This window comes from Butyrivibrio sp. WCE2006, assembly GCF_000701985.1.
Lineage (GTDB): Bacteria > Bacillota > Clostridia > Lachnospirales > Lachnospiraceae > Butyrivibrio.
Genome location: NZ_JNKH01000031.1, coordinates 1 through 40,375, shown reverse-complemented (window position 1 = coordinate 40,375; position 40,375 = coordinate 1). Strand labels below are relative to the sequence as shown.

33 protein-coding genes and 2 tRNA genes are annotated in these 40,375 nt (G+C 40.1%); 4 read left to right on the top strand and 31 right to left on the bottom strand.

Translation table 11 applies throughout. The features are described 5' to 3' along the window. Positions 1 to 179 (bottom strand): helix-turn-helix domain-containing protein (locus T501_RS22935; RefSeq protein ID WP_081843185.1); only part of this gene is annotated, 179 nt, incomplete at its 3' end. Between the two features lie 240 nt (positions 180 to 419). Here T501_RS22935 and T501_RS14845 point away from each other — a divergent pair. Both T501_RS14845 and T501_RS14840 read left to right on the top strand, forming a co-directional pair. After that, positions 420 to 493: transfer RNA gene (locus tag T501_RS14845), tRNA-Arg, on the top strand. A gap of 347 nt (positions 494 to 840) precedes the next feature. Continuing rightward, positions 841 to 2,832: a methyl-accepting chemotaxis protein gene (locus T501_RS14840; protein WP_044915667.1), complete on the top strand. Its 1,992-nt coding sequence runs from the start codon at positions 841 to 843 to the stop codon at positions 2,830 to 2,832. A gap of 236 nt (positions 2,833 to 3,068) precedes the next feature. Here the strand turns inward: T501_RS14840 and T501_RS14835 are convergent, their stop codons facing one another. The 12 genes from T501_RS14835 to T501_RS14780 all read right to left on the bottom strand — a co-directional run bounded on the left by T501_RS14835 (position 3,069) and on the right by T501_RS14780 (position 20,268). Continuing rightward, the gene (locus tag T501_RS14835) at positions 3,069 to 4,553 is read right to left on the bottom strand and encodes an MATE family efflux transporter (protein ID WP_044915666.1); all 1,485 of its coding nucleotides are present in this window, start codon (positions 4,551 to 4,553) and stop codon (positions 3,069 to 3,071) included. 2 nt (positions 4,554 to 4,555) lie between these two features. Further along, a complete protein-coding gene (locus T501_RS14830) occupies positions 4,556 to 7,567 on the bottom strand; it encodes an AMP-binding protein (protein ID WP_044915664.1) in 3,012 nt (1,003 codons plus the stop codon). Positions 7,568 to 7,815: 248 nt separating this feature from the next. Next, positions 7,816 to 8,958 (bottom strand): HD domain-containing phosphohydrolase, encoded by a 1,143-nt coding sequence (locus T501_RS14825; RefSeq protein ID WP_044915663.1) that lies wholly within the window; start codon positions 8,956 to 8,958, stop codon positions 7,816 to 7,818. A 4-nt stretch (positions 8,959 to 8,962) separates the two neighbouring features. Then, the gene (locus tag T501_RS14820; RefSeq protein ID WP_044915661.1) at positions 8,963 to 11,527 is read right to left on the bottom strand and encodes a DUF342 domain-containing protein; all 2,565 of its coding nucleotides are present in this window, start codon (positions 11,525 to 11,527) and stop codon (positions 8,963 to 8,965) included. A 318-nt stretch (positions 11,528 to 11,845) separates the two neighbouring features. Then, positions 11,846 to 12,946, bottom strand: a complete 1,101-nt coding sequence (gene mtnA, locus T501_RS14815) for an S-methyl-5-thioribose-1-phosphate isomerase (RefSeq protein WP_044915660.1) — start codon at positions 12,944 to 12,946, stop codon at positions 11,846 to 11,848. A 39-nt stretch (positions 12,947 to 12,985) separates the two neighbouring features. Next, the gene (locus T501_RS14810; RefSeq protein WP_197027967.1) at positions 12,986 to 13,423 is read right to left on the bottom strand and encodes an Hpt domain-containing protein; all 438 of its coding nucleotides are present in this window, start codon (positions 13,421 to 13,423) and stop codon (positions 12,986 to 12,988) included. 229 nt (positions 13,424 to 13,652) lie between these two features. Further along, the gene (locus T501_RS14805; protein ID WP_044915657.1) at positions 13,653 to 14,699 is read right to left on the bottom strand and encodes an electron transfer flavoprotein subunit alpha/FixB family protein; all 1,047 of its coding nucleotides are present in this window, start codon (positions 14,697 to 14,699) and stop codon (positions 13,653 to 13,655) included. A 174-nt stretch (positions 14,700 to 14,873) separates the two neighbouring features. Further along, a complete protein-coding gene (locus tag T501_RS14800; RefSeq protein WP_044915656.1) occupies positions 14,874 to 15,665 on the bottom strand; it encodes an electron transfer flavoprotein subunit beta/FixA family protein in 792 nt (263 codons plus the stop codon). Between the two features lie 120 nt (positions 15,666 to 15,785). Next, the gene (locus tag T501_RS14795; protein ID WP_026510529.1) at positions 15,786 to 16,946 is read right to left on the bottom strand and encodes an acyl-CoA dehydrogenase; all 1,161 of its coding nucleotides are present in this window, start codon (positions 16,944 to 16,946) and stop codon (positions 15,786 to 15,788) included. A gap of 205 nt (positions 16,947 to 17,151) precedes the next feature. Continuing rightward, positions 17,152 to 18,027 (bottom strand): 3-hydroxyacyl-CoA dehydrogenase family protein, encoded by an 876-nt coding sequence (locus tag T501_RS14790; RefSeq protein ID WP_044915655.1) that lies wholly within the window; start codon positions 18,025 to 18,027, stop codon positions 17,152 to 17,154. A 116-nt stretch (positions 18,028 to 18,143) separates the two neighbouring features. Further along, entirely contained in the window at positions 18,144 to 18,938 is a 795-nt protein-coding gene (locus T501_RS14785; RefSeq protein ID WP_044915653.1) for an enoyl-CoA hydratase-related protein, read from the bottom strand. 151 nt (positions 18,939 to 19,089) lie between these two features. Beyond that, positions 19,090 to 20,268 carry an acetyl-CoA C-acetyltransferase gene (locus T501_RS14780; protein ID WP_044915651.1) on the bottom strand — a complete coding sequence of 393 codons (1,179 nt, stop codon included), beginning with the start codon at positions 20,266 to 20,268 and terminating at the stop codon, positions 19,090 to 19,092. Between the two features lie 658 nt (positions 20,269 to 20,926). On the opposite strand from T501_RS14780, the gene hpf reads away from it, so the two are divergent. Beyond that, positions 20,927 to 21,454 carry a ribosome hibernation-promoting factor, HPF/YfiA family gene (hpf, locus tag T501_RS14775; RefSeq protein ID WP_026510533.1) on the top strand — a complete coding sequence of 176 codons (528 nt, stop codon included), beginning with the start codon at positions 20,927 to 20,929 and terminating at the stop codon, positions 21,452 to 21,454. A gap of 121 nt (positions 21,455 to 21,575) precedes the next feature. Here hpf and T501_RS14770 read toward each other — a convergent pair whose 3' ends face one another. Further along, the gene (locus T501_RS14770) at positions 21,576 to 22,916 is read right to left on the bottom strand and encodes a C40 family peptidase (protein ID WP_044915649.1); all 1,341 of its coding nucleotides are present in this window, start codon (positions 22,914 to 22,916) and stop codon (positions 21,576 to 21,578) included. Between the two features lie 319 nt (positions 22,917 to 23,235). Beyond that, the gene (trxB, locus tag T501_RS14765; RefSeq protein ID WP_044915648.1) at positions 23,236 to 24,171 is read right to left on the bottom strand and encodes a thioredoxin-disulfide reductase; all 936 of its coding nucleotides are present in this window, start codon (positions 24,169 to 24,171) and stop codon (positions 23,236 to 23,238) included. A gap of 284 nt (positions 24,172 to 24,455) precedes the next feature. On the opposite strand from trxB, the gene ymfI reads away from it, so the two are divergent. After that, a complete protein-coding gene (gene ymfI / locus T501_RS14760) occupies positions 24,456 to 25,202 on the top strand; it encodes an elongation factor P 5-aminopentanone reductase (protein ID WP_044915647.1) in 747 nt (248 codons plus the stop codon). A gap of 122 nt (positions 25,203 to 25,324) precedes the next feature. On the opposite strand, the gene lgt is transcribed toward ymfI, so the two are convergent. The 16 genes from lgt to T501_RS14685 form a co-directional block, all read right to left on the bottom strand. Beyond that, positions 25,325 to 26,077, bottom strand: coding sequence for a prolipoprotein diacylglyceryl transferase (gene lgt / locus T501_RS14755; protein WP_026510537.1), 753 nt, complete (start codon positions 26,075 to 26,077; stop codon positions 25,325 to 25,327). 17 nt (positions 26,078 to 26,094) lie between these two features. Continuing rightward, positions 26,095 to 26,457, bottom strand: a complete 363-nt coding sequence (locus T501_RS14750) for a response regulator (protein WP_026510538.1) — start codon at positions 26,455 to 26,457, stop codon at positions 26,095 to 26,097. 12 nt (positions 26,458 to 26,469) lie between these two features. Next, positions 26,470 to 27,357: a chemotaxis protein CheX gene (locus tag T501_RS14745; protein ID WP_044915646.1), complete on the bottom strand. Its 888-nt coding sequence runs from the start codon at positions 27,355 to 27,357 to the stop codon at positions 26,470 to 26,472. 80 nt (positions 27,358 to 27,437) lie between these two features. Continuing rightward, on the bottom strand, positions 27,438 to 28,727 hold the full coding sequence (locus tag T501_RS14740) for an SseB family protein (protein ID WP_044915645.1): 1,290 nt from the start codon (positions 28,725 to 28,727) through the stop codon (positions 27,438 to 27,440). Positions 28,728 to 28,805: 78 nt separating this feature from the next. After that, positions 28,806 to 30,095, bottom strand: a complete 1,290-nt coding sequence (locus tag T501_RS14735; RefSeq protein WP_044915644.1) for a M18 family aminopeptidase — start codon at positions 30,093 to 30,095, stop codon at positions 28,806 to 28,808. A gap of 14 nt (positions 30,096 to 30,109) precedes the next feature. Continuing rightward, entirely contained in the window at positions 30,110 to 30,940 is an 831-nt protein-coding gene (locus T501_RS14730; protein WP_050008335.1) for a putative ABC transporter permease, read from the bottom strand. Positions 30,941 to 30,958: 18 nt separating this feature from the next. After that, a complete protein-coding gene (locus T501_RS14725; protein ID WP_044915643.1) occupies positions 30,959 to 31,597 on the bottom strand; it encodes an endonuclease III domain-containing protein in 639 nt (212 codons plus the stop codon). Positions 31,598 to 31,666: 69 nt separating this feature from the next. Then, complete coding sequence (locus tag T501_RS14720) at positions 31,667 to 32,119, bottom strand: hypothetical protein (RefSeq protein WP_026510543.1); 453 nt, start codon at positions 32,117 to 32,119, stop codon at positions 31,667 to 31,669. Beyond that, positions 32,116 to 34,029, bottom strand: a complete 1,914-nt coding sequence (locus T501_RS14715; protein WP_044915642.1) for a hypothetical protein — start codon at positions 34,027 to 34,029, stop codon at positions 32,116 to 32,118. Before T501_RS14715 ends, T501_RS14720 begins: the two co-directional genes overlap by 4 nt. 95 nt (positions 34,030 to 34,124) lie before the next feature. After that, on the bottom strand, positions 34,125 to 35,177 hold the full coding sequence (locus tag T501_RS14710; protein WP_044915640.1) for a hypothetical protein: 1,053 nt from the start codon (positions 35,175 to 35,177) through the stop codon (positions 34,125 to 34,127). A 15-nt stretch (positions 35,178 to 35,192) separates the two neighbouring features. Continuing rightward, a complete protein-coding gene (locus T501_RS21425; RefSeq protein WP_155994874.1) occupies positions 35,193 to 35,363 on the bottom strand; it encodes a hypothetical protein in 171 nt (56 codons plus the stop codon). 25 nt (positions 35,364 to 35,388) lie between these two features. Further along, the gene (locus T501_RS14705; RefSeq protein WP_044915639.1) at positions 35,389 to 36,822 is read right to left on the bottom strand and encodes an MBOAT family O-acyltransferase; all 1,434 of its coding nucleotides are present in this window, start codon (positions 36,820 to 36,822) and stop codon (positions 35,389 to 35,391) included. A 401-nt stretch (positions 36,823 to 37,223) separates the two neighbouring features. Then, positions 37,224 to 37,520, bottom strand: a complete 297-nt coding sequence (locus T501_RS14700) for a hypothetical protein (protein WP_044915638.1) — start codon at positions 37,518 to 37,520, stop codon at positions 37,224 to 37,226. Positions 37,521 to 37,524: 4 nt separating this feature from the next. Then, positions 37,525 to 38,160: a hypothetical protein gene (locus T501_RS14695; protein ID WP_026510552.1), complete on the bottom strand. Its 636-nt coding sequence runs from the start codon at positions 38,158 to 38,160 to the stop codon at positions 37,525 to 37,527. 182 nt (positions 38,161 to 38,342) lie between these two features. Continuing rightward, the gene (locus T501_RS14690; RefSeq protein ID WP_044915637.1) at positions 38,343 to 39,437 is read right to left on the bottom strand and encodes a hypothetical protein; all 1,095 of its coding nucleotides are present in this window, start codon (positions 39,435 to 39,437) and stop codon (positions 38,343 to 38,345) included. A 424-nt stretch (positions 39,438 to 39,861) separates the two neighbouring features. Further along, positions 39,862 to 39,934: transfer RNA gene (locus T501_RS14685), tRNA-Thr, on the bottom strand. Positions 39,935 to 40,375: the final 441 nt, after the last annotated feature.

Here is a 40,375-nt window from a genome sequence, read left to right as displayed (position 1 = left end):
CGATAAGGAGCGCCCTTCTTTTCATATATGATATGTGCTCTGACTTCTTTTGAAATAGTGGTACAGTCTTTTCCTATCGCAGCTCCAATGGCTTTAAAGCTGAGAGAGTCATCCAAACCATGCTGGATTTCATAACGCTTGTCTAAATCAAGATGCTTGTTCTTATTAGTGGATTCCATAAGTTCCTCCTTAATGCCGGAGAGCATATGTGGATGAACCTATGGATGATATCAATAAGAATTAGTAAATTCCATACCCGAGTTTGGAATTAGTAAGTTCCATGTCGTGTGTTAAAGGGGTGGAATTTAGTTTTACAAGTTACTGGAAAATAGTGATTTTAGAAAAAAAGAAAAAAATCTATTGACATTTATATATTGAATGCTATAATTGTTTTTGCTGCACGAAATGTTCGTGAGTTTGTGTGTGTAGCTCAGCTGGATAGAGCGTCTGGCTACGGACCAGAAGGTCGAGGGTTCGAATCCTTTCACACACGTTAAAGAAAAAAGAAGACATGACATAAAGTCATGTCTTCTTTTTTGTTCTACGCCTATCGGCTTCGAACGGGTTCGATCTCCGCTTCGCTCCGGTCGGCGCAAAGCCGAAGTCCCCCGGACTTCGTGCGCCCTTTCACACGTTAATTAATTCCCCTCCAAGAATCCCTCAAATAAGTTAATCAGAGGCTGCTATATTTCTGAATTCATAAAGAAATTAAAAAGAAAATGTAAATAAATTAAATATCTATTAAATTAGAATTAATTTAACCATTTTCCGATAATCCTAATAGTATAATCATTGTTATGAACTGTATTAATTGTTTGCCATAGATCTGGAGGAATTATCATGGATAATAACAAAATTGGATTTTGGGACAGTGTAAAAACAAAACTCATAATTGTAATGATGCTAGTTACAGTTGTTCCTCTTGTAGTTGCGATTATCGTAAGCTACATAACATCTACTAATAAAGCATTGGCTGATGCTCAGGAATCGCTTGAGTGGCAGGCTAAATATGTGAATGAGAATTTTGAAAAAACATTAGATGTCAATTTTAATATGGTCAGAAGCATAGCCAGTAACCCTACTATAGTTCAATATGTTATAGGAGACGCCGGTATTCCTCTTGATGCAGTTCAGGCTACTCTTTATGAGTATGATATGGTTCTAAATGATGGACAGAATACAGCAATAACCAACGATACAGGTATGCAGATAGCCAGAGGAACAGGTGACTGTTTAGATGTATCAGACCGTGAGTACTTTAAAGAAGCCATGGCAGGAAAAGATTTTGTTTCCAATATAACAGTTAGCAGAACTACAGGCAAAAGAATGATCACATTCTCGACCCCTATTAAGAATGGCAGCACAATTATTGGTATTGTTCATAGAAACTATGACCTTGATAACCTCCATGAGCTTCTTGTAAATAACGCAAAAACAGCATTTGTAGTTGATAGAAACGGACAGGTTGCTGCACATGCTGAGTATGAGATTGGTGATGGAAAACATGAAGAGGTTGATGTGTCATCTTCAGAGTTCTATACATCAGGGCTTGATCAGGGCTTTTATAAATCAACCACTAAATATGGTACTAATTACATGGCATATACAAAAGAAGCCCGTTCAGGATTTGTTGTTGTAACATCAGGTGATGCTGCAGTTATCATGAGCTCTGCAAGAAGGTCTGCGATTATTGTTATAATTGTTGGACTGATTCTTTTAGTAGTAGCTGTGATTATATCCTTTGCTATGGCAAAAAGCTTTACATTACCGATTAAAGCTGTTGAAGAATCATTGGATGCTCTTTCAGATGGTCGTTTTGTAAAGGTTCAAAAGTTTGATAAAAGAAAAGATGAATTTGGTGCTATTTCAAACTCTACCAACTCTGTTATAGAAAAACTTGATGCAATTGTTAACAATATAAAAATGTCTGCATCTGACGTTGGAAAATCATCAACAGAGCTTTCTGATATGGCTAATCAGATTTCTCAGACAGCAGAGGATGTATCTAATGCAGTTCAGGAGATCGCATCCGGTGCTACACAGCAGGCTGATGAGATTCAGTCAGCATCCGAGAATGTCGGAAGAATCGGAGATGCAGTAGCAGGTGTCCAGACTTCTACAGATGACCTTTCCGATATTGCTCAGAAGATGAAGGAGGCATCAGAGGTTTCCAGCAAGTCACTTCATTCTTTGCAGGAATCTTCTACTGAAATGACAGCCAAGATTGATGATATTTCCCAGACAATCAGAGCTACCAAAGATGCTGTTAATACTATCAGCGAGAAGGTTGAAGGAATAACCTCCATTGCAACACAGACGAATCTTTTGTCTCTTAATGCTTCCATAGAAGCTGCCAGAGCCGGCGAAGCAGGTAAGGGCTTTGCGGTTGTTGCTGAAGAAATCGGTAAGCTTGCCGAAGATTCAAAGCAGATGGCAGATGAAATCAGAAAAGAGATGGAACTTTTGCTTGATCAGTCTGATGCAGCGGTTACTGCAGCTGAGGATGTAAGACAGGGCAACAATGAACAGCAGATCGCTCTTGGTGAGACACTTGATGCCGTCAATGGAATGCTTGATGATATCGGAAGTACAGTTGGAGGTGTTCGCCTGATTTCTGAAGGCGCTGACACCTGTGATTCCTCCAAGAACGCCGTTGTTGATACCATGAGTGCTCTTTCAGCTATCTCAGAAGAAAATGCTGCTTCATCAGAGGAGACAGGAGCTTCCATGCAGGAGCTGTCTGCCACTGTTACAACACTTGCCGCTTCAGCTAATAACCTTAAGGATATTGCTGATCAGCTTAATGAAGCGATGCAGTTCTTTAAGTCATGATGAGTATCAGAACAATTTATAAAAATGATGATGAAATTAAAACATCATAATGTAATTGTGCTTGCATAAAGTGGGCATTAGAAAAAGTGTGTAAAAAGCGAAAAACCGAAGCCGGGGGACTTCAGTTTTTCGCTTTTTTAACCCTTATTAAAAGAACTACATAATAGGGATTCCTTTAATATATAGCGTTCTTGAGACAAGAACTACAAATTCATATAACATTCACACGGCAAACTCTACAAATAATTATATTTGTCTTTATATTTTCTCAAGACAAAGACTGTTAATATAAGGCTGATAGCTTCTGCCACAGCCCATGCCAGCCACAAGCCTTCTCCTCCCATAAGTGCCGAAAGTCCAAAAAGACAGGCAGTAAGAATCACAAAGGTTCTGAGCCCCGAAAGCATAGCTGAAATCATCCCATTTGAAAATGCAGTAAATATGCCTGATCCCAAAATATTTATACCTATGAACAGGCATCCGGGGAGTGTCAAAATATAGCCTGTATAAGCGATTTCATAAAATCCGGTTCCCGGTGTAAAAAATATACTGACTATCTGTCTTCCAAAAATAAAAAGAAGCAATGTGCACCCTGTTCCCAGTATCACAGACCATATCATCCCGAATTTAAATGCGTTTTTCCTGTTCTCGATATTACCACTTCCGTAATTGAATGAAAAAACAGGTTCTACTGCAGATGTCACCCCCATGAATACCATCATGATAAATACCTGAATATAAGTTACGACCGCAAGTGCACTCACTCCTGTCTCACCGTAATATCTGTATGCCAGATGATTACAAAATAATACTGTGACCGCCTGCGCCAGATTAGCAACCATATCAGATGAACCATTGTAACAAACTTCGATGATTTCCTGAAAATCAGGCTTTGCCAGCTCGAATGTATATGAGCTTTTCTTTGTTATACAATAAAACCAAATAGCATAAATGACCGTACTGGAATAACCTATCACCGTAGCTATCGCTGCCCCGCTTATGCCCATATTCAGATGTTTCATAAAAACATAGTCAAGAACGCAGTTGAGGGTTCCTCCCACAACTATAACCACTGCAGCAACAACGGATTTTCCCTCTCCTATTATCAGAATTCCAAATTCAGACTGCAGCAGCACTGTTACCACAAAACAGCTCATAGTAATGTAGTAAGGCTTTAGATAAATAATATTTCCATCCGTAGCTCCACATAGCCGCATTATGGAATCCGCAAACAAAAGCAACAATACTGTAATAGCCAGTCCAAGCAAAACGGAAAAAACAATAATTCGCGAAAACGTCTCGCCTGCCTGCTTCCTTTTCCCCTCTCCGACCTTTAAAACTATCATGGCATTGCCGCCGGTTCCTATCATAACTCCAACAGCTATTATCATGGTAATTATTGGAAAATAGAGATTAATTGATGCAATCGCAAGATCACCTATAAATTTTTCTATAAAAAGACCATCTACAATTTGATAAACAGCTATAAATACAAAGACGAAAATACTCGGAGCTATAAATCTAAAAAATGACCAGAATGTAAATTTTTGAGCCAATTCCTTTTCCTGAGTAAGTGTCCTCTCCTGCTCAGATTCCGCATCCCAGGTCAATCCATTTTCCAACCTCGGTTCCATTTCATGCGCAGGTACCCTATCAGGTTTTGCATCCAAGGTCAGTCCATTCTCCAGCCCCAGCTTTTTTTCCCGATATATACTACTCAATTTTAAGCTCCTTTGCTGACTTTAATGCTCTCTTCTATATAAAACTTAATTACTTCAAAGAAGGATTTTTTATCGAAAAGCATTTTCTTAATCTCGCCTATTGTTACGTCAGCCTGGGAGTGATGCGTTACCAGAACCTGGCTCATTTTCACATAAATATCCTTGAATTTCTCTATACTCTCAGCTTCATAGCGGCTGGCAGCGTAATCAATCATAAGTTGAAGCCCTTCCTCTCCATCGAGGATTTCCATATCAAGAATAGTCTGGGATGCAGCTTTATTCTGGCGAACATCAACAGTCTCAATATCAAAATCGCTGCTGCCTCCCATATCACGGATATTCTGCTGATATAAAAGATAAGCCACTTCATTATCAGCGACCCTGTTATTAATATCTACATAAGGGTAGCAGCTGTATTTTATTCCATCACGGACCTGCTGATGCACCTTTGTAAATATGTCACGAATTGAATCATCATCTTTAAGCCTTAGAGCAACAGGCAAATCTCTGAACAAAAGTCCTACAGTGGTCATATTCTGAATATCTTCTCGTCCATTATATATCCAGCTGATCTTAATGTCAGAAGCACGATTGTATACAGCGATGGAAAGCATGGCTACCGTAATGAAAAACTCATTACGACTGATTTTATATGTCCTCTCCATTGCATTCATCTCTGCTTCCATAAGTCCAAGTGGCACAAGCAATTCGCCCATTTTATTTTCCCGGCTCTCATGATCTATCTTTGGATAACTTACCCATTCTATATGATCATACTTATCTTCAAAGTACTTCTTACATTCCTGATAAAAATCTGTATGTACAACATCCTCCCTACGCTTAAGAAACAGATAGTAATAATCAGGCTCTACCGGCATTCCCATAAATACATTTTTTATGCCATTAAGAAAGACCTTAAGACTCGTTCCGTCAAACAATGAATGATGAACATCAAAGTAAACATATAAAGCCTTTTCTGTTTCAAACACACGGCATCTGTACATTCTTCCGGCCACAATTTTAAACGGGAACACCAATGTATCTCTTATATAATCAAATTCGAATTCCGACACTTTTTCCGGATAGATTTTCTGAAAAATCTCAGGTGTATACTTTTGATACAAATTGCCTTCACTATCAAAATGAAGAGTTGTGAGAAGAGCGGGATGTGCCTTAATCGCATTTTCCATTATTTCGCAAAGTTGTTCTGCAGCAAAAACATCCTTATCAAGCTTCATAAGCGAAAACAGATTATACATAGTTGAATTCGGTGTATAAAGCTGATAATCAATCATGTACAGCTGCTCAGCGGTAAGTGGATGCATACACCCCATAGCCATGCGGTTAAGTTCATCCGGATCACCATCACATTCAGCCAATGACTCAGAGTAAATCTGAGCTATGTTTTTTGGGGTTCTTCCTCTAAATACAATCCCTGCATTCAAGCTTTTCAGGCTCTTTTGACAAACAGTTATAAGCTCTATTGATGAAAGAGAATCTCCACCAAGTTCATAGAAGTCATCATTAACGCCTACTTTTGACAGCTTTAATACCTTTTCCATTCCTTCGCAGATTGTTTTTTCAACATCATTTGAAGGTGCCACATAATCACTTACAAAATCACTTATATCAGGCTGAGGCAACCCTGGTCTGTCAAACTTTCCGTTAGCCTTCATGGGAATTTTATCGATTTTCATAAAATATGAGGGGATCATATAATATGGTAATCTTTTCAGCAGATTTTTGCGGACAACAGCTGAGTCAACTTCCATATCATCGGTAAAATAAGCGCACAAAAAGCTCTTGCCATCCTTATCAAATCCGCGCACTGCGCACCAGTCTATCCCAAGCTCTTCTTTAATTGCCGCCTCAATTTCAGCAGGCTCAATACGGTTACCGTTTATTTTGATCATATCCCCAAGACGGCCAAGAATCAGCAGATTCCGATTTTCATCAATTCTTGCAAGATCTCCTGAATAATATAATCCATTTTTGAAATGTTTTTTTGTCTCTTCCGGAAGATTGATATATCCTCTTACATATGGGTTCTCATAACAGATTTCTCCCATCTCTCCCTGAGGTACATCAGTTCCATTTTCATCCTTCAGATATATTTTAGTATCAACCTGAGGCCATCCGATCGGGCAGGTTTCATAAGCTTTATCTATCTTGAAAAAGCCGACAGCAAATCCGCTTTCACTGGAGGCATATATATTGATAATATCAACGTTATCAAGGTAAATATCATTTGCAGGCTCACTTCCCACAAAGAGCATTCTAAGGAAAGGTCCGGTATTTTTACCAATCTTCCGGACATATGATGGTGTAAGAAATGTGATGGTTATTCTCTTTTTCAGGAAAAACATGGCAAGTGCGCCGGGATTTTTTATTGTTTCATAGGAAACAATATAATTCTTGCCGCAAAATACATTAAGAGCACACAAAATTACAATGACCGTCGCAACAAAGTTCATTGGTGCCAGTGTCGCAAGGCTGTCATTTTCATTAAAAGGAGTTCTGCCATCAACGCTTACTGAATCTATCGCCCTCTGCAAATTACCGAATTCATGAAGCACTCCCTTAGGCTTACCAGTAGTGCCTGAAGTATAAATTGCATAGGCAGCATCGTGTTCATCAGTTTTCTCATGGCCTTCAAGAGGCTCAAGCCTCATTATTTCTTCCCAGTTTGCAACAGAAATTTCATTCTTACATCCGCAGTCGTTGCGAATATATTCTATTCTCTCCGGTGCATAAGTATCCTCTACCAAAGCCCATGCGGCACCTGCCTTCCATATGCCTATCATTGCGATAACAGGTTTTACGCCGCGAGGAAGTCTGATAAGTACAAAATCTTCCTTCCCTATTCCCTGGCTTTTTAGCCAGGCATATATTTTGCCGCTCATTTCGTTGAGTTGACGATAGGTGATTCCCTTTACTGAAACTTCGTCAAATAGAATCTGCTTATCAGCAGCCTTTGCAGTATACTCCTGCAAAGTGTCAAGTATAGTTTTCAATGAACTTCTCCCCCGAAAAAATCATTTTTGCAGTATGATTTTTGCTTCCCGAATACTTATATAAATTCAGTAAACAATTTAACCATAGTTTAACTGCACAACAATATTATCAAATCTCGCCTCAATTAACAAGTTAGTGAAGAAGTCTGCTCTGCTTAAAAACACCCCCTCAGGATGTTTAAAAACCAACCTGAGGGGGCAATTATCTCTTTATTTTATGGTGTAAAGGTCAAACGTAAATTTGCACCTTACTGGCTAAGTATCCCTCCGCCTCCCGCGGCAAGGTTAGCCTCCTCTTCTGCCTTGGTACGCGCAACCATTGCCTCCATCTCAGGTCTTGCTATATCAAAGCATGCAAGCATTTTGGTGGAAAAGATTCCACTTTCACCATTTTTTATCATTTCATAGGCCTTACTTGGTGCAAAGGCCGATTTATACACACGATCACTGACAAGAGCATCATAAACATCCGCAAGAGATGTAAGCTGCGCTGCAATTGAGATTTCCTCTCCTTTAAGTCCGTCGGGATAACCTTTTCCATCATATTTTTCATGATGGTGTCTGCAAATATCATAGCTGACTTCCAGGTATTCCTTATCCTGCAGATCCGCAAGCATTTTTACTATCTCGCAGCCTCTTGTGGTATGGGACTTCATAATGTCGAATTCATCAGGTGTAAGTCTTCCGGGTTTTAGCAAAATAGCATCAGGAACAGTTATCTTTCCTATATCATGCATGGCGCTTGCATTAGTAATAACCTCTATTTTATGAGGTGTCAGCCCGAATTCCGGGTAATTCCTCATAGCCACATTGGCAAGTATCTGAACAAAGCCTTTGATCCTTTTTAAGTGATAACCGGATTCCAGATTACGGAACTCTACTATGGTACAGATTGTATCAATAATTCTACTGTTTGTTTCCCTTAACCTCTCTTCCTGCTTTTTAAGGACGAGGTATTGTTTTTTAAGAACCTTTGTCTGATCATTTACCTTCTGTTCCAGTTCCTGCTTATTCATGTTAAGCATTATTGCGCGCTTAACTCTGTGTTTTACTATAACCGTATCAAAAGGTTTGTGAATTACATCACTGGCGCCGTTGTCATAGCACTTTTTCTCAGTATCAGCTGAATTGTCGGCAGTTATCATAAGAACCGGTATTCTGTCAGGTATCTTATGCTTGAAGAGTTCTTCCAAAAGTCTGAAACCATCCATCTCAGGCATGACAATATCAAGAAGGATTGCGGCTATCTGGCTCTTTTGACGGGCAATTATCTCCAATGCTTTTCTGCCGTTCTCAGCCTCCAGGATTCCGTAATCTTCCTTGAAAATCTCACTAAGAATGCCTCTATTTATTTCAGTATCATCTACAATCAGAATACTCTTATCAGCCACAGTTTTAGCTCCTTGCTACCGGTTTTTCCCCATCAAGCATCACAAGATTGCCATCTTTTCCTACAAACGTAATACCTCTTGAAGTCTCCATTGTGTCATGCACTCTTAAAACTCTGTTTCCCAGCTTTACTGTTGTTCCATTAAATACGAGTCTGGATACAATTACTTTTGCATCCTTTACAGAATCAATTTCACTCTCGATGGACTTCTTTCGAATGTTTAGATTTTCAAGTTCAGCCTCTTTTAAAGCCGACTCTGCATTTACTTTAATCTTTAACTGCAGCGCCTGTTTATTTGTGTTGTCATTAAAAGTTCCAAGCTTTGCTCTTTGCTGCTCGTATACCTTGATCTCAGAATATAAGCGGCTGACATTACGTAAAATATTCTGGTATTCGTAATCAAGTTCTTCTGTTACACCGGTCCTTATAACCGTCTCTTTCACGGTTTTGCTGCCAAGCACCGCCGTCTCTACACCTCTTAAGGAAGTAACAACACCGCCGCTTATAAGGCCTTTTTCTCCCAGCATAAGGACCTTGCCTTCTGCAGAAACATTGCAGTTAAGGCAGTCATTGGAAATAAGATCACCTTTACATTTTACATTGGTTGTATCCAGGTGAGCTGCTGCCACCAGACCTCCTGCAGAAATGGAAGCTCTGTCATTCACATTACCTACAATGCTCTTTCTTACTACAACTCTTCCTCCAGCATGTATATCGGCACAAGTTACGCTTCCGTCAACTAAAACATCGCCTTTAGCTGTGATATAAGCGTTATCTACATCACCTTTTACCCATATGGTGCCCTCGTAGCTGATTTTCTCTTTTACATTCACGAGAGAATCATATATCTTGGCTTTATCAATTCTGATATCACCATTTTGAATTCTTCCAAATCCTGTCAGCGAAGCCACATAGGTCTGCTTGTCACCAAGCAGCATAAATCCCTGTCCCTTTAGAATAGGTTTACCTTTTCCGGCTTTTGCTTTTAACACTTTTCCTGTGACATCAAAACCATCCTCACCGGGAGTTGCATGATGGTATATGGCAATTTTATCTCCTATCTTAACTTCATCAAATACCTTGACCATTGAAAAATCAGCGCTTTCGCCATTACTCATATCCGGAAGGATCTCCTCACTTAGTTTAATGAGAAAATCATAATATCCATCAGTACCGCTGACCGGTTGCTTACCCTGGGCAACGAGGGTTTTGACACCGTATTTTTTGTTTTCAATCATCGCTTCAATGGCTTTTCTGCTAACACCGCGTCTTACTTTTGCGGTAAATAAAAGCTTTATTATTTTTTCAAGAGTATAGGATGCTCCCTTCGCCCCAAGGGGTAGTGTAAAATAGCACTTCATCCTGTCCTCTGAAATATCTATAAGCCTTCCCTCTTCAGTCTGAAGGAATTGCCAGGCCTTCACATCCTCGTCTGCCGGACGATCCATCTCTTCCTGAAGCTGGCCTGAGAACAGCTTACTTAAGTTGCTTGGAAGCGTTTTACCTTCCGCAAGCCACTCACGCATGATTCTCATTTCCTGTGCCGGATGAACCATACTCTTATAAAGATTTACGTCAAGATTTTCTTCTATGCCAAGCCTTATTTCGCGCATCTGATCTGCACGATAAAGAGGCTTTGCATAGGGAGTAACATCTATCTGATGTTCAAGTCCCAGTCGAAGTTCTCTCATCTGTTTCCAGCTATATGCTTCATCAGCGTATACTGAAACGTCAAGGTTTTGCTCAAGTCCCTTACGGACTTCATGCATGCACTCTCCACGCATTCCAAAGAGGAAATAGCGTTCTACGTCCTCTATGCCTTCCTTTTTAGCTTTTCTTATCTGCTCAAGCTGTTCGGCATCAAAATTCCTCTTAACGTATTCTGATATATCTATTTTTTCTTTATATGCGATATGTATCTGTTCAAGGGTTGCAGCATCTTTCATTCTTATGGTTCTTTCATCAAGCTCCAATCCGTCCTCAAGGCTTTCCCTGACAACACGCATCTTCATATAAGGCAGCTCAATATTGGCATATTGTGATATGTCTGTACCGTGCTCCAGTCCTATCCTGATCTCTGCCATCTGAAGCCAGTTATATCTTGGGTCCTGATAAAAAATTACCGGGACATCAGCTGCCAGACCAAGCCTTATCTGCTTCATCTGATCAGCAAAATACTCAGGTCTTGCATACTCCGAAACATCCATATTTGTCGCCAGGCCTTCTCTTATCTCAGCCAGCTGCATAATATCAAATCCCGCTTCGCGATAGGCGGACATATCGATACCACTCTGGAGTTCAAGTCTTATTTCCTCCATTTCATTCCATGGAATATCCGGGTTAGCATACAGGCTAACATCCACGCCAGTGGACAGCCCCTTTCTTATTTCAGCGAGCTGGTAGATGTTGTAATGCTTATCCTTATATTCATCAGAATTCCCGCCCTGCTTTTTTATCAAAAGAAGCTCATTTGCTATTAAATCCGGCTGATATAAACTTTTATCCTCATCGACAGTTACGACAGCCATTCCTGATGCCTCACATAGTATGATAGCAGTAACAAAATGCACTTTTTGTCTCCTGCATCATATGATTAAATGAACAAAATTTATTTTTAACTTTATTATTATAAAATACGTATAATCTCTCATAATCATTCTAACACCTAAAAAAAAAGCGCTCAACGAAATTGTGTGAATTTATGGATATTTTATAATATTTTTCTGATTATTTTTATTTTGAAATATTAAAAAAACCGATGTGCACAGATCAGGTAAATTCTAATCCGTGCACGTCGGTTGTAAAATCTTTATGCACTCCCACACTCAGCGCATCAAGTGCAACAAGCTATGAAAATGTAACCATCGATTCATAGGAATTATTACTAATTATTTATTCTGGAACAATTTGCTTATGCTAACATCATAAGGAGCTCTCAAAATTCCATATTCAGTGACAATGCCTGTGATAAGTTCATTATCAGTCACGTCAAAAGCAGGATTGTAGACCTTTACGCCCTCAGGAGCCATTCTCTCCTTATACCACATCTCTGTAACTTCTTCCGGCTTTCTCTGCTCAATATTGATATCTGCTCCCGTCTTGGTACTTATATCTATAGTTGATGTGGGTGCGCAAACATAGAAAGGGATGTTATATCTTTTAGCCACCGTTGCAACAACGCTTGTTCCAATCTTATTTGCAGCATCTCCATTTGCAGCAACGCGGTCACAACCAACAAAAATAGCATCAATGGCGCCGCTTTTCATCAGGGATGCGGACATATTATCGCACAAAAGTGTTGTATCAATTCCTGCTGAATGAAGCTCAAACGCTGTAAGTCTGGCACCCTGAAGGAGTGGTCTTGTCTCATCGCAATAAACCTTTATGTTGTAGCCTTTTTCATGGGCAAGATACATGGGAGCTGTGGCTGTACCATACTTGCAGGCGCATAACTGTCCCGCATTACAATGTGTAAGAAGCCCAAAGCCATCCTTAATAAGCGTAAGTCCGTTTTCACCGATTCTCCTGCAGACATCGATATCTTCCGCCTTTATACGTTCTGATTCATCACGCATAGCCTCGATAAGAGTATTTATGTCAAAGTCTGCACCGGATGCATTCTCTTTAATACCCATTTCATCTGCAGTTTTAACAACGTGACTCTCCATGCGTTTTAATGCCCATGAAAGATTAACAGCCGTAGGTCTTGAGGAATTGAGATAGTCGCTCTTTTCTCTAAGTTCCTTCATAAATTCCTCATAGGACGCAGCCTTCGAATGCTTCATAAGAATATACAGACCAAATCCGGCAGCCACTCCGATAGCAGGTGCGCCGCGAACCTGCAGCAGATAAATCGCATTCCAAATTTCTTCTCCGGTGCGCAGTCTTATAAGTTCAATGGTTCCCGGAAGCTTTGTCTGATCTATAATTTCAATCGCATCATCCTCATCAATTAATGATACTGTCTCGTAATCCAGTATGCTTTTCATGTAAAAAATTCCTCCTGATTATTGTTCTCTTTTAGCGAATCAGACTTCGTTTAAAATTTCGACTATTGCGTCCCAATCCAGGTCCTTCATTTTCCTGTAGAGCCTCTCAAATCTGTCATTATGCTCTTCTCCACAGTCATACTCCCTAATATCAAGAAGCACCATCTCAAAAGAATCGTAATCCATGTCCGGAGCAGATTCCTTAAGAGCTTCATAGGCTTCCTTTATGGTCGCTTCATCGCATTTTTCCCTGTTTCTGTCGCTTTCACCTTCAGACAGTTTATTCAGTTTTTCCTTATACTGCCTGTACAGGGTAAGAAGTTCACCGGTGTTTTCATTTATTTCTTCAACATTACCGGTCTTACCCACATCCTCCATTTTAGCAGAAAGCTCCGATAATTTCGATGCACCAATTATTCTTGCGGAGCTCTTAAGTGCATGTACCTTTATTATGAAAATCAAATTATTAAAAGTCACTATTTAAATTATAAAAAAGGGCTAATGAAACCGTCATTTAATTCATTTTTTATGGTTATCTGCAATCGATTTGAAAGATTCTTACCAGGCTGGCTTACGTAGTCCGTACTAAGCTCGTGAGTTGACTCATTAAGTTCTCTGCGCAAATATGTTCTAAGCGCATAAAAATTGACCATATACCTTAATGGCATATGGTCAATCTTATCGTTTACCTTATTGTCAGGTTATATTATTTTTCAGCAAGTGCTGCTTCAAGCTTCTTTGTAAGAGCAGGAACGATCTTGTTAAGGTCGCCTACTACACCGTAATCTGCTACGTCAAAGATAGGAGCGTTCTCATCCTTATTGATAGCAATGATGAGATCTGATTCTTCCATACCTGCAACGTGCTGGATAGCACCGCTGATACCGATTGCAAAATAAACCTTAGGACGAACAGTCTTACCTGTCTGACCTACCTGGAGATCCTTCGGCTTCCAGCCTGAATCTACAACTGCACGAGAGCATGATACTGTTCCATGAAGAACCTTTGCAAGATCCTCAAGGATTGCGAAGTTCTCAGGGCTTCCAACACCACGTCCGCCAGATACAAGGATCTTAGCTTCCTGGATATCTTCAACTTCTGAAACAGCCTTAACGATCTCAAGAATCTTTGTATAGCAAGCATTCTCTTCGAATCCGGGATTGTACTCAACAACCTCAGCCTTAGCGCCCTTAACAGGAGCAATCTTCTGCATAACGCCAGGACGAACTGTTGCCATCTGAGGACGGAAATCAGGGCAAGCGATAGTAGCGATTGTGTTACCACCGAATGCAGGACGAGTCATAAGAAGCTGCTGGTGCTTCTGCTCCTGTCCGGGAACGGGATTAAGCGGGAAATCACCGATATCAAGCTGTGTACAGTCAGCTGTAAGACCTGTGTGAACACGTGATGATACACGAGGGCCAAGGTCACGGCCGATTGCTGTAGCACCAACCAAAAGGATTTCAGGCTTGTACTCATTTATTACAGATGCAAGTGCATGTGTATAAGGCTCTGTACGATAATCCTTAAGTTCAGGATCATCAACTACGATTACTCTGTCAGCACCATACTCAGCAAGAGTATCAACAAGGTTGCCTACCTTATCACCAAGAAGTACTGCTGTTACTTTTTTCTCATCAAGATCCTTTGCAAGATCTTTTGCTTTGCCCAGAAGCTCCAATGCGATGCTTGAAAGCTCATTGTCTACCTGCTGAGCAAATATAAATACACCCTTATATTCTTCTAAAGACATGTTTTGTTCTCCTTTAACTATTATAATTCATATCTTGGAACGCGCAGAATCGAAAATGCTACGCATTTCCTCGTTGTGGCTGATCGCCACATATAAATTTTTATCTATTCAAAATTCTATATGCAAACATATGAATTGTGTCTATCTAAAAATTTCTGCGCGGCTCACAGGTTATCAAATGATGTGCTTCTCTTCAAGTTTACCGAACAGATAATCAACTGCTTCATCAGCTGAATCTGCAACGATCTTCTCGCCAGCACCCTTCTTAACCTTATCTGAAGCTTTTGCGATCTGGGTAGGTGATCCCTTAAGACCAAGGTTTGAATCCTCAACATCCTTAAGATCTGCTCTGCCCCATACTGTAACTTCCTTTTCGAATGCATCGAAAATTCCGCCGGGAGTCATATATCTAGGCTCGCCAAGCTCTGCAAGAGCTGTGATAAGACAAGGCATCTTAGCCTCTACCATGTGATAACGATCCTCGAACTGACGCTTAACAACAACTTTGCCAGCCTTCTCATCAACCTTAATCTCTTCAGCGTAAGAGATTACAGGAAGTCCAAGGTGCTCAGAAATCTGAGGACCAACCTGAGCTGTATCACCATCGATAGCCTGACGGCCTGTGATAACGAGATCATATTCAAGGTTTCTAAGTGCACCTGCGATTGTTGAAGATGTTGCCCATGTGTCAGCACCACCAAGTACGCGGTCTGTAACAAGAACTGCCTTGTCAGCACCCATAGCCATAGCCTCACGAAGAACTGCCTCAGCCTTGGGAAGACCCATAGTTACAACTGTAACTTCTGCACCATATTCATCCTTAAGACGAAGAGCTGCCTCAAGACCTGCTTTGTCATCAGGGTTCATGATTGCAAGCATTGCTCCTCTGTCAAGTGTTCCATCGGGTTTAAATTTTACCCCGCCCTTTGTATCGGGCACCTGCTTTATGCAAACTACAACTTTCATTTGTATTCTCCTTCAATTATTTTTCATAAGGAAGTTACACCTCACTGCATTCGGTGTAACCCGTTCGAACCAGACTCAAAAATACTTCGTCAGATTCTCACAGCCACTAAGTGATTATGATCAGCTAAGTAATGCGCCTGAAATAACCATTCTCTGAACTTCAGATGTACCCTCGTAGATCTCTGTGATCTTAGCGTCACGCATCATTCTCTCTACTTCGTACTCTCTGATATATCCATAACCACCGTGAAGCTGTACAGCCTTTGTGGTAACATCCATAGCAACCTCAGCAGCGAAAAGCTTAGCCTTAGCAGCTTCTACAGAGTAACGATCCTTGTTCTTCTTTGCATCTGCAGCAGCGTAAACAAGCATCTTAGCTGCCTCACACTGAGTAGCCATGTTAGCAAGCTGGAACTGTGTATTCTGGAACTGACCGATTGAACGACCGAACTGCTTTCTCTCCTTAACATACTCAACTGTTCTGTCAAGAGCACCCTCAGCAATACCAAGAGCCTGAGCAGCGATACCGATACGTCCACCATCAAGTGTGTGCATAGCGATCGGGAAGCCCTTTCCTCTAGCGCCAAGAAGGTTCTCAGCAGGAATGTGGCAATCCTGGAAAATGAGCTCGTATGTTGATGAACCACGAATACCCATCTTGTTTTCCTTAGTACCGAATGTAAATCCGGGTGTATCCTTTTCTACGATAAATGCAGAGAACTTCTTCTGTTTTCTGCCTCTCTTATCTTCAACAATATCTGTGTAAGCGATAATGATGTAGATATCAGCTTCCTTACCGTTTGTGATAAAGCACTTTGAACCGTTAAGAATCCACTCTTTACCATCCTCTGTAAGAACTGCCTTTGTCTGAACGCCCTGAGCGTCTGTACCAGCCATGGGCTCTGTAAGACCGAAAGCACCAAGCTTCTCACCCTTTGCAAGGGGAACAAGATACTTCTGCTTCTGCTCTTCTGTACCATAAGTCATGATAGGATCACAGCAAAGTGATGTGTGTGCTGATACGATAACTGCTGTTGTACCGCAAACCTTTGCAAGCTCCTCTACGCACATAGCATATGTAAGAGGATCGCATCCCTGTCCGCCGTATTCCTTCGGAATCGGAATACCCATGAAACCGTATTTCTGCATCTTCTTAACAGTCTCTGTAGGGAAAACCTCTGTCTCATCCACATCAATAGCGTGTGGCTTTACTTCTTTTTCTGCGAACTCTTTGAAAAGAGCTCTAGCCATTTCATGTTGCTGATCTAACTGAAAATCCATGAAAAAATCCTCCTAAATTGTATGTAATCTCTCTCAATCTCATTGGTACACTGATTTCAGGTTATATTTCCGATATACCTGCTCCATTTTCTCATCGTGCACACTATGTACGCACTGAAAAAATGTCACTATTCTAATGAAAATCTATCTCTGAAATCAATGCACCATGAGATTTCAAGAGTTTACGTTATTTTTTTATATTTAATTATTTACGGTCTGTAGGAACCTTGCCGCCATCTGAATAGTCATAGAAGCCGATACCTGTCTTAACACCAAGCTTCTTACCACGAACCATCTTACGAAGAAGAGGGCAAGCACGATACTTGGAATCACCTGTCTCTTTGTAAAGAACATCCATGATAGCAAGTACGATATCAAGACCAATGTAATCACCAAGTTCAAGGGGTCCCATAGGATGATTGCAGCCAAGCTTCATAGCTGTATCAACACCCTGGATATCTGCAACGCCTTCAGAGTATACGAAGATACCTTCGTTGATCATAGGAACAAGGATACGGTTTACTACGAAACCAGCTGCCTCATTAACCTGAACGGGAGTCTTACCAAGATCCTCAGAGATTTTCTTGATCTTCTCAACGTCTTCTTCAGGTGTGTTTGCACCCTGGATAACCTCAACCAGCTTCATAACAGGAGCGGGATTGAAGAAGTGCATACCTATAACGGGCTTCGGAAGTCCTGCACCGATCTCTGTGATTGAAAGAGATGATGTGTTTGATGCAAAAATGCAATCAGGATTCTTAACGATGTTCTCTTCAAGTTCTTTGAAGAGGTTCTTCTTGATATCCATAACTTCAAGAGCTGCCTCTACAACGAGATCAGCATCTGTGCAGATGTCATTAAGACCTGTCTGGATCTTGCCGATGATTGCATCAGCCTTAGCCTGATCGATCTTGCCCTTGGAAACCTGCTTGTCAATGCTCTTCTTAATCTTAGCAAAGCCGCCCTCAGCGAACTCTGTCTTAATGTCACAAAGATATACCTTATCTACTGTGTCTGCCTGTGCAAATGTCTGAGCGATGCCTGCACCCATTGTGCCTGCGCCAATAACTGCTACCTTCATTTAAATTCCTCCTATTCTTAATCCTCATCCTCCGGAAATATGGGCTTATACACCCATTCCGTGAGGATCAGGGACTAATGCAATTTTTTAGTTAGATGCTGTCTAAAGCGTAAATCTTATTTATTCTGGAAGTCTACAACCTTAACCTTCTTCGGGTCATCCTTTTTACGAAGGAAGTTAGCCATACCTTCACGCTGGTCTTCTGTCTCGAAGCAATCACCAAAAATCTTCTCTTCAAGTTCGATTGCCTTGTCAATATCAAGCTGAAGACCTTCATTTATAGCCTTCTTGCATGCACGTACAGCGATAGGTGCATTTGCAGCGATAGTATTAGCCATCTTCTCAGCTGCAGGAAGAAGTTCTTCCTGTGTGTAAACTGCGTTTACAAGACCAATTCTGTAAGCCTCATCAGCCTTGATATTACGTGCTGTATATATAAGCTGCTTAGCCATGCCTGCACCAATAAGACGAGCAAGTCTCTGTGTGCCGCCGAATCCGGGAGTAATTCCAAGACCAACCTCAGGCTGACCAAACATAGCATTATCTGAACAGATACGGATATCACAGCTCATAGAGATCTCGCAGCCGCCGCCAAGAGCGAATCCGTTTACTGCAGCAATTGTAGGAATAGGGAATGTCTCAAGCTTTCTGAATACATCATTTCCCTTCTTACCAAAAGCCTCGCCTTCTGCTTTTGTAAGTGTGCTCATCTCTCCGATGTCAGCACCTGCAACAAATGACTTTTCTCCTGCACCTGTAAGAACAAGAGCTCTTACTGTGTTCACATCAATGCTGTCAAGAGCAGCGTTAAGGTCATCAAGTACCTGGCTGTTGAGTGCATTGAGTGCTTCAGGACGGTTGATTGTAAGAACAGCAATTTTGTCCTTAACTTCAACATTTACAAATCCCATTTTCTTTGCCTCCTTATTTATTTCAATAATTAAGGTATATCAGTCCAAACTTAATCAGACCTAAATACCTTCTATTTCATACCGGGTTATTTTTATCAAGTAGAACAGATAAATAAGGAAACGGAATAATCCGTTTCCCTTTTATTTTGTTTTAGTCTCTCTCAACGATTGTAGCGCATCCCATACCGCCACCAATGCAAAGAGTTGCAAGACCACGCTTCTTGTCAGATCTCTGCATCTCATGAAGAAGAGTAACAAGAATACGGCATCCTGATGCTCCAACAGGGTGACCAAGTGCGATAGCACCACCGTTTACATTAAGTTTTGAAAGATCAAAGTTAAGATCCTTTCCAACTGCTACTGACTGAGCTGCGAATGCTTCGTTAGCCTCGTAGATATCGATATCATCGATAGTAAGACCTGTACGATCAAGAACCTTCTTTGTAGCTGCAACAGGGCCAACACCCATGATTGAAGGATCAACACCGCCAAGAGCACCTGCTACCCATGTAGCCATAGGCTTAATGCCAAGTTCCTTAGCCTTTTCTTCGCTCATAACAACGATAGCTGCTGCACCATCATTGATACCTGAAGCGTTACCTGCTGTTGTAACACCATCCTTGTTAATAGGACGAAGCTTAGCAAGACCTTCAATAGTAGAACCCGGACGAGGGCCTTCATCTGTGTCGAATACAACTGTATCCTTCTTAACCTTAACTTCTACAGGAACAATCTCATCCTTAAACTTGCCAGCCTTCTGAGCTGCCTCTGTCTTCTGCTGAGAATTAAGCGCGAACTCATCAAGCTCTTCACGAGTAAGATTCCACTGTGCTGCAACATTGTCAGCTGTCTGAATCATGTGGTAGTCATTGAATGCATCCCAAAGTGCATCGTTTACCATACAATCCTTTAATACGCCATTATTCATACGATAACCGAAACGAGCCTTATCAAGTGCGAAAGGAGCCATTGACATGTTCTCCATACCACCTGCTACAACGATATCAGCATTACCTGATAAAATCTTCTCAGCTGCCATGTTTACACAGTTAAGACCTGATCCACATACAACGTTGATGGTAACAGCCGGTACTTCTACAGGAAGGCCTGCTTTGATAGAAGCCTGACGGGCAACATTCTGTCCAAGGCCTGCCTGGATAACACAGCCCATAAGAACCTCGTCAACCTGCTCCGGTTTAACTCCTGCTCTGTTAAGAGCTTCCTTAATAACAATTGAACCAAGATCTGCTGCCGGTGTGTTTGAAAGAGCACCGCCCATCTTACCGATCGCAGTTCTGCAAGCACCTGCTAATACTACCTTCTGTGCCATAGATGATACCTCCGTTTCGGGACTTTTGTCCGATTTTATTATATTTTTTGTTGTTTGTTATTTTTTTGTCACAACGAGTATATTATAGCATGCGTATAAATTTCTATGCAAGAAAAAGCATAGCAATATACCCTTTTTTTATAAATTTTTTTTAAAGATGTAAGTTTTGCACATAAAAGCAAAAGTCAATACGCAAATTTTATTTTTATTTTATAAAATCTTAAAAAGTTATCCACAATTCCAAAAATCGAAATGCCCATTTTATGAGTTATACACGAAATTATCCACATTATCCACATTTATCCACAATAACAACCATTATTCCACATTCAAAATACAAACATATTTTTTGTATGACTTTCACAAAATTAAGAAAAAATAAAAGATTTCTAAACTGGCTTTTATTAAATTGCTTAATGTTATAGATAAATGATATAATTTAACTGAATATTTGGAGCAAAACTCAATTAATGACTTTCATTTCAGAGTGCTCTCCGAATAAGCCAGGATCTCCTGAACTCAATATAAAAGAGTGCTGAGGAATCCTGTGTTCTGCAGGCCATGCGCCTTGCTCTGCAAGGACCGGTCCAGTATGATTTCCGGTTTTCATAAAGGAATTCAGGAATCGAAAAATATTAACTGCAAAGGGGATGATTGCATGAAATTCACAATTATTGGCAAGAACATCGATGTAACACCCGGACTTAGATCGGCTGTGGAGGAAAAGATCGGAAAACTCGAAAAGTACTTCACCCCTGAAACTAATGTCAACGTAACATTAACCGCTGACAAGGACCGTCACAAGATTGAGGTGACAATACCTGTTAAAGGCAGAATAATCAGATCTGAACAGGTCAGCAGCGACATGTACGTTTCTATTGATCTTGTGGAAGAGATCATTGAACGTCAACTCAAAAAATACAAGAGTAAACTGGTCAACAAGCACCAGACTGAAATCAGCAACTTCAAAAAAGAATATATCGACAATGAAGATTATGATGATGAAGAGATCAAAATCGAAAGGGTTAAGAAATTCGATCTTAAGCCCATGTATGTCGAGGATGCTGCTATTCAGATGGAACTTCTTGGACATAACTTCTTTGTATTCATCAATGCAGAGACCGATCAGCCTAATGTTGTTTACAAGAGAAAAGGCAACACATACGGTCTTATCGAGCCCGAGTAAATCAATCATTTAGATTTATAACTCTTTTAAAATTTAATCGCTTTATTTTAAGTATTAAAAAGCCAGATGATCAACTCATCTGGCTTTAATTTTATTATTTTATTAACTTATTTGTAATGAATTAGAATATTCTTCTAACTGAAAGCACCTGTCTGTAACCAGCATCAGAAATCTTGATACCTGTCTTAGCTGAGGATGCATGTACAATCTGTCCACCACCGATGTAGATTCCTACGTGACCGGAATAACATACGATGTCACCGGGCTGAGCATTTGCAAGTCCATCTACTGCTGCACCAACGCTTCTGTCAGCACCACTTGAATGAGGGAGGCTAACACCAAAGTTAGCATATACGCTCATTACAAAGCCTGAACAGTCTGTTCCGTTTGTAAGGCTTGATCCGCCATATACATAAGGATTACCAACGAACTGCTGTGCATATGATGCAACTGCAGATCCGATAGAACTTGCCTGTGTAGTATAGCTTGCTGCTGAATTGTAGCTCTTGGAAGAACTACTGTCTGAAGACTTCTTGGTTCCCTTCTTTGCCTGAGCAAGAGCTGCAAGACGAGCCTCTTCTTCCTTCTTAAGACGGGCTTCCTCTTCTGCCTTAGACTCAGCTTCTACGAACTCTGTAGAAAGTTCTACATAATCTCTGGATACATAACCGTCACCTTCTTCAATGCTGACCTTAACCCAGCCTTCAAGCTCTTCGGTTACGACAAGTTCATCCTCAATCGGTACAAGTCCAAGCACTTCATCATCTGTGCTTGGGCCACTTCTAACCTTAAGTGTTGTGGTAGTAACTGTAGCGATACGCTTGCCTACCTCCTTGGCAAGTTCAACTGCATCCTCACCTGTTACACAGTACTCACCTTTTACATATCCTTCAACAGATCCTGACTTGATCTTATACCATCCATCAGTCTCCTCGATGAAAGTTCCTACGGAATCATCATAAAGCTTACCGATGATCTCGCCCTCTTCCTCGCTCGGGTTATCACGAACATTGACATAATCGTTAACCTGGGCAATTACGAGAGATCTGAATCTCTCTTCCTCCTGCTGCTCTGCAGTAAGTTCTTCCTCGGAGTCTTCTGCAGGCTCTTCTGCAGTTCCATCCTCAGGCTCACCTGTTCCGGGCTCCTCTGCAGGAATCATAGCTCCTGTAGCCTTCTGAATATCATTAAGAATGTTCTCCTGCAATGTTGAAGCAAGAGGTGTCGTCTCTGTAATAGTTACTGCAGAATCCTCTATCTCATTCTCAGCAACCTCAGTACCATTATCATCTGCAAGATTTGAAAGTGATACTGAATCCCCTGTCAGTGCATAACTGATGCCTGCTGAAGGTAAAACACTTGTCACCTTAGATGCAGATGCATTAACACTAATACCTGTTCCTCCAACTGTTACTGCAGCTGCAACCCCCATAGCCAACAGCTGTATCGTAGTTTTTTGCAAAACGGACCTCCAAATCATTTGTTACGAATTTGTTACATCTTTTAACAATATACTCTGAACCATACAATTTGTCAACTATTCTTAAACATTTTCGCATAAAATTGGAAGGCTTAAACAAGCCATTTTTGCAATTGAATGATATATTAAGTCATTTTAAAAATTGCAAAAGAGCCAGTAACCATGCGGCTTCCGGCTCTTTTCTACATCTAGTATTTATTTTATTTCAAAAACACATTATTTGGTTAATTTTATATTTCGTTTATAAAAACATATATGTATCAATTCCTTGAAACGATACCAGGTCAGTCAATATCCTTTATCAGTTTTTACCAACAAGAAAATCCTGAACTGAAGTAACAGCATTTGCTCCATCTGCTACAGCTGTCACAATCTGTCTGAGGCGCTTCTTTCTTGAATCACCTGCAACAAATACTCCGGGAGTTGAAGTCTTTCCGCTCTCATCAGCAATGATATATCCTGTCTCATCCATCTCAGCAAGATCTGTGAAGCTCTCTGTAAGGGGATGAATACCAATGGCAACAAAAAGTGCATCGGTTTCAACATCTTTTGTTTCACCGCTCTTAACATTCTTAACTGTTATGGCATTAACTTTGCTATCGCCCTTAACTTCTTCTACTACGCTGTCCCAGATAACTTCAACATTTGGAAGTGATAATAATTCTTCCTGAAGGATTTTTGCAGCTCTAAGCTCATTTCTTCTATGAACGAGGTAAACCTTTTTGCAGCCTCTTGCAAGGAAAATAGCATCCTCGACAGCAACATCACCGCCACCGTTTACAACAGCAACCTTGTCCTTAAAGAATGCGCCGTCACAGGTTGCGCAATAAGAAACACCGCGTCCTGTAAACTCCTCTTCGCCCTTGATACCAAGCTTGTTGTGAGAAGCTCCTGTAGCAAGAAGTACAGTCTTAGTTTTGTATTCGCCCTGATCTGTGACCACTTTGAATACAGGTGTCTCTTTTTCGTTTCCCTTTTTTTCTATTAATATAGAAGAAACGCATCCTTCTGCAAATTCAGCACCAAGCTTATCAGCATGCTCGCGGAACTTCATACCCATATCAAATCCGTTAATACCGGGTAATCCAAGATAGTTATCTACTTCATATGTAATCAGAATCTGACCACCGCTAACGGGATCCTTCTCGACTACAAGTGTATCCAAACCTGCTCTTTTTGCATAAACTGCTGCTGAAAGCCCTGCAGGGCCTGAACCTATGATCACAAGATCTCTCATATTTTTACCTCCTGGTTTGGTCCTAAGGATGTCGCTTTTGGTAAGATGACATGAGGAGTATCCCATTCATGGGTGAATTCCTGATGTCATTGATTCCTTAGGACGGTTCTCAATTTTCCATAATTTGTTATACACTACTTTAGTTAATGTTAATTTGTTTATAATTAAATTGTATGCAATCTTTATTACACTCAAATAATACTCCCTATTTTCTGATTTGTAAATACCTTTTATAATAAGATTATAAATAGATGATTATTTGTTAATAATAGACGGAGTAAACTATGAATTCATATGCAGGTACAGTTCTGATAACAGGCGCATCAAGAGGAATCGGCAAAGCAATAAGCGAAGCTTTTGCAAGTAAAGGCTATGACCTTTATTTATGCTGCAGGAGCAGTTACGATTCTTTATCAGCCTTTTCAGAATATCTCAAAACAAAATACGGAGTGTCTTCTCATGCATTCGCATGTGATGTTTCCGATGAAAACAGCGTACTTTCTCTTTTTGACAGCATACGAAGCCTCTCTAAAAAGATGCCTGATATCGTAATAAACAACGCAGGTATCGCCTGGTATGGTCTGATCACGGACATGTCATCGGATGAGTGGCATCGTCTCATGGGCACCAACCTTGATTCTGTCTTTTATGTTTGTAAAAATGCCGTTCCTGACATGATAAGAAACGGTCACGGAAAAATCATAAATATTTCTTCTGTCTGGGGAAACGTTGGTGCTTCATGTGAAGTAGCCTATTCCGCTTCCAAGGGCGGTGTTAATTCCTTTACAAAAGCTTTGGCAAAGGAGCTTGCTCCCAGTAATATTCAGGTAAATGCCATATCCTGCGGCGTAATTGATACCGAAATGAACAGATCACATCTCTCAGATGAAGAATTAGATGATCTTGCATCTGAAATTCCTGCAGACAGAATAGGTTCTCCCGAGGAAGTAGCCAGCTTTGCTGTAAGCCTCGCAGAATCTCCTTCATATCTTACTGGGCAGATAATCACAATTGATGGTGGCTGGATTTAATTTATCCACAAGTATTCTGCACAATTTTATTTTCACTAAATTCACCAGCAGCCACATAAGTTTAACTTCAATGGCTCGTTATAGCATTTGTGGGCATCAATAAATGATGCCCACATTTTTTATCAAAATCTCATTTCAAGCTTCGGAGCCAAAGCAAACAAACCTGCTCCTATAACAACCATAAACATAGAAATAATCTGTGATGTAGAGAATATTCCGATATTTCCTCTGTAATCAGCACGGAGGAACTCAATAGCAAATCTTCCAATTCCATACAATACAAGATACATTGCCGCAGTTCTTCCCTTCACCTCTGTCTTATGTGAAAACCAGATCAAAATCGCTCCTATCAGGAAGTCTCCTACAGATGACATAGGCTGTGTCGGAATAAGCGGTACTCCGTTTGGTGCAAAATCCGAATGTAAAAAAACAATATGAAACGGACTTGTTGTTTCAGCACCGTAACAGCATCCTGCAAATAGACAGCCCAGACGACCAAATCCCTGAGCTATTGCAACAGCAGGCATTACAACATCAAAGTACTTAAGAAAATCCTCATGTTTTCTTTTAACATATATATAGCTTGTAAGTATACCTCCGATTATTCCTCCGTATACCACATACCCATTAGCAAAATCCCATAAAATAGATGGATCTTTCAATATATTCGGAAATTCTACTATATAAAACAGTATCCTGCATCCAAGCAGTCCTCCGATAATCGCACAATAGAAAATACCGTAGATAGTATCCTCAGATAAGCCCTTCTTCTTCCCTCTCTTTAGTACAATCATGAGCGCTGCGAGAAACCCGATAGCGATCATCAGGCCGTACATATGTAATGTAACCGGACCTATCTTTATATCATTATACATAATTCCTCGTTTCTAATTTACTTCTGCATTACTTTTTCTATGGCGGATATTACAGTATCCTCATCAAGAGGTTTTGTAACAAATTCTTCCGCCCCATTTTCTATAGCTTCTTTTACTTTCTCATTTTGTCCGGCAGCTGTGATCATAATAACCTTGGCCTTCGGATAAGTCTTGTGTATCAGCTTTAATCCCTGAATGCCGTCCATAACAGGCATAGTTATGTCCATAGTGACTATGTCAGGATTGTACTTACCGTAATCGTCAAATGCCTCCTGACCGTTAGTTGCTTCATCCACAATAGTATGACCATGTCTCTCCAGCATGTCCTTGAGTACTCTTCTGGATGTTCTTGAATCATCAACAATAAGAATGTTTGCCATAGCTCCATCTCCTTATTTCACAGTGGTATTACTGTTAACAGAAACAACAAGCCATGCCTCGGCATCGCAGCTGTAAATAGGCATCACTCGAATATCTTCACCTGAAATCTCACCAAACTTCGTAATAAAATACGGCGGATCAAGCTCAATTTTCTTACCTTTCCTGCTTCTGTCGGTAGCATATAGACCATTTATACAGTTTATAAGTTCACACATCGCATCAAGCGCATCTTCTTCAGTCTCAATGAATTCTTCCTTCGTATAACTCTTGGCAAGTTTCTGAAGGTCACCATTTTTCCCTACAAGAGCTATCGTTGCCTTGACCTCACCATCAAAGCACTGATAAGCTATGCACTCTTCCTTGATATTATGAACCGTGTACACATTGTCTATTACCAGATGCGTATCAACCAGCCTGTAAACATTTTTTATACCATATTTGAAAAGAGCATTATATTCAGGATCATCAGTTCCCGTAAAAATCGGAACGATCAAATCTATGTCACCACTTTTCAGTGCCGCCATCTGATTATCATTAAGTCCCTTTTCAAGCTGATATTTCTTAAGAATAGAGTCGACTTCTTCCAAAGTCATCATTTTCTTTTCTACTAACGCTGACGTGAAGGTCTGGAATTCATTCCCCTGGAGAGAAAGCAAGTATCCCACTTGAATTTCAGAAAGGTATCCGCGCTCGATTGCCAGATCCCCAAACCTTTTATCCATAGTCGCCTGTAGCGCATTTATCTCTTCTGCCTGTGCAACAGTCATCAGCATCTCTGTAACCGCTATAACACCAAGCTTTGCACGTTTTGATTCCTGGACCTGATAAACCATAGACAACTGCGCTTTTGTAAGCCTTCCACTGTCCAGAAGGTATTTACCCATGATTCGGTCAAACATAATTTCCTCCATGCAATTAGAAAGAAAAAATACTATAACGTTAATATATTAATAATATCACAAAATGATTTGGTACACTATTATTCTTCATCATTAGATTTTGCTGCTATTCCTTTTCCACTCATTGCTGACTGAACTGCAGCCTCAGTTTCGGAAAGCTTTTTCTTTGGCGCCTTTTCAGCGGTATTATTTACCTTTGATGCAGCCTGTGCTGCCATCTGAAGTGCAAGCATACGATCTCTTGGTATCATAACTTTCTGACCGCTTGGATTGATGATGATACCGTTTTTATCACCAACAAACTTCAAAATATCGCCAAATCCAAATACTGCTCCCTTGAATTCAGTATTTCTAAAGGACTTACTGAATTCAATTCCATCTGTAAATACGGGCAGGAAATGTTTCTCATCAGAGCTCTTGATCTCAGGGAATCTGATCTTTGTATCAGCTGTAAATTTATATCTGCCATCCTCAAGAACCTCAATCGGTCCCTCATGCTGCATAGGCACAATATAATGAGCAGCCTGTGCTTCCTTTGCCATACGCATCTCTTTCGCAGTAAGTACGGCATCTCTCTTTTCATATTTAACCGGCCATCTCACTTCCCCAAGGAAATCAAGCATTGAGAATACAAGCGCAGGGTTCTTGGGAGATTTATCTCCTCCGTTCCCCCAGTCACCGGGTGCCAGCACAATCTCATTTCTCTTGAAATGTGCTCTGTAATAGCCATTATCAATAATGAAATTCTCAGCGCCGAGATAATAAAGATAATCAAAAAATGTTCTTCTCTCGCTTGCTGACTCAGCTTCGTTATCCGCTTTGCAGGGACGGACGATGAGCTTTCTGAACTGCTTTGAAAATGCATTAACGGCAGCTGTAGCATATTCTTCACTTGAATAGATATTAATATAACCATGATCGATAAAAGGATAACCTGTCATGGAATCAAAGAGCACGTAGAGAGTCTTGGCATCTCTTACTCTTCCGAGAATCTCGTTATAAACCTTTCTGTGGTTGGTTTCATATCCCGGTATGGGTGAAACCTTCTGATAACCCTCCTGAACTGTAAGAAGGAATAAAAGCTCCTGCATTGAGAAGAACTTTATGGTCTCCTGATTAAGATCTTCTTCATAAACAAGCTTTCCTATCTCTTCTTTTCTCTCATCTGTCAGAGGATCCTCAAAATCTATATCCTCCTGTCCTTCTATGCGAATCGGATTAAGCTTACCGGGAGAAGGCCACCCCAGATCCTTATGCTTCTCCATAAGCTCCTCAAGAGCTTTTTCCTTCTGCTTAGCCTCCTGCTCCAAAAGCAGTGCTTCTTCCTCTTCCTTATTCTTCTTATTACCCAAAAAATTAAAAAGTCCCATTAAAAAAATCTCCGTTCTCAAATTACTAAAACTTCCTGCGGTTTTGTCTTATTTTACCCACAAGAAAAAAATACAATCTCAGGCCTTGATATCAGCCTCAAAAAATGTTCTGGAAAAATCAATCAGGTAGTCCACATCCAGAGTTCCTGCAGTTTCATAAGGAGAATGCATTGCAAGCTGAGCCATTCCTATATCCACTGTGCGGACTGCTACCTGTGTTCCCGAGATATTACCAAGTGTTGAACCACCTGCCACATCAGAGCGATTAGTGAAGGTCTGATACGGAACCTTGGCCTTTTCGCAGATCATCTTGCATATAGCGCCTGAAACAGCATCAGTCGTATATTTCTGATTTGCGTTATATTTTATCACGATTCCCTGATTCATTTGCGGTCTGTTTACAGGATCAGCTTTTTCAGTATAATTCGGATGAATTGCATGCGCATTATCAGCTGATATCATAAAGCTTCTTGCTATGGAAACAAGATAATCCTCCTGATTTCTGCCAAAAGCATCGTTTATCCTTGTAAGTGTATCTCTGAGGAATGTTGAAGCAGCGCCCTGTCTTGTGGTGCTTCCTACCTCCTCATTGTCAAAGACAACGTGCATGATAACATTCTCTTCATTTTCCGCCTTAACAAATCCTTCAAATGAACCATAGCAGCATTCAAGGTCGTCAAGTCTTCCTGATGAAACATATTCTTCATCAGCGCCCCATACTGAAGGCTCTACTCTGTTATACAAAAACAGGTCGTGTGACACGATATCCTCTACAGAAACTCCGGCCTCTTCTGCAATGAGCTTAATAAATTTATCCTTACTCTTCTCATCGCCAAAAATCGGAAGCATATCCTTTTGTGCATTATATTTGTGTCCGTCATTGGCCTCGCGATCCATATGAATTGCAAGAGACGGAAGCATTACCAGATCTCTGTCAACATTTACAAGCTTTGATGTAACGCCTATGGAGCCGTTTTCATCAGACTTAACCATTACTCTTCCTGCTACGGAAAGCGGTCTGTCAAACCACGGTGCGCAAAGCATTCCGCCATATTTTTCCACATTCAGTGTCACATATGAAGCTGACTCGATCTCAGGATTTTCCTTTATTTTGAAGCTCGGAGAGTCGCTGTGACTGGCAATCATGTAAAATCCTTTGTAATCCTTTTTAGGAAGTTTAAATGAGATTATGGATGATCCTGCCCTTGTGACAAAATATTTTCCACCCTGTGAAAGCTCCCATTTATCATCTTCCCTGAGCTCCTTAAAACCTTCCTTTATAAGTCTCTCAGAAAGCTCTTCCACTGCGTGGTAGGCAGTGGGGCTCTTTTTGATAAATTCTGTTAATCCTTTTATTGATTCTTTCATTACTTCACCTTCTTTTATTTTTCATTTCCTGAAATTCTATCCTGTAGTCCTTTATAAAACTCAGACATTCTATCAGAATTAAGTTTTTTACCACCTCTGAAAACCGGTCTCTTGAATCGGAAATTTTTAATGTTCTTAAGTTGATACTTCTGTCTGAAATCAAGAGATTCAGCAGCTGATGTCAAATTCCCTTTTGCCTTAGCAGGCATTGCAGTCAAGACCTCTCTCGCCCTTACAGGAGTAGCAGCTGCTGACTGGTACACGTCCTCCATCCTTTCATCAAATTCGGCAATTGCAGCTTCCACCATATCCAAAAGATGAACAAGGCTCGCCACGGTAAGCACCAGGTCCGCTGCAAGATAAGCCATTAACAAAAGAGCAATGATCTCTGCCAGCAATGGATGTATCATATCCATGACTTTCTCTGAAAAAGGAAGAACGAATCGTGTGACCATTATACCTGCGACACCAAACCCCACAGTTGCCGGAAGACATACACGACCGTTGATGTTGAGCGGTATATCGTTATATTCCCACCATACTGCATGGAATCTTTTTTCCAGAAAATATGATGTGCTGTACTCAAGAATTATACTTCCAATCGCACAGATAAGAAATATCTTCCAGATAGGAATCATTTTATAGGGTATTCCGCTAAACCATGGAAGATATCCAAATACCAGATGGCAAGCCACGGCACCCGTACCATATATCGGACAGATGGGGCCAAACAGGAAGCCTCTGTTTCTCCAGTGACCTTCCTTGACTGTACAATATATGCACTCGTATACCCATCCCAAAAAACTGTATACAACAAACTCTATAAAAAGCTTAGATACAAGCATATAATATTGCTCCTATAACTAACAATTATTTTTACCAAACCTGCAAATATCGTTGAGACAGCATATACTGCACTGAGGTCTTCTTGCGACACAGACTGCTCTTCCATGCCATACAAACCTGTGGCAAAGACTGTTTCCCTCTTCAGGAGGTATTATCTTCCACAGTGCCTTTTCAACCTTTGCAGGATCCTTCTCATCATCAACAAGGCCTATCAGATTGCAAAGTCTTATACAATGTGTATCCGTTACGATGGCAGGCTTTCCAAAAACATCTCCCATTATCAGATTCGCACTCTTCCTTCCTACTCCCGGAAGCTTTAACAATTCCTCAATGTTGTCAGGAACTTTATCATTATATTTTTCATGTAGAATCTTCATGCAGGCGCTGATATCTCTGGCCTTGGACTTACCAAGACCACAGGGTCTTACTATCTCCTCTATTTCAGATACTTCGGCATTGGCCAGAGCCTCCACTGTGGGAAATCTGTCATATAAAAGAGGTGTAGTCTTATCAACCCTTGCGTCAGTACACTGAGCAGCAAGTCTCACACTGACAAGGAGCTGCCAGGCTTCGCTATAATCAAGTGTGCAATCAGCATCAGGGTATTCTTTTTTTAATCTGTCAATTACGTTAAGTGCCAGTTCCTTTTTTCTCATTTCACACCTGTAGGTTCTACTGCATTTACACGAATGAGTCCGAAAAGCAAAAGCCTCTCGGACTCATTGTCATTTCTCTGATTGTTCGAGTGCGCTATTTATGAGTTTGAGTAGCTCAAGCGCACTTCTAAAGTGTACATTCTTTTTCCTTTCAGACCAAAGTACCTGTCCCTGCCAGGAGCTGTTCTGTCTGAATTTAACCTGAACTATAAAGGTAGCCCTTTCCCCTCTGTAGGTTTTAAGGCTTCTTATCGGTTCTCTTTTTCTGATTGAATTTGGATTATGATAATCTCTTGATTTATCCCTCTGTACAAAGCTTCTGTAAGAGGTGGTACGCTGAGGAAAATCCCAATTGTCATATAGTCTGTCCATCAGCATCATCATTTCATAGCCGCTTCCAAAGGGCAGTGCCTCTTCCTCGTAAGGAGTCCAGAGAACACCCTCGAAGTCTCTCTCTGTAGCCTCATCAACACAGATACAGATTAGATTTTTCCCATAAATACGTGATTCCGATTCAGTCATTTTTTAAGTCTCTTATCTCTTTTTATAGTCATTACTGCTGTAAGTAAAGCAGCTGCAAATATAAATAGATGTCCCTCCATATTAGTGTCATCATCTGTTGAAGCTCTTCTTGCTCCAAGTACATCTTTCCCTGTTTTGCCTACATTTTCAGGGCTCGCGATATCTACAGTCACAAGTCCTCTCTTAGCCCCGAGCACATTCGCATTCTGAGCTGTCGTGGCCCTTGCAAGTGTTGCACTTCCTGCTCCCTGAGCCTGCTGCGAAGAATCAGCAGTTCCAGCCTGAGTCTGTGAAGGAGCTGTGCTGCCCGAGCTCTGAGAAGTATCATCTGAGCTCTTGGTATCGCCTGAGCTTCCGGAGCTTTCCTTAGGAGTCTCATTTATGGCGGTATCTCCAGCCTTTGTAACCTCAAGCACACCGGGAACTGTCTCTATATCATAGTTTTCAAGGAGAGTCCCTTCATTTAATTCGTAGGTAAAATAATTATAGCTCTGTCCAATCTTCTTCTGCTTGCCGGTTACTTTGTAGCTTGCTCCTTCGCCCTCTGCAAAGCCATCTCCGGAAACAGTAACCTCATGAGCTTTAATCATTTTATTATTATATTTCTTTTTAAGGCTGGCAGATGTAAGAATTACTTTTCTTTTCTCAATTGTAAATTCGCCCTGCTTAAATTCAAATCTAAACTCATTTGTTACATCATTCCCGTCGGCATCTCTGACAACAGGAGATCCTGTGATTACCACTGGATATGTGCCGGCATTTTTCCCGGAAGCATAAGCGGATATACCGGTTACTGAAAATTCAGCATCGCCTATGGTCACTGTTATGACCTGAGAAGGATCTCCGGTTCCGTTTATCTTGAATTCGGAATCGCTTCTTCCTTCAAGTACGTATCCTGACAGACTCTGTTCCTTGCCGGAATACTTAACCGCATTACTATTGCCTTCAACCGTAATGATATACTTCTGAGCGTTGGTTCTCTCTACAACGGAAATATCTCCAAAGATATAGGTTATCCTGTAGTTATTAAAATCCGTACCGGGTCTGGGTGTTGCAATAAATTCATTTATTGATGCCCCAACTGCTGTCCTGCTTCCCGTAAAGGAATAATCAGCTCCCTGACCTTCTACCCAGCCACTTTCTTCTGCGAGAGGCATATCACCATTAGTAATAGGTTTGCCGTCATAAGCTTTTACCAGATTCATGGACTTAAGTGTAACAGGCCTCTTCTGTATGACATTCTCAGCAGTTATCTTAAGTGAAGCGGGCGCAGTCACCTGAACCAGTTCACTGTTGTAAACTGAACATCCTGTCATAGCAACATCAAAAGCCGTCTCCGAAACATTCACAGCTGATACCGATACCTTATTGTCAGGAATTCCTGTGATATAAAAAGTGTTACCGGACTCATCCGAAGCAACAACTGCACTTATATCGTTTTCTTCCAATTTAATTGTGGAAACAGGAAGCTTAACCTGTACGTCATGACTCTGCCCGTCATAAACAGGACTGTTCTCTGCAGTACCGGATAATCTAAGCTCATTTGGCGCTGCCGGAGTCACCTGAGCTTCACCGCTATCATTCTGTCCGTCTCCAACCTGAGTATCCTCAGACTGCTGCCCTTCAGAATCATTAGAAGCTTCACCCGGAGTCGTTCCTTCATTCCCGACCGGAGCTACTTGCGCCGGATTATCCGCAGCTGCTGCATCTGTCTCCTCCGGATTCACTGTAGGAGCTGCATCAGTTTCATCAATAACCGTAGCAGGTGCCTCTACCAAAGCGTTCCCATCAGAAACTGCATCCTCTGCACTTACACCCAGTGCATCCGCAGTGCTGAAAGTAATAGTCGCAGCCATTATACAAGCTACTACTGCATTCTTACGTATTCTTTTAAGATTTTTCCCCTTCAAAACCATGCCCTCATAAATAAAATAATAAAAAACAAATTAAAAACAAATTAATTTTATATGTTTTTATTCCCAAACGCAACATAAATGCCATGATTTTACTCTTTTTCAGTAGCTTCTTTATCTAATCTCTCTCTTTCCTTTTCTCTGCTCTCATCTAACATGGCGGCAGTTACTGCAATACTGTCATCCCATGAGCTATAGCGTTCATCACCTCTTCTGTCTACTATGTCCTCGCCATATCTTTCGATAAGATTCCCGGCAAGAAAATCCGTGAATTTGCAGCTTCCTTCATAATTTAAGTGCGAATGATCGTTGAAATCCGTATCAAAGCTGAGTCCTATCAGATCATAAGCCTCATTGTAATTCATGAATTCAAGACCGTTATCATATGCTATATCCCGCACTCTGTTATAGGTGAGCATTTCCTTATTTTCTGCAGCATAGGGTGCGACAATAAAAAACAGTTTGACGTTATTATCATTAGCAAGCTCTATTATTTTCTGCAAATACTTCTCGGATTTTGGCGTAAGATCCGCCCCCAGAGTCACATTAAATTCAGGAACAGGCTGAGGTCTGACCGCAGAATAGGGTGTATAGCCTTTAAATGCGGCAAGATCTTCATTTCCCAAAAATGCATCAAAATCTTCCTTCGTCAATTTCTCATATCTGTTGTGATAAGTGAAAAAATCCGGAAAATAATCATCCCATCTCATCACCTCACAGCTTGTGACAAAAAGAGCAAGCTTATTCAAAGAAGGTTTTAACCCCTGAAGATTCTCATACAAAAAGTCATACTGATAATCTGCTTTAAAGCAGGCAGGCGCATAAAAATCAAGAACTGCAACCTTGGGATGCTGGGTCTTCAGAGCTTCCTTAAAATAGTAATAAGTCTGCCACAATGTCTGCTCCGCTGCGCTGAAATTGTATGCAGCAATGCCATAATTTTCCCAAAGCTGAGCAGTGTTTATATCGCAGTGTATATGACTTGATCCGATCATAAGCACATCTATGGAATCCCTGGGCTGCTCGTAAAAGCTTCTGGCCTGGTTGATGCCATGTATTGATTTTTCAGAAAGCAGTCTGTCAAGACCACTCATGATTGTCACAAAGGCCAGAATGAAGGCCAGGTAAGTACATATCTTCTTCATAGATACTCCTAAAAATTAGTTTGTCACTAAGCTCATAAGAACTTCGCTAAGTGCAATTGGTAGTTCTGCTCTCACTCCGTTCGCCAAAACAAGCATAATCACTAAGCTCAAAACTACTTCGCTAAGTGCAATTGGTAGTTCTGCTCTCACTCCGTTCGCCAGAACAAGCATAATCACTAAGCTCAAAACTACTTCGCTAAGTGATTATGCTTTAAAACTCCATGTACATGAAGCTGATGACCTGCTCTGATGGTCCATAGACGCCGTAAACAAGAAGCAGCACCAATAACCCAAGAAAAACTGTAAGTCTTGCGGGTAATGCAATTACCATCAAAAGCTCAGGAAAATCTTTCTTATTGATGCTTGATAAAACATCCATAACTATCATTACAAGCACCCCAATTATCATTATCCACAGCTGATAGCTGCTCAGCTCAAGAAAGCTCATTTCTTCAGAAACAGTCATGTTTACACCGCTTCCAATAAACATATTCTTTATATAAGTAAGCGCTCTGCTGACGCTGTCAATTCCAAAGAACAGCCAGGCAATTGAAACACTTATAAAAACAAGTATCCTTCTTACTATCTGCATCACCTTCGCATCGAAAGCATGAGCCTTTTCAAGGATGTTGTCTATCACCGACAAAAATCCATGCATGAGCCCCCAAACCACGAAATTCAATCCGTTTCCATGCCATAGGCCACAGATAAAGAAGACTACAATTGTATTAAGATGCTTCCTGAATGCACCCTTTCTGTTTCCTCCAAGCGGAATATAAATGTAATCCCTGAGCCAATTACTAAGTGAAATATGCCATCTGCGCCAAAAATCAGACATGCTCTTTGCCGTATAAGGTGCCTTGAAATTCTGAGTTAGTTTTATTCCAAAAAGAAGTGCTATTCCTATCGCTATTGATGAATATCCCGCAAAGTCAGTATATATCTGAAGCGTATACATAAGACTCCCTGCAATCAGCGCCTTTGAAGAATGAAAATCAGGGTTGTTTAATAATATCTCAGTATATTTTGCAAATCTGTTAGCAAGGATAAGCTTCATACAAAAGCCATAGAGAATATATGAAAAGCTCCTGTTAAGATTCTCCTCATTAAAGAATTTAGCAGTATATATTGCCTTTTTTTGTGAAAAGAAATTCTCCCCTCTTTCAATAGGTCCGCTAATAAACTTAGCAAAGAAAGACTGATATAAAAAGAAATCAATAATTGAAGGAAATTCTGCTATTTCCACTCTGTTGATATCAACGAGAAAACTGATTGATTGAAATATATAATATGAAAATCCTATTGGAATAAGTGTCCAGGACAAGAATGACGGAAGATGATCTCTCGTTCTAAGTACATCTCCCAATTTAAGTATGCAAAGAGATGATGCACAGCCAACCACACCTAAAATAGTGATCAACCTTGAAAGAACCTGCCTTCCATTTTGAAATCTATGAATAAGAAATCCTATAATATATGTGAATACAGAAACAGCAAGCATTATTACCAGCGCAATTCTGCTCATTATCACTATATATCCCCAACTGGCCATCATAAGAACAAACGGCCTGTACTTCGGAGCCGATATATAATACGCAAGTAAAGCAACAAGCAAAAACAGAAACGTTGTAAACTGAAATGTCATCTCCAACTCCCCTAAGCAATTTAGTGAGAAAATTATATCATATATTTGCTTGTTATATTTTGGAAAACTTATTTTGATGCGATGAAACTAATATTTATAGAAGCTTAAGATTGGGGAACAGCCTTACAAATGAATCATTATCTGACGTTATTTCTTTCATATTAGAAAATCATTTTTCAAATCGAATTTATTTCTAATTGCATGTATTAATATAGGTAACAAAAAAGCCAGTAACCAAGCGGTTTTTTACAACTTTCCGCTAAGTTACTGGCTTTTATCAATTCGAGCTGGCAACGGGAATCGGATAATAGCCAGTTACGAAAACCCGCATGGAAAGGAGGTTTTCGGTGCTCTCTTTTATAAAAAAGACCACTTTAAAGACCACTTTTAATTCGCCTTCATTACTTAGCTGGAATAAAAATTCGCTTGGAATTAATATAATCCTCAACATTCTTTTTTGCCTTAAGCAGTTTTTCTACCAGCCCTTCAGGTGGATCCTGCATAAGTGCATATGACAATTCAACATCTGTTTTCGCCTGCATATATTCCGATCTACTATAAAGACCATTTGATGCTTCAAGGAAAGTCTTGTCATCAACAATAATATCTTCTATCACTTGTCCTGAATTATCTTCATCCAAACTATATCCCATATCCAATTTATCTAGTATTTCCCATCTTTCCTTTTCTGATGACATAAAATCACCTCTTTCTATTTTTATGAATCAGTTTAAATCCAAATTCATCAGATAATTCTTTTGGATTACTAAGAAGTCTCATAACCTCCTGGTTTAATGCATCCTCAACCTGATAGCTTTTTATCCCTGAATTATTCTTAATAATTTCCGCCCTCATACGAACCATATGAGCGTATAGCCTGCGCCTTGACATCACATCCACATTATTATTTACAAGGATGAAGATATCTGAAGTGTTCCCAACGGCCAAAATGGCACTAATCGAATCATTTCCATAAAAAAGTCTTACATCCTGAAATGAAAAAATCTGGTTATTAGGATGATTATGTACAATAATCACACTGTTGAACGAAGAATTTCTTATGATGTCGTTAAAATATCTAGCCGAAGGATTCAACAATTCATTAAGTTCTATATGATGGTATGTACCATTTATTGTAGCTTGTGTTCCATTATCAGTATTATAGGAAATGGCCACTTCACCATATCTATACTTATTTATCTCTTTTGAAGACTCAGATAAGACATAACCGCATAGTCCTTTTACTAATTCATTGCACTCATCTGAGTCAAAGCAATCAAAATCCGGTAGCGAATCAATGTCATCTGGAATAATGATTTCATTTATTTTTATTTCCATGTTCCAACTCTTTCATATTTCTACTTATAATAATTATACCATAATGTCTCCCTCATAATTCTCCAATAGACACAAATAAAATTAGAGCATGCAATAATCACACGCCCAATTTTATATAAAAGACCACTTTCGGCTTAATAAAAGGGTCAATGGTTGCTTTAGATACGGTTTAAATGTACCTATTATTTCCTAAGTGATGAATTGTCATTGATAAGAAAATCTCTTACCATATCTATTCCGCCCATACCAGAATCCACACCATCAAGATTAAGAACATCCTTCAGTTTATTATGGTTATTAAATTCAATCTTCCCTATGAGCCAGGATGAAAAATCAAATCTGTTAATTACTTCCTGTCGTATCTTATTCGCATTAAGTTCTGTCATATAATCATTTGATGTTTTGAACTCCTTCATTTTCTCTTCTTCAGATAGTTCATCATTAGCCAGCAAATCGGAAATCCTAAGAAATTCTTCATCCATCAACTTTTCATTCTCATTCTTACTCTCCGCAGCTGCCACATATCGGGAAGACATCTCATCGACAGCTTCCTTATTTTTATCAATTAAATCGAAAGCTCTATCAATCAGCTGCTCGTCAGCAGTTTTACCGGTTTCATCGAATTCCAATGCATTATCATCCTTATTCTCATCGGATTCAGTTTTTTTGTTTTCCTCTTCTTCATCTTCATCATCGACATCAAGGGTTTCTTTTAGTATGTCAATAATTCGCTGCTTTTCATTTTCGTCTTGCTTAGCCTTTGCTATAAACTGAGCATTTTTATTGTGCTCATCCTCGAGTCCCTGTGCATCCAACTTCTTTTGCATATCAGCATACATATTAAGACGAGCCTCAAAGTTTTCCTTCAAAGTTTTGAGCACAGCTTCATATTCGTCTTTTGTAATAATATGTGTTTTATTATACACGTATCGTTCAGATGTAATCTTCTGAAGATTATCATTGATAAACTCTTTATCAACATCTGTCAGCTCTTCACCGCTTTCGATTTTGTTTGACAGCCTGTCGGCCTCTCCGATTTGCTTCCAGGTCTCTTCAATATTGATCTTTGTTTCCTTACGCTTATCTTCACGAAGTTTTTTAGCAAGTTCTCTACCATCTTTTGAAATATCCACAGTAGCAGACTTTTCTACATCCATGATTGGCAAATCATTTTTCTTATGAGAACGTGACTTGGATTTAGAATCAGGAATTCCTACGATATGCTGCTTAATATTAGAATCCATTTTTATGGAAAGATTAGTTGCTTTAATGTTCATATCCCAATACCTCCGTGTAAGCGAAACATAATCATAGCCAACCTCCATGTTCGACTAAGATAGTGATAATGTTCCATTAAGGTTATCGGCAAAAAATCTAATAAACCCCTTCAAAATAAAATTTTATTCGTTGTATACCTTTGGAAGATGGAAAAACTCATCAGTCATGAAAAAAGTATATGACAACACTTTGGACTCTTCCAGAAAGAAATACACTCACTTGTCGAATAAATATCTCGAGGATAATTTTAAGCCGTCTCAGGAATCATAATTTCGTGTCAACTTTCGTGTCAACTTTTATAGTTAAATAATGATTTTTCAGAGTTAAAAAGTGATTTTAAATATCATTTATTAACGCTAAAAAAGCCAGTAAACAAGCGACTTTAAACTACTTTTCGCTCATCTACTGGCTTTTATCAATTCGAGCTGGCAACGGGAATCGGACCCGTGACCTCCGCACTACCAATGCGACGCACTACCGACTGTGCTATGCCAGCAATCCGTGACTCAAATCAGTCACAAATGATATTTTAACAATCACAAAGTCTATTGTCAACACATTATTGTATAGTGACCGCGTAAATTTACTGTAGGATTTAATAGGTTAAAGAAACCTTGATATGCCTAAGCATCAGCTGGCATCTATAGATACGGAAATTCTTTATCCGCTCCATTTAAGCTAACATTGATAGATATGTATGTCAAGGACAAGCCAACGGTGCATCCATGCATCCTTGACATACATATCTATCAATGCACTTATGTTATCATGCGGATAAAGGATTCCCTTGGCTTTTCAAGCCGTTACAAAGTCCATATCCCACTATTAAAATACAACTGCTCCTTTGTCTGGAGACTCAGTTTATGATTCATGGCTTCATAGTATTTTCCAACGTTTCCATGTGTATTTTTCTCTGTGCGTATCATAGCTGTTGAAG

Bases quoted from the DNA above. Each gene is read 5' to 3' on its own strand.
- T501_RS14725 (WP_044915643.1), bottom strand. From the start codon at position 31,597: ATGAGAAAAAAGGAACTGGCACTTAACGTAATTGACAGATTAAAAAAA.
- T501_RS14800 (WP_044915656.1), bottom strand. From the start codon at position 15,665: ATGAAAGTTGTAGTTTGCATAAAGCAGGTGCCCGATACAAAGGGCGGG.
- T501_RS14840 (WP_044915667.1), top strand. From the start codon at position 841: ATGGATAATAACAAAATTGGATTTTGGGACAGTGTAAAAACAAAACTC.
- T501_RS14795 (WP_026510529.1), bottom strand. From the start codon at position 16,946: ATGGATTTTCAGTTAGATCAGCAACATGAAATGGCTAGAGCTCTTTTC.
- T501_RS14705 (WP_044915639.1), bottom strand. From the start codon at position 36,822: ATGACATTTCAGTTTACAACGTTTCTGTTTTTGCTTGTTGCTTTACTT.
- T501_RS14740 (WP_044915645.1), bottom strand. From the start codon at position 28,727: ATGGGACTTTTTAATTTTTTGGGTAATAAGAAGAATAAGGAAGAGGAA.
- T501_RS14695 (WP_026510552.1), bottom strand. From the start codon at position 38,160: ATGGAAATAAAAATAAATGAAATCATTATTCCAGATGACATTGATTCG.
- mtnA (WP_044915660.1), bottom strand. From the start codon at position 12,946: ATGAAAAGCATACTGGATTACGAGACAGTATCATTAATTGATGAGGAT.
- trxB (WP_044915648.1), bottom strand. From the start codon at position 24,171: ATGAGAGATCTTGTGATCATAGGTTCAGGCCCTGCAGGGCTTTCAGCA.
- lgt (WP_026510537.1), bottom strand. From the start codon at position 26,077: ATGTATAATGATATAAAGATAGGTCCGGTTACATTACATATGTACGGC.
- T501_RS14690 (WP_044915637.1), bottom strand. From the start codon at position 39,437: ATGAACATTAAAGCAACTAATCTTTCCATAAAAATGGATTCTAATATT.
- T501_RS14730 (WP_050008335.1), bottom strand. From the start codon at position 30,940: ATGCTTGTATCTAAGCTTTTTATAGAGTTTGTTGTATACAGTTTTTTG.
- hpf (WP_026510533.1), top strand. From the start codon at position 20,927: ATGAAATTCACAATTATTGGCAAGAACATCGATGTAACACCCGGACTT.
- T501_RS14805 (WP_044915657.1), bottom strand. From the start codon at position 14,699: ATGTCTTTAGAAGAATATAAGGGTGTATTTATATTTGCTCAGCAGGTA.
- T501_RS14750 (WP_026510538.1), bottom strand. From the start codon at position 26,457: ATGGCAAACATTCTTATTGTTGATGATTCAAGAACATCCAGAAGAGTA.
- T501_RS14710 (WP_044915640.1), bottom strand. From the start codon at position 35,177: ATGAAGAAGATATGTACTTACCTGGCCTTCATTCTGGCCTTTGTGACA.
- T501_RS14745 (WP_044915646.1), bottom strand. From the start codon at position 27,357: ATGTTTGACCGAATCATGGGTAAATACCTTCTGGACAGTGGAAGGCTT.
- T501_RS14790 (WP_044915655.1), bottom strand. From the start codon at position 18,027: ATGAAGGTAGCAGTTATTGGCGCAGGCACAATGGGTGCAGGCATCGCT.
- T501_RS14700 (WP_044915638.1), bottom strand. From the start codon at position 37,520: ATGTCATCAGAAAAGGAAAGATGGGAAATACTAGATAAATTGGATATG.
- T501_RS14785 (WP_044915653.1), bottom strand. From the start codon at position 18,938: ATGGGATTTGTAAATGTTGAAGTTAAGGACAAAATTGCTGTTCTTACA.
- T501_RS14780 (WP_044915651.1), bottom strand. From the start codon at position 20,268: ATGGCACAGAAGGTAGTATTAGCAGGTGCTTGCAGAACTGCGATCGGT.
- T501_RS14735 (WP_044915644.1), bottom strand. From the start codon at position 30,095: ATGAAAGAATCAATAAAAGGATTAACAGAATTTATCAAAAAGAGCCCC.
- ymfI (WP_044915647.1), top strand. From the start codon at position 24,456: ATGAATTCATATGCAGGTACAGTTCTGATAACAGGCGCATCAAGAGGA.
- T501_RS14720 (WP_026510543.1), bottom strand. From the start codon at position 32,119: ATGACTGAATCGGAATCACGTATTTATGGGAAAAATCTAATCTGTATC.